Consider the following 57,671-nt stretch of genomic DNA (forward strand, 5'->3'; position numbering starts at 1 on the left):
GAGCGAAGAAAGTTGTAATTACAGCACCTGCCAAAAATGAAGATGCAACGATTGTTATTGGTGTAAACGACGATAAGTTAGATGTGAAAAATCACCAAATCATTTCAAATGCAAGCTGTACAACAAACTGCTTAGCGCCCGTTGTCAAAGTATTGAATGATGCATTTGTAATTGAAAATGGTTTAATGACTACGGTTCATGCATATACAAATGACCAAAATAATTTAGACAACCCACATAAAGACTTAAGACGCGCACGCTCATGTGGACAATCGATTATTCCAACATCGACCGGTGCTGCGAAAGCACTTTCATTGGTTCTACCAGAGCTAGAAGGGAAGATTCATGGAATGGCTTTGCGTGTACCTACTCCTAATGTTTCTTTAGTTGATTTAGTTGTGGATGTTCAAAAAGAAGTGACAGCTGAAGAAGTAAATGCTGCCTTCGAAAAAGCAGCTGAAGGTTCTATGAAGGGTATTTTAGGAATAACTCATGAGCCGTTAGTTTCCATTGATTTCAATACAACTACTAATTCTAGTACGGTAGATGGTTTGACGACTATGGTAATTGGCAAAACAAAAATTAAAGTTCTAGCTTGGTACGATAATGAATGGGGCTATTCTGCAAGAGTAGTTGACCTTACTAAAAAAGTAGCAAGTGGTCTTTAATCGTCAATTTCTAGACAGCTAATTTTAGCTATTCTTTGCGTATTAATAATTTTTATCTCCTGTTAATAACATATTTCCATCCTCTTTCTAGAATTAGTAGAAAGAGGATTTTTTATATTGCATTATTAAAAAAACTGTTTTATAATGGGAATCGTGTACTTCTAGTACATGGACTACTTAAAGGGTTAGGACCTCTTTGGACTAACTTTCCCCCGTGGTAGTCAACTTTGATGTTAAAAATAAAACTAATCAAAGGGGGAAACGGACATTGGAGACAATGGGACGTCACATTATTGCAGAACTATGGGAGTGCGATTTCGACAAACTTAACGATATGCAATTTATCGAGCAAACATTTGTTGATGCTGCACTAAAATCTGGTGCAGAGGTAAGAGAAGTTGCTTTTCACAAATTTGCGCCACAAGGTGTAAGTGGAGTCGTTATTATTTCCGAATCGCATTTAACGATTCACAGCTTTCCAGAGCACGGTTATGCAAGCATTGATGTGTATACTTGTGGTGATTTAGATCCATCAATCGCAGCTAACTATATCGCAGATGCTCTTAATGCTGGAACGCGCGAAACGCTCGAAATGCCACGTGGTATGGGGCCAGTTAAGACACCTCAAGAACGCATGACAGTTCAAGCGTAAATGAAACATAATGCCTAAATGAGTGAGCAGAGGAACTTATTCCTCTGCTTTTTCGATTTTATGAGAAAAAATTGTTATAATAGGAATACAAAATTATAGATAAGATTTAGGAGAGGTTCTATGAGATGCCCAGCATGTCAATTTAATGGCACTAAAGTAGTCGATTCACGACCTATAGACGATAACAAAGCGATTAGAAGAAGGAGAGAGTGCGAAGACTGTGGTTTCCGCTTCACGACTTTTGAAAAAGTAGAGGAGACTCCATTAATTGTAGTAAAGAAAGATGGCTCACGAGAAGAATTTAGTCGTGAAAAAATATTACGTGGATTAATTCGTGCATGTGAAAAGAGGCCCGTTGCACTTGACCAATTAGAGGAGATCGTGTTTTATATTGAGAAGGAGCTAAGAAGAACTGGTAACTCTGAAGTGAAATCAGAGGAGGTAGGCGAAAAAGTCATGGACAAGCTTGCTGAAATCGATGAAGTTGCCTATGTTCGCTTTGCTTCCGTTTATCGTCAATTCAAGGATATTAATGTATTCATCGATGAATTAAAGGAAATATTGAAAAAGAACCCTTCATTATAAGTTATTAATTAGAGAGTAGGTTAACAAGTGATGTTATATAAGGAGCTACATTCAACAGATACATATATGATTCGCTTGCCATATTCTTTTTCTGATTATGATCGTCAGTTATTGACGTTATTTTATCAGCCGCTAGTAGGTGCTGAAAGTATTAGTCTCTACTTGACTTTATGGGCTGATGGAGAGATGAAAGATAACGAACAATGGACGCATTATCATTTATTAAACGTCTTAGGTTTGTCACTAGGTAAAATTTTTCAGGCTAGAATTGCCCTGGAAGCAATAGGCTTGCTTCGTACTTGGCAAAAGTCAACTGAGGAAGGAAGAACCTTTTATTATGAGCTCGAGGCTCCTTTAGATGCAGAGTCCTTTTTAAAGGATCCCTTATTATCTATGTTTTTACTAAATAAAATTGGGGAAAATGCATATAAACAGCTAAGAAACCGTTACATACAAAAGCCTAACTGGCATGAAGAGTTCACAGATGTTTCTAGAACGTTTGTTGATGTCTTTAAGCCATCAACAAAAACGGGTACTTCGATATCAACGCAAGAGCAATTTCAATCAAAGAAACGAAATAATTCTGTACCGTTCTATTATGAAGATTTTGACTTTGTTTTATTGCAGGAAGGGTTATCAGAACAGTTGGTGCCCAAGTCAGCAATGACATTGGAAGCAAGAGAAGTAATTGCGAAATTGGCTTTTTTGTATAATTTATCACCAATAGAAATGCAAAAGGTTGTTATTTTGGCATTGGATGATGATCTCAATCTTTCTGATGCTAGATTGAAAAAAGCATGTGCCGAGTATTATAAGCTAACAGTTTCTCGAACTGCCCCAGTTCTTCAAAAAATAGAGCTAACAGAGAAACCAATACAGAATGTAGAGAAAAAGCTAACGAAAGAGGAAGAGTTGATTCAATATTTGGAAACAACTGCTCCTGCAAAGGTTTTAAAGGATATTGCTAATGGAAAAGAGCCTATACTTGCAGATGTTCAGTTAGCCAATTATTTTGTCACACATTATAAAATGCCAATTGGTGTAGTGAATGTCCTCTTACAATACGTTCTTCTGCGAACGGACATGAAACTAACAAAGAATTATGCAGAGAAGATTGCATCACACTGGATGCGTAAGGATATCAAGACGGCGAAAGAAGCTATGGAGCTCGCAAGAAATGAGCATGAGCAATATATGAAGTGGAAAAATGAAGGCTCTAAACAGAAATCCTATTCGAAAAAACCTACTAGGGAAGAAAAGGTGCCAGATTGGTTTTATAAAAAAGATGACGAGCTGAAACAGTCAGGAAAAGAAACAAATGGAATTCAGGATATTGATGCAGAGAGACAAAAATTACTAGAAGAACTAGGTATGAAGAAAAGGTAGGTGAATAAAATGGAGCGGATCAATGAAACACTCAAAAGGGTGATTACTCCCGAATTTACTTCTCGATTGGACGAATTACAGCAAGAAGTATTGGAGGATCCGGGTATACAAGGATTTATAGAAGAAAACTCCGAAGATATCTCGAAACAAGTAATAAGTCGAAGTTTGAGCAAGCTATATGAATATAAATCTCAGTCTCATGATTGTAAGGAATGTCCCTCGCTAGAGCAGTGTGCGAACTTTATGAAGGGCTATGAGCCGAAGCTAGTGTTAGATCGAAACCTAATAGATGTAGAATATGTAAGGTGTAAGCGAGGGGTAATAGAGGATGAACGTAAAAAAGTAACCTCTATGATAGACAGCATTCATATGCCTAAAGAAGTGATGGAGGCGAGTCTCTCAAGTTTAGATTTACAGGATGACAGTAGGGTAGTTGCGGTAAGGGCTGCTAAAGACTTCTTGAACGAATGGGAAAGAACAAATGTCTTGCCAGCTAAAGGACTCTATATTTACGGTAAGTTTGGTGTTGGTAAATCCTATCTATTGGGAGCATTAGCCAACGAGCTAGCCGCTAGACATATTCATTCTGTCGTTGTATATGTTCCGGAGTTTCTGCGAGAAATGAAACAAGCGATACAAGATCAGTCTCTACCTGAAAAAGTAGAGTTTGTGAAAAAGGCCCCAGTGCTAATGCTTGACGATATTGGAGCGGAAACTATGTCTAGCTGGACAAGAGATGAGATTATAGGGACAATTCTCCATTATAGAATGTCAGAGCAACTCCCGACGTTTATGTCCTCGAACTTTAACTACGATGAATTACAACATCATCTTTCCTACACGCAACGCGGAGAAAAAGAGGTAGTAAAGGCAGGGCGTATTATGGAGCGGATTAAAGCACTCACTAATCCAGTTGCTCTACGAGGAAAAAACTGGAGAGAGCTTAAATAACTACTTGCAAATGATAAAGTCGTGGCGTATAATCATTTTCATAAGAATAAGAATAATGCGTTGAAGAGGACAATAATCAGTTTGTACGACTTATAGAGAGAGAAGCCTTGGCTGGAAGCTTCTTAAGTATCGACAATCGATTTACCACCTCCGAGCAGTAGCTGTGAAATTGAAGTAGCAGTTGCCGGTCACCGGCCCGTTAGCCGATGCAGAGCTTCATCTATACTCGTATAGATAGAAGAAGGGTGGAACCACGATTTAAACCTCGTCCCTTTACCGGGATGGGGTTTTTTATTTTGTCTAAAATAAATAATCGTATTACCTGAACAGGCTTAGCTGTTCAAGGAAAGAACAGTTTTGAAGCCAGCATTTAATCTAAAACAATTAAGGAGTGTTCAAAATGGCAGATGTTATTAAATTACAATTCCCAGATGGAGCAGTAAAAGAGTTTCCTTCATCTACAACTACAGAAGAAATAGCTCAATCTATCAGCCCTGGGCTGCGTAAAAAAGCTTTAGCAGGTAAATTAAGTGGTAAGCTGATTGATCTAAAATCACCTATTACAGAGGATGGGGAGATTGCAATCATCACTCCGGAATCAGATGAGGCATTAGAAATTCTTCGTCACAGTTCTGCGCATTTATTGGCACAAGCAGTTAAACGTCTTTTCAAGGATGTTAAATTAGGTATTGGTCCAGTTATTGAAAGTGGATTCTACTATGATATAGATTCTCCAGAGCCAATAACAGCAGATGACCTACCATTGATCGAAAAAGAAATGAAAAAAATCATTAATGAAAATATCGAAATTATTCGTCACGATGTTTCTCGTGAAGCAGCTTTTGACAAATTTAAAGATGACGAGTATAAAGTAGAGCTTTTAGAAGCAATTCCTGCTGGTGAACAGGTTTCTATTTATGAGCAAGGTGAATTCTTTGACCTTTGTCGCGGAGTCCATGTGCCATCTACAGGCAAGTTAAAGGAATTCAAGCTATTAAGCATAGCAGGTGCTTATTGGAGAGGTAACAGTGACAACAAAATGCTTCAACGTATTTACGGAACTGCCTTCTTCAAAAAAGAAGACCTTCAAGCGCATTTGAAAATGTTGGAAGAAGCAAAAGAGCGTGATCATCGTAAAATTGGTAAAGAACTCGAACTTTTCACTAACTCATTGAAGGTAGGACAAGGTTTACCTCTTTGGTTACCGAATGGAGCAACTATTCGTCGTGTAATCGAACGTTATATCGTGGATAAAGAGTTGAAGCTCGGCTATAAACATGTATACACACCTGTGCTGGGTTCTAAAGATCTTTATGAAACTTCTGGCCATTGGGAGCACTATCAAGATTCTATGTTCCCACCAATGGAAATGGATAACGAAACATTAGTATTGCGTCCGATGAACTGTCCGCATCATATGATGATTTTCAAAAATGGCATGCATTCATACCGTAACCTCCCATTACGCATTGCTGAGCTCGGTACTATGCATCGATACGAAATGTCGGGAGCTGTATCGGGGCTTCAACGTGTTCGCGGGATGACTTTAAATGATGCTCACCTATTTGTACGTCCAGATCAAATCAAAACTGAATTCCAAAAGGTTGTAGAACTAATCATCTCTGTTTACAAAGACTTTGACTTAAATGATTATTCTTTCCGTTTATCTTACAGAGATCCAAACAACAAAGAAAAATACTTTGATGATGATGAAATGTGGGAAAAAGCTCAAAGCATGCTAAAAGAAGCAATGGATGAGTTAGGTTTAGATTATATCGAAGCTGAAGACGAGGCAGCATTCTATGGACCTAAATTAGATGTACAAGTAAAAACTGCAATTGGTAAGGAAGAGACTTTGTCTACAGTTCAATTAGACTTCTTGTTACCTGAGCGTTTTGACTTAACATATGTAGGAGAAGACGGCAAACCTCATCGTCCGGTTGTTATTCACCGTGGAGTCGTTTCAACTATGGAACGTTTTGTGGCATTCCTGATAGAAGAATACAAAGGTGCTTTCCCAACTTGGTTGGCTCCAGTGCAAGTTGAGCTTATTCCAGTTTCCAATGAAGTGCATTTCGATTATGCGAAGCAAATTGAAGAGCAATTGGTTGCTGCTGGATTCCGTGTAGAAATGGACGACCGTGAAGAGAAGCTTGGTTACAAGATTCGTGAAGCGCAAATGCAAAAAATCCCGTACATGCTTGTTTTAGGGGATAAAGAGTTAGAGGCTGGTAACGTTAACGTACGTAAATACGGAGAACAAAATTCTGAAAGCATACCTTTCGATGAGTTCTTAACTAGAATCCAAGAAGAAGTAAAACACTAATTAATAATTATTGAATAATCTTGTTGACAACTGTTGTTACAGATGGTATAGTTATTAAGGTTATTGAATACAAGTTTGTGGTATAAGAAGAGGCTGCCCGCTTCTCACCTGTTCGACACGTTAGGTTGTTGACTGGTAAGCACACGATCGACTGTAATATGTAGTTGCTACATATTTCTCATATCGGCGGGCAGACATAACAAATGTCTGCTCGCTTTTTTATTGGATCGAAAACGGCGTAACTGATTCGTTTCTACGGAATTTATGCCCAAACCATGTATTCGCGACACTATCTGGAGGTGGATCATTATTAGCAAAGACATGTATGTGAACGATGGCATTCGAGCACGCGAACTACGCGTTATTGATCAAAATGGTGATCAATTAGGTTTAAAAACACGTAACGAAGCACTTGAAATAGCAGGTCGTGTAAATTTGGATCTTGTCCTTGTGGCTCCTCAAGCCAAGCCACCAGTCGCTCGTATCATGGACTATGGTAAATTCAAATTTGAGCAGCAAAAGAAAGATCGTGAAGTTCGTAAAAATCAAAAGATCATCGTAATGAAAGAGGTTCGCTTGAGCCCAACAATCGATGAACACGATTTCCAAACGAAATTGAAAAATGCGATCAAGTTCCTTGAAAAAGGAGACAAAGTGAAAGCATCTATTCGCTTTAAAGGTCGTGCCATTACTCATAAAGAGATCGGACAACGAGTTTTAGATAGATTTGCAGAAGCTTGTGCGGAAGTATCCACTATCGAGTCAAAACCGAAAATGGATGGACGCAGCATGTTCTTAGTGCTTGCACCTAAGAACGAAAAACAGTAATAGAGTACAATTGTTTAGGAGGAATTCGACATGCCGAAAATGAAAACTCACCGTGGAGCTGCAAAGCGTTTCAAAAAAACGGGTACAGGTAAATTAAAACATGACCGTGCTTTTGGAAGCCACTTATTCGCTAACAAATCTACTAAAGCTAAACGTAAATTACGTAAAACTAAAGTAGTTTCTTCAGGCGATTACAAACGTATCAAAACTTTACTTACTTACATGAAATAATTTAAACGAAATCAAATTATTCGAAAGAATAGCAGGAGGTAATGAACATGCCACGCGTAAAAGGCGGAACAGTGACGCGCAAGCGTCGTAAAAAGGTATTAAAATTAGCTAAAGGTTATTACGGTTCTAAACATACATTATATAAAGTAGCAAACCAACAGGTTATGAAATCATTAATGTATGCATACCGTGACCGTCGTCAAAAGAAACGTGATTTCCGTAAATTATGGATCACACGTATCAATGCGGCAGCTCGTATGAACGGACTTTCTTACAGCCGTTTAATGCACGGATTAAAATTAGCTGAAATCGAAGTTAACCGTAAAATGTTAGCTGATTTAGCTGTAACTGATGCAGCTGCATTTACACAACTTGCTGATGCAGCAAAAAAAGCAATCAACAAATAAGTTAGATGAAAAGGCTGATAGATTTTCTATCAGCCTTTTTTTTACAATCTAATGCTTTCCCCCATTTGCTACCTGGGGTGAATATAGGCTTTTGCGCATTTCGTTATGTCTAGCTGCAGTGAGGAGCTGCCTCTACGCTATTCTTCAGTTACTTGTTGGAGCAGGTAAAGGCACTTACGTTTTCATGAGGGGAGGGACAATTATGGTAAATGTAATTCTCATTTTTATCTTGTTAATGTCGGTCTCAGCGTTCTTTTTGATGGGCTATGACAAATCACAAGCAAAGAAAAAAGGACAAAGGGTTCCTGAAAAAACTTTATGGACTTTTGCCATCTTTGGAGGTGGAATTGGTGCATATTTAGGGATGCAGCTTTTTCATCACAAAACAAAGCATACCAATTTTCGTGTAGGCTTTCTCATGTTACTAATTTTGTATATATTTCTAATTGTTTGGTTGTTAACGGATAATAGTCCTCTAGTATTCTAATTTAATTTAGAAGAATCTTTAGATTGATACGAAATAATTACATTCGTATAGTGGTATAAGTAATATAGCCATATATAATTGAAATGAGGTTTTCGAAAATGACTAAGAATAAGTACTTTTTACAAGTGGTATTTCTTTTAGGAATAGCTATAGTAGGTCTCCTTTTTTTAACAATCTCATCTAGTTATTTTAATACAAAGGAAATAAATTTAGCTAACAATGGCTGTCTTGAAATTGGCGGGACGCCCATCCTCGATATTCATAGTAACCTAACAAGTGAATATTCTTTTGAGTGTAAAAAATGAAGGTAATAGTTGAAAAAGAGCTTTAAGAAGAACCTTGAACTGCGCCCTAAACTATGACAGTTAAAGGATAGATTTTCGCTTTCGGCGGGCGCTTTCCGTGGGGTGAGCGATAAGCCATCACCGCCGCTTATGCGTCGTTTGTGATGTCTTATCTGTCTCCCTCATCCCACAGGAGTCGCCGCCTGTCGCTACAATCATATGAGTGTAGTAATAAAAATTGTAAGGTAAGGCAAAATGGAGATATAGAACTTTACATTTTAAGGGGCGGAGCAGTTATAGGTAGTTTTACGTTTTATATTAATTTCTTACTTTTCAATTTATTTTTTATTATATAATAAATAGAGAGGAAAGGGAGGAATGACATATGAAACATATATACGCTTTTGAAACACCATATGAGGCTGTTAAATACTTAGAAATAATAGAGTCCTTTAAAGTTAGATTAAAAGACTTTAAAGCCTTACTAGAGGAAGAATATGAATTAAATGAACCGCCTAAAGGATTCGTCTGGACTCCAGTAGATTTAGCTACTAGTACCTTTTCGGACATTCCAATTCCAGCTTATACAAATCGAAATCTAATCTATATGACACCAGACATTGGTGAATGGAGAAATTTTTTCATGAAAATATACGGAGATGTAGAGAATGATTTGATAAAAGATTTCTATCAACATTTTAAGGACGAAGGCGTCTTAACGATAGCTGGTCACGAAATGGTTCACCATTTAGATTTGTTTCCCGATGAGTTTGATGAGGAACGAGATAGCATTTGGTTTGAAGAAGGAATGTGTGACTACATAGCTAGGAAAAATTTATTGAACCCTGAAGATTTTGAAATAATAACTAATGTTGAATTAGCAATTGTAGCATATTATAAGGATCAATACGGCACTAGAAGTATAGATGAATTTGGAACTAGTTCCTATATTAATGAGTTATCCAGTATTATGTATGATTATTCTCGAAGCTTTTTAACCGTTAAGCATTTGGTGGAAGAGCAAAATAATAATAACCCAATAGAAGTATTTAAACAATACAAGCAATGGTATGAAACGGGAAGAAAAGAACCTTTGAGCACTTTTTTTAATGTAGAGAACTTATTTATAACCCTTAGCAACAAGGCAACCTTATGAAAAACAGAATCGTTATAATGACTGTCGGAAAGACACATAGTGGTAAAACAACATTCGCCAAACTATTAGAAAAACATTTAGCAAATTCAGTGATAATTGATCAGGACAATCATGCGGAGTTTTTAGCTACTCATTACATAAACTTATTACCAAAGACGGCTAGCAATAAGTTGAAATATGGGCTTACACAAATGATTGTCGATTATGTCGTTAAAGAGTCGGATTGCCATCTTATTTTGTGTAACTCCAATAGAAATATTAATGGTAGAACTAGGTTTTTAGAGTATTATAAGAGTTCTGGTTTTAAGACAGTGGTTGTATATTTTGATATACCTGAAGAAATATTAAAGGATAGAGTTACGGCTAGCGAGCGCAGTACATCGATTTTAAGAACTGCTTCTAATTTTGATGAAGTACTTATTCGACAAAATCTAGCAGAAGTAGTTGAACCAACAAAAGAAGAGGCAGATTATTTGTTTGTGATTAAAAAACAACAGGATGTGCAGATTATAGTAGGAGAAATAGTTAAACTTGCACAATTAAAATGAGTATCACCTTCTATTAATGCATCCTATTACAATTCCTATAAATTCTATAAGGAAGAGCTCTCGAATGAAATTATTTCGAGAGCTCTTCCTTATAATTATTACTCTTCCTTCATCAGCTGCTCGATTGGACTCTTCCAATTAATTGTAGCGTCAGGGTAATTCATTAGTATTTCTTTTTGGAGGAAATAGAAATCCTCTTTTGTGAATCCTTGAAGCTTAGAAGGATCTTTAATCCAAATGAAAATAGATACTACCTCAAAAGCCTGTTCGGTAGTACCAAGATATTTTTCACCTTCAAACATTGCGCCCTTGTAAGTGATAAAGAAGTTTTTACGAACGTTTTTAATATCATCATAGTAATAATACTGATCTTTTTCATAGGCTTCGTCTAGCTTTCGTTTAGGATCAAATAAGTATCGCAAAATTTTATAAAATAAATATATTATTAATGCAATTATTAGTAATCTTAAAATATGGACCATTAAAATGTCCTCCTTGTAAAATACATGATAATTGCTATACGATATAAGAAGTAGTTTGGTTTCAAAATAAATTAAATTTTTTGGAGGAAAATATGAATTTACAAAAACTTTTTAAAATGCAACGAGAATTAGACAGCTATATTGAAACAAATATGAAAGTAAATGAGGATGTATTTCAAAGAAAAGGTTTAGCATTAATCGTAGAATTAGCAGAATTGGCTAATGAAACAAGATGCTTTAAATTTTGGAGCAATAAAGGAGCGTCTGAGAGAGAGGTAATCTTAGAAGAATACGTAGATTCTATTCATTTTTTATTATCATTAGGTATAGAAAAAAAACTGGATTATCTAGAGGTTTGGCCACAATCTAATCTGAAACAAGAAATAACTGAGATTTTTCTTATGACAAATTCAGCTATATTAGATTTTCTTACTAATCCATCAGAAAATCGATATGAAAAAGTATGGATTATGTATGGGGCTATAGCAGAAAAACTTGGTTTCTCCAGTGAAGAAGTGCTGAATGCCTATATATCCAAAAATGAAACCAATTATGAAAGACAGAAAAATGGCTATTAAGTTTTAAATGTGAAACTTTTTTAAGTATTTTCCGTACGATATGTATCTTGATAATATTGGTATGGGAGGTGCTTTATGAAAAAGTTATTATATTTCTTGGTATCTTTAGTGATCGCTTTTCTTTCCTTTGGTTCGGTGGCAGAAGCAAAATCATTCAGCATTGACAAAGTACACATTAAATCTTGGATACAACCAAACGGCGATTTATTAGTTAATGAGGTATTTACTTATAATTTTGATGGTGCCTTTACCAACCTATATAGAGAATTTCCTGATACATACGATGATAGGGTAGTAAATTTCTATTCCTATGAGCTTAAAAGTCTAGATATGGAGCCAGGTTTTGTAGGAGAAGAATCGATGATTCCATTAAGTGTATCCTATGAAAATGACTATTTTCGTACGATTATTGATAAATCCAATGAAAAGGTATCCTTTTTTTATGCTTATACACTAAAGGATGCAGTAAAGTCTTATGAAAATTATAGCGAGCTAAAAGTGACTTACTTTGATGGGAACGCTCATGATCAAACCTATGAGAATGTTACAATTGATTTTATCCTTCCGCAACCAATGAATCCTGATCGTTTTGATGGTATTATGTTTGATCGGCATGCGGTAAAACGTGAGAAAAATCAATATGGGGTTAGGTTTGTGACTCCTAAATCAGAGGCGTATTCTACAACCAAGACTAGTTTTTACTTTCCATCTTCAGTGATTACAGGGATGTCGAAGATTAAGTCATCTCAAACGTTAAGTGATGCTTTTGCTATAGAACAACAAACATTTGACGAGACGTACAATCGATTAGAGGGGATGGGAGAAATAAAGAATCTCATTCCCAAAATAATTATTGGGTTGCTAGTGACTGCATTATTATTCATAATCTTATTGCCACAGAGACATTTTTGGAGAAGGGGATCTGAAAGAGATATCCTAGATACGGATGTTTTATATCTTTTTTTTGTGGACTCCGTAGGTAACACCAGTCGAAAAAGCTTTTTGGCAGGTTTATTTTCATTAGTAGAAAATGGAGCATTAAAAGTTATGAAAGGAAAGGCAGCGGTACGTTTCAAGAATGATCCCAAATCACCAAAAGAGACACTTGAGTTTCAGTTGGTCGATCGAAGCATCGCTAAGGCTGATTTTGAAAATATAATGATAAATTGGTTATTCTCATCAAGAAAAGGATCGATTAAATCAAAATTTAATTTGCATGATATAGCTGGCGCGGCTAGAGAAGAGAAAAGTCAAAATGACTATTTTGTTCATCGAAAAAGAGATTTTAAAGAAAAGCAAAAAAAATGGGAATCGGCAGTTGAATCCGAGATGAAAGAAGCTGGAGCTTTTAATGATAAGATACCACTTACTATTTTAAGTATGGCGACCATTATACTGGGTATACTATTCTCTATTGCCTATTTTGTAGACTTAAGAAGCAGTTGGGGGATAGCATGGATTATAGGTGTTTCCTTGGTGTATATTGTAATACTATGGGTAAAGAAAAAGTCTAAACTATGGCTATTTTTATATATAGCATTCATGTTTTTTGCAAGCGCACAACTGGTAGATGAACAACTGTTCAATCAAACCTTTAATTTATTGGTTGCTTTCATTGTTTTATATATTGCTGTTCCAAGGAATATTTTATCTATGAATGCGGTCAGAGCGAAAGATTCTATAAGAACTTTTAAAAGAGCACTGAGAAAGCGTAAAAAAGAGAATGTTCCTTTATATTCTGAAGAAAGCTGGGCTATTCGAGCGTATTTGTTTAAAAGAAGACAACAAACTTTCCCTCTTGAAATGGCCACAGTTCCATTGGCAGGTTTGTTATTAGTAGAAACAGATCCTATGAATTATGTAATGGATTCATGGAGATGGACTAAGGGTTCCCTATTTTCTGGTGATGGTTCCTCAGGTTCCTCAACTTCATCCTCTGATGGTGGAGGTAGCTCTGGTGACGGTGGAGGAGGCGCTGGTGCAGACTAGTTATTTTATCACTAGAAAACTTGAAGATTCTTTAATAAATATTTTGAATATGCATTCAATTTGTCATATAATTAGTTGATGAGTATATTTAGGAGGTCGAAATAATGACGAAATTAGATGAAACATTAACAATGCTTAAAGATTTGACCGACGCAAAAGGAATACCAGGTAATGAGCGTGAGCCACGTCAAGTGATGGAGAAGTATATCGCTCCTTATGCAGACAAAATTGAATATGACAATCTTGGAAGCTTGATTGCTGAAAAAGTTGGTGATGCCAATGGCCCAAAAATTATGGTCGCTGGTCATTTAGATGAAGTAGGCTTTATGATATCTAAGATTGATGATAAAGGCTTTTTAAGCTTTCAAACAGTAGGAGGCTGGTGGTCACAAGTAATGCTAGCTCAACGTGTTACGATTGTTACACGTAAGGGAGAAACAATTACAGGTGTTATTGGTTCGAAACCACCGCATATTCTAAGCCCAGAGGCTCGTAAAAAACCAGTTGATATTAAAGAAATGTTCATTGATATTGGTGCATCCTCTAAAGAAGAAGCAATGTCATGGGGAGTAATGCCAGGAGATATGGTCGTTCCATATTTTGAGTTTTCTGTTATGAACAATGAAAAACTATTACTTGCAAAAGCATGGGATAACCGTATTGGCTGTGCCATTGCTATTGATGTCTTAAAAAATTTACAAGGTCAAGCTCATCCTAATATCGTTTATGGTGTCGGGAACGTCCAAGAAGAAGTAGGTCTTCGTGGAGCTAAAACGTCTACAGCAAAAATTAACCCTGATATCGGCTTTGCAGTTGATGTGGGTATCGCTGGTGACACTCCTGGAATTTCACCTAAAGAATCTACAAGTAAAATGGGAGACGGCCCACAAATCGTTCTATTCGATGCTTCTATGGTTTCACATAAAGGCTTACGTGATTTTGTAGTGGATACTGCCGAAGAAAATAATATCCCATACCAATTCGAAACAATTGCTGGCGGTGGAACAGATGCGGGATCCATGCACATCTCATTAAACGGGGTACCATGTTTATCGATTGGAGTTGCTACTCGTTATATTCATTCACATGCAGGAATTCTGCATAGAGATGATTATGAGAATACAGTTAAGCTAATTGTGGAAGTTATTAAAAAGCTAGACCATGATACAGTAAATAATATTACTTTTAACTAATTATAAAAGACTAATGAAGGTTGCAATAGTATTCCTCATTAGTCTTTTTTATGTATAAATAAATGTATATAAATCCACTTGACTTTATAAATATTCATATTTATAATAAAAAATACAGAAGGATACGGAAAAGAAGGGGATTAAATTTATGAAACTATTGGAATGGGTAAATCTGAAAATGGTTGATAGCTTAAAAGGAAAAGACCTTTTAACTCTCTTGGATTACTCAAAAGAGGAAGTGAGTGAATTGCTAGAGCTTGCCACAAATTTAAAATCGTTGACGAAAGCAGGGAAATGCCCGCCGCTGTTAGAAGGTAAAACACTTGGGATGATTTTTGAAAAGCATTCTACTCGTACAAGAATTTCTTTTGAAGTAGGAATGAAGCAATTAGGCGGTAATGGTATGTTCATGAATGCACGTGATTTACAAATTGGGCGAGGAGAATCTGTATATGATACTGCTCATGTTTTATCTGGTTATTTAGATGGCATTATGATTCGTGCCAATTCACATGCAATGGTAAGAGAGCTAGCCGAGCATGCGAGTATTCCAGTGATTAATGGATTGACAGATCTTTATCATCCCTGCCAGGCATTAGCGGATATACTTACTGTGCAGGAAGTAAAGGGCTATACGAAGGGACTAAAGATAGCATATGTTGGAGACGGAAACAATGTAGCACATTCCTTAGTTATAGCGGCAGCATACATGGGTATGCATATAGCAGTTGCAACACCGATAGGCTATGAACCGAATAAAGAAATTATGGAAAAGGCCAAGGCTATTGCATTGGATAATGAAGGCTCATTATTTGTATGTAATGATCCCATAGAAGCAGTAGTGAATGCAGATGTAGTGTATACAGATGTATGGACTTCTATGGGACAGGAGGAAGAAGCTGCTAAGCGCTTAGAGGAATTTAAGGAATATCAGATTAATGATAAGCTTGTAGCCAATGCAAAGCCAGATTATATATTTCTCCATTGCTTACCAGCCCACCGAGAAGAGGAGGTTGCCACATCTGTCATAGATGGACCGAACTCATATATCTTCCAACAGGCAGAAAATCGCTTGCATGCACAAAAAGCCGTACTTGCTTCGTTAATGGCTTAAAAGTATTGAATAAACTGTAACGACAGGGTGTGTCCTACAGTTTATATATATGCGATGTCGCTTATCTAGAAGGATGACTTCATCGCTACATAGGAAGAGTGATTCGGGAGACGCCGAGTCACTCTTTATTATTTTTCTTCATTTTAATGATACAAATATAGAGAGGACCATTTGTTAGTGATGGATGACCAGTACGTTCTTGTCATACTCCTCCTGGCAGCCTTCTAACTCGTAATCCGTTCTCGTTTTGGATTGGACAGTGACTAAGGAGGTACAAGATGTTGTCTTCAAGCTACCTGCACCAAAATGATCTCTTCTTGTATCTAATTTAGAGATAATAACTTTTCCATCGTATGCTAGATCACGAAGTATGGGGTCTCCTTCTGTGGTATAAGTAACTATACGAATATTGTCTTTTTGTTCATTATTCAAGTTGCTTAGAAACTCCTCAAATCTATTAAAATTCTGCAAGTCTCCATGTGTATCAACTATGTCCTCTGAACTAGGTGTATAATCTGGCACCGATGGTAGCTGTGATTGAATGACAGACCCCTCTTCTTGACATCCTATCAGTAACATTAGAAAAACAAAAATGAACATGAACTCCTTTTTCATTTCTTACCTCTTTTTTAGTATTAGTCGGGAACGCTTCCTGAATGTTACATTTATAAAAATAGAGATAATGGAATTACAGTTTCCAATAAAAATTATTAATCGTACATAAAAGTGAAAAATAATGAAACGTTTTACATCCTTGCTTTATCTAACAGTTAGAAAGAAAGGGGGATTACTAAATTGTCGGATATAAAGAAAGTGCAAAAAGCAAAGAAGGGGAATCATAAAGCATTTCAGGAGCTAATTGATGAGGAAAAAGTAAAGCTATATAAAATGGCTTTCATGTACATGAAAAATGAAGAAGACGCCCTAGATGTTTTTCAAGAAACTGTTTATAAAGCTTTCGTTTCTCTCAAAAATTTAAAAGAGGACGAATACTTTTCAACATGGATAACTCGCATTCTTATAAATACTTCACTTGATCATATTAAAAAGAAAAATAGAGTAGTTCCGATGGACCGAGAGTCGATAGAGCGGAAAGTAAATCCTTATGTCTCTTCAGAGAAGGATATGGATTTATTGGAGGCTGTCATGAAATTAGATGAAAAATATAAAACAGTTTTAGTGCTAAGGTTTTATCAGGACTATTCCATCAAACAAATAGCGGAAATATTAGAATATCCAGAGGGAACTGTGAAAACAAATGTACATCGAGGTATTAATATTTTACGAGACACATTGAAGGAGGATTGTGTAAATGAGTAAGCAATGGCCAGATTTAAAAAAGGAAATGGATAAAATACATGTGCCACTGGAGAAACTAGATACAATCATAAAAAACACCGTCCAACCGGTCAAAAAGAAAAGATCAGTGATAAAGATAATGTCCTATAGTGCTGTGGGAGCAGCAGTCGCATTGAGTGTGTTTATAGGAACTGCTAGTGTTTCTCCTGCAATGGCCAAAATTGCTTCCCAGGTACCTCTAATTGGTACATTTTTTAATGATGTACAAGACGAAGGTTTACAAATAGCTGGACAGAAGGGTTTAACACAAATTATCGACCAGTCTACAAAGGATAGTGGAATTACTTTAACAATAAACGAAATTTTTTATGATGGAACAAGACTAGTATTAGGTTACACACAAGAATCATTGTTTGCTATAGGAGAGCTGGAAAGACCAACTATTGAGGTAAACGGAAAAGAAATAAATTTCAGTTCTAGCTCATCTGGAAAATTTATAACTCCACAAAAGTATAAAGGGATGATAGAAATAAATCCAACAGAGGAGCTACCAGAAGAATTTGAGCTTAGCATGAGGATAGATGCTGTTGGCCTAATACCTGGCACTTGGAAGTTCGAATACAATGTAAAACAATCGAATGAAGTAATTGTGATACGCCCTGAAGTAGTGAAGATGATTGATGCAGCAGAAGTCAAAATAAGCTCTCTGAAAATTGGTCCTGCTGGGACAGATCTTGCCGTAAATGTTATGTCAGAGGAGAAAGAAACGAATTTAGAGCCTTATGATATAGAATTCTTTATAGTTGATGATGGTGGAAATATATTGGATCCATTAGGGAAAAATGGTCACGGTGATACTGAAAACGGCATCGTTACTACGCAATTAAGCTATCTCTTTAGCCCACTGAAGCAAGGAACTAAAAAGGTTCGAGTTATTCCTTATATGCTGGAGGACAAATTTGCCCTAGAGAAGGTCATCATACCTTTAAAAGGACAAAAATATCCTTTTACATTAAGTCAAGGGGATTTCGGAGATATTCTTGTTACAGAGATTCAGTCGAATGAGGAGCAGATATCTGTCTATTTTGATATACAAAGTGACTCAATTTACGATAATAGACTTTCTAGAAATCCATTATGGCTAGAGGATGATCAGGGGAATAGTTTAGTGCTTGAGGATTCTCCATTCGCGCAAAGGATTGAAGGAAATAGCTTTAAACAAGTTTTTAAAGTAAGTGAACTAGAAAAGGCTCAAATAGTTACTTTCCAATATCCAAAGCCTATCATGTATGAAGAGTATGAAATAGAAGTCCCAGAGCAATAAACATATCTTTTAGTGAAGGAAAAAGTTGGGGAAATCAAAATATAGAGCGATTATATTGGAAGAAGAGCAAATAACATGATTTTTGGAGTTAAAAAACTTAAATAGAAAGAGGATGGAACTAACTATAAGGATACTTCATTCTGAATGAATTTCGTTTTGAAAAAAAATTTAACTAAAGATATACTTTTTTATATCTGAAATTATATACAGTTTTCACTTGATATCAAAGAAAATTAAAGTTGTTCGGAGTGAAGGCGGGACCTCCTAGGAGACAAGCGCGTGTGAGAGACTACAGGCTCGCCCCGTGCCCCCGGGAAAGCGTCCGCAGTAGCGGAGAACACCGACTATGTAATAGAAAAGAGTCTCGAAAATTTACTATTCGGTAAATTTTCGGGACTCTTAAATGTCTAAGGTGGGTTTTGTTCCAGCCTCTTCTTTTAGTTGTATATTTAAATCTGTGATGGCTTACCTTCTAGAGGAATAGATTCAACCTCAACCTCATCTTGTTTTCCTGCGCTCTTGGACCAAACAGTTGCTATAATTGGTCCTGAAATATTATGCCAAACGGCTCCTAAGGCACTTGGAAGAGCGGCTAGTGGACCTAAATGTGCAGTTGCTAGTGCAACTCCTAAACCAGAGTTTTGCATACCAACTTCTATGGAAATAGCACGACAATCTGATTTAGATAGCTTCATCATTTTTGCAGTATAATAGCCAAGCAATAGCCCAGCTCCGTTATGAAGGAAAACCCCAACAAAAACTAATGGACCAGCCGAAGCAATATTGTCTACATTACCAGCAACTACTGCGGAAACAATGATAATAATAGCTAATACAGAGATCAATGGAACAATATTGGCGCTTTTTTCTACAGCTGTTGGTAGTAATTTTTTTATGAGTAATCCAAGTACGATTGGAACAATAATTACTTGTACAATAGACATAAACATGTCCATGGCATTTACCGGCATCCATTGGCCTGCTAACAGTAATAGAAGAACCGGTGTCATTAAAGGCGCCAAGAGAGTTGAGAACGAAGTCATCGTAATTGAAAGTGGTACATTTCCCTTTGCTAGGTAAACCATTACGTTAGAAGCAGTTCCCCCTGGCACAGAGCCAAGTAAAACCAAACCAGCTGCCAGTTCACTAGGTAACTGTAGTAAGTAAGCTATAGCAAAGGCAGTTAAAGGCATGATTATAAACTGTGCTGCTACACCGATTAGTACTGGCTTGGGATTTGTTAAGATCAGTTTAAAATCAACTGCTCTAAGCGTAAGTCCCATTCCAAACATTACTATTCCAAGTAGGATAGTTATATAGCCGCCAAAAGGTAGGAATGCTTCTGGTATTAAGAAAGCTATTACTGCTATTAAAATAACCCAAATGGCAAAATACTTTCCGGCAAAGCTACTGATTTTTTCTAAAATTTTCATATTACCCACCGTCACTTTCAAGTTTTACTATTTTATTTGGGTTTAAAATATTTAGCGGATCGAGAGCAACTTTAATTTTTTCCATAATTCGAAGAGCCTCGCCATGTTCTGCCGCCTGATACTTTTGTTTTCCGACACCTACCCCATGCTCACCAGTGCAAGTTCCTTTTCGTTCGAGAGCATATAGAACAATCTTTTCATTATAGTTCTGTGCCTTCAGTACCTCCTCGGGATTATTCATATCAATCATGAGCAGAGCATGAAAATTTCCGTCTCCGACATGACCAGTAAGTCCTCCTGTTAATCCGATAGCATCGAGCTCCTGACGAGCAAATATAACCGCATCGGCCAATTCTGAAATAGGAACACACACATCTGTAACCATCATTTTCTTACCGACGTTTCCGTGAATATAAGCATAAGCTAAATTATGCCTAGCATCCCAAAGCTTTGTTCGTGCGGTATTATCTGTTTCAAATTGAATATCATCACAGCCATAGTCTTTTACAATTTCTTGGGTAAACTCGACATCTTGAGTGAGTCCAGCTTCATTGCCGTGGAATTCTAAAAACAACGTAGGCTTTTCAGCATAATCAGTTTCACTAAAATGATTAACTTGACGAATCGAGCTCTCATCCACAAGTTCTACACGTGCGATGGGAATACCCGCCTGTAATATAGAAGTTACAGCTTCAACAGCATTTTTGACCGTAGGAAAGGTTGCTCTAGCAGCAGTTGTAAATTCAGGAATGCCATACACCTTTAAAGTTAGTTCTGTAAAGCATCCTAAAGTGCCCTCTGATCCAACGAATAATCCGTTCAAATGAAAACCAGAAGCAGATTTAGCTGCCAAATTACCTGTATGCATGATTGTTCCATCAGCAAGCACTACCTCTAAATCTCTTACTTGATCTCTCATTACTCCATATTTGACGGTGGTAGTTCCGCTAGCATTAGTCGCAGCCATGCCCCCAAGTGTTGCATCTGCACCAGGGTCAACAGAGAAGAACAGGCCATATTTTTTTAATTCTTTGTTAAGCTGCGTTCTCGTAACACCTGGTTGGACCTTCACCAGTAAATCGTTTTCTCTTATCTCTAAAATTTTGTCCATCAATGAAAAGTCAATGGTAATACCATTTTCGTAGGGTATGACGTGACCCTCTAAACTTGTTCCACGTCCAAAAGGTACTACTGGAACTTTAAGTCTACTAGCAGTCTTCATAATATTACTAACGTCTGTTGCGCTTCTAGGGAAAACGACAACGTCTGGTAAACTTATAGAGTGATAGGATTCATCCTTCCCATGTAATTCTCTAATAGTTTGATTGATGGAAATCTGGTCTTGCTCTAGATGTTCACTCAATGCTTCTACAATATTTTCCACCATAATGTTCATACACTTCGCCTCTTTGCTATAATTTAAATATAATATCTTTTGAAACTTTTCTAATTATTCAAACTCATAGAGTAATTATATACAGTATATCGGAGAAATCAAGGATAATTTTCGCAAAAGTTAAATTATTTAGCGGTTTAGTGAATTAAAATAACTAGTTTTATATTTTATTAAATAAGGAGAATATTATGATAGAAAATGGACTAATTGTTTATCATATTGTTACGAGGAAAAAGATGAAGGTAGGACAGATAATTAATTTTGAAAAGAATCAAAGGAATACTTTGTATAGGTTCTTTTTTGAAAGAGAGCATTTAAATTCTAAAGGTGAGGATTTTATAAAAATTTTTCAGAACCAATTTACGGATGAAGGGTTGAAATTAACTAAAGAGGATTCAGAAGTAGGACGTCAATATTTTGACCAAACAACTAGAGCAATACGAGAAACGGTAGCAGAAATGGTGAGATTAGAAGAATACCCGGATTACCCTTCTAGACTTTCTTGTTTATATGCGACGAAAAACTTCGAGGATGCTTTAAAATGGGTGGAAATATTTAATTCCTATAATCGGCAGGTTTTACAACTTGTTAGCTTAAGAGTTTTTGGTAAATCCTTTGAGGGAGATGCTAGCCTTTTGCCAAAGGAGGATGGAGCCTCGTTTTCAAGAAAAATTGAACAAGCAAGAGATTACTGGAAGGGAAACGTAAAAAGTGAATTACCTGAGCTGTTAGTAGACGGAAAAATTGAAGTGATAGAGATTATAAAAGAGTATACATGATGGGGATAAGGTGAAAATTTGGTACGACACTATGGACCAAAGATTGCCTAGCTCTGGTCATGGAACTAATATTGAATTAATAAATAGACCGTAGACTAAGTCTACGGTCTGAACAATTACTTAAACTTATTGAGCAAATGCAGTAGAAACATTATTTAGCATTGCTTGTTTGCTCGATTCATCAGCAGTTTTCCACCATTTTTCAAAAATTACGCCAAGACCAGGTAGTAAATGTTCTTCTCCTCGGTTAATCGCATCTTCCACGACTTCTTTAATATCTGTAGCGGAATTTCCTTTTAGGTTTGCTGCTATTGCTTCTCGAATTTGAAAATCCATTATTATCACTCCTTTTCTTCATCTTTCCCAATGTCTTGCCACGTATACATGATTTTGATAAATTCGTGGAAGATAAATATGAAGTAATAGATTTACGTGATATAATTTTTTTACAAAAGAAAAGATACTGTATTATTTTTTGTGCGGTATATAAGAAAAAGGCGGTACATAACATGAAACGAATTGAATCTCCACAAAATTCCTTAGTTAAACATTGGAAGAAATTACTTAGTGTTCGAAAAGAGCGAGACAAAACAGGAGAATTTATCATTGAAGGATATCATTTAGTCGAGGAAGCAATTAAACAAAAAGAAAATGTTTTAACTATTATGCTAAGTGATACTAGTGAAATTCCTGTAACATGGGACGTTGATAATCTGGAAATCGTTGAGATTAATGATGTTATCAAAAAAGAGCTTGCCGAAACAGAGCATACTCAAGGGATTTTTGCACATTGTAAACAAAGTACAGCTAAGTTAGATGAACAGGGAAGTTGGAAAAGGCTGTTATTGATTGATGCGGTTCAAGACCCTGGAAATATTGGTACGATGATTCGTACAGCCGACGCTGCTGGAATAGACGCAGTCATTCTTGGCAAAGGATCAGCAGATGCTTATAATTCCAAAACACTACGATCTGCACAAGGCTCTCATTTTCATATACCTATTTTAAAAGGTGAATTAAGCTATTGGGTGGACCAGCTGAAAGACAAAAATGTAAAAGTATATGGAACAGCATTTGAAAACTCTACTCCGTTCCATGAAGTAGAGAAAAGTGATGCGTTTGCATTGATAGTAGGAAACGAAGGAAGCGGTATTCAAGCGGATTTGTTGGAACAAACCGACCAAAATATTATTGTCCCTTTGTTTGGTCAAGCAGAATCATTAAATGTTGCAGTGGCAACGGGAATTCTTCTTTATGGACTTACTTTGAGATAAATGCCCTTGATGAAATGTTTAAAAGTCCGTATAATAGATAATAATTTAATAAATAAGAAAAGCTGTCATCGGGAAAAGTATATATGAGAATTCGAATGTAGGGATTTTACGCCTTGACTGGAAGCGTAGATGGAGATTTCATATAGAAGTTCACCCCGTTAGCTGCCACCGGGACCAGTATTTACTGTAAAGGTGTGCCGGTGTAGAGCCGTTAGTCGAATTGAGTGATTGCACGTTTTTTTGTGCAATAATCAGGGTGGTACCGCGAAAATAGTCCTCGTCCCTTTTATAGGGGCGAGGATTTTTTATTTTGTCAATTAGGAGGGATTTTTAAAATGGAAGCACAACTTCAACAGTTGAAAGAAGAAGCTCTACAAAAAATTGAAGCTTCACAAAACACAAAAGAATTAAATGACGTGCGAGTTGCATATTTAGGGAAAAAGGGCCCAATCACGGATTTATTAAAGGGAATGGGTAAACTTCCAGCCGAGGAGCGTCCGAAGATGGGGGCACTTGTCAATGTAGTACGAGAGGAAGTAACTAATGTATTAGAAGCCCGTATGACCTTATTACAGGAGCAATCGATTCAAGAGCAGCTAGAGAAAGAATCTATTGATGTAACTTTACCTGGTCGTCCAGTGAAAACCGGGAATCATCATCCACTTACTCGCGTTGTCGAGGAGATTGAAGATCTATTTTTAAGCATGGGCTATGAAATTGCAGAAGGTCCTGAGGTTGAAAAGGATTACTATAATTTCGAAGCTTTAAACTTACCTAAAGGTCATCCAGCTCGTGATATGCAGGATTCCTTCTACATTTCAGAGGATATTTTGTTACGTACGCATACATCTCCAGTGCAAGCGCGCACAATGGAGGCAAAAGAAGGTCAACCGATTAAAATTATTTGTCCTGGTAAGGTGTATCGTCGTGATAATGATGATGCGACACATTCACACCAATTTACTCAAATTGAAGGTCTAGTAATCGGTGAGAATATCCGTATGAGTGATTTAAAAGGTACATTATCTTTATTCGCGAAGAAGATGTTCGGAGAGGATCGCGAAATTCGTTTGCGTCCAAGTTTCTTCCCATTCACAGAACCATCTGTAGAGATGGATATCTCTTGCTTTAAGTGTGGAGGTAGCGGCTGTAACGTATGTAAGAAGACTGGCTGGATTGAAATACTAGGAGCAGGTATGGTTCATCCTAACGTCCTTGAGATGGCTGGCTATGATTCTAAAAAGCTTTCTGGTTTTGCATTTGGTATGGGGCCAGAGCGTATTGCAATGTTGAAATATGGAGTGGAAGATATTCGTCATTTCTATACAAATGATGTGCGTTTCTTATCGCAATTCCACCGAACAGAAGTGTAAGGAGGAAATGACATGTTAGTATCGACGAAATGGTTATCAGAATATGTAAACACACAAGGATTGAATCCAAAGGATTTAGGAGAAAAAATCACACGCTCAGGTATTGAGGTAGATGCAGTAATTGATCGCTCTCAAGGCATGACAAATGTTGTAGTTGGATATGTAAAAGAAAAGGTGAAACATCCGGAAGCTGATAAGTTAAACATCTGTCAGGTAGATGTAGGAGATGAAATCACTCAAATCATTTGTGGTGCTCCTAACGTAGACGCTGGTCAGAAAGTAATCGTTGCTCGTCCTGGTGCAGTGCTACCAGGTGGCATTAAGATTAAGAAAGCAAAGCTACGTGGAGAAGTATCTAACGGTATGATCTGTTCTCTTCAGGAGCTAGGTATAGAAGGCCGCCTTGTCTCAAAAGCATATGCAGAAGGGATTTATGTTCTTCCTGAAACAGCTGTACCAGGTGAAAGCGCACTTCCATTATTAGGCCTGGACGATATAGTGTTAGAACTAGGTTTAACACCAAACCGTTCTGACGCACTAAGTATGCTAGGAGTAGCTTATGAAGTAGGAGCAATTCTTTCTGAAGATATGAAATACCCAGAAGCGGCCTATACAGAAAGCATTGAAAAAGCAGAAGACTATATAAAGCTTCGTGTGGATGCAATAGAAGAAAATCCTTTGTACATTGCGAAGGTTGTAAAAAACGTACAAGTAAAAGAGTCACCACTATGGCTACAAAATCGTCTAATGGCAGCTGGTGTCCGTCCTCATAACAATGTCGTAGATATTACAAACTACGTGTTAATGGAATACGGCCAACCACTTCATGCATTTGACTATGATCGCCTTGCTACAAAGGAAATCGTTGTTCGCCTAGCAAATGAAGAAGAAAAAATTGTTACACTTGATGATCAAGAGCGTACACTTAAATCTAATCATTTAGTTATTACTAATGGTAAAGAACCAGTTGCTCTTGCTGGAGTTATGGGTGGCGCTAATTCAGAGGTTCATGATGGTACAACAACAGTAGTTATCGAGTCTGCGTACTTTACAGCAAGTTCTGTTCGCCAATCTTCTAAAGATCATAATTTACGTAGTGACGCGAGTGCCCGCTATGAAAAAGGTGTCGATCCTAACAGAGTTGTTTTAGCAGCTGAACGTGCAGCTAGCCTATTAGCAGAACTTGCTGGTGGAGAGGTGTTAGCTGGTTCTGTAGTTGTAGATAAGTTAGATAAATCTCCTGCTGAGGTAATCGTATCTCCTGATTTCATCAACAGTCGCTTAGGAATGAAAATTTCTCTAGAAGATATGACATCTATATTAACTCGTTTGAAGTTTGATTTCCAAGTAGCTAATGGATATTTGTATATTAAAGCTCCGACACGTCGCCAGGACATTAAAATCCCAGAGGATATTGTAGAAGAAATCGCTCGTATGTATGGCTATGATGAAATCCCAATGACATTACCAGTGGAAGAATCGAAGCCTGGTGGTTTAACTTCCTACCAAGCAAAACGTCGCCAAGTGCGAGGATTTATGGAAGGTGCAGGACTTTATCAAGCAATCACTTATTCATTAACTTCAAAAGAAATGGCTCAAAAGTTTGCATTAGAATCTGCTCCAGTGACAGAATTATTAATGCCAATGAGTGAGGAACGCAGCACGTTACGTCAAAGCTTAATCCCACATTTGTTGGAAGCTGTAACGTATAACACTGCTCGCCAAGCCGATACAGTTGCATTATATGAAATTGGCTCTGTATTCTTAGGGGAAACGGAATCTGGTCTTCCTCAAGAGCAAGAGCATTTAGCAGGAGTTATTGCTGGTAAATGGGTAGAGCATAGCTGGCAAGGTGAGAAGAAGAGCGTAGATTTCTTCGTGCTTAAAGGAATTGTGGAAGGTTTGATGGATCTCCTTGGACACACTGAGGATTTAACATTTGAACGTACAGTTGTTGAAGGTATGCATCCAGGAAGAACTGCATCCATTCAATTAGCAGGTGTAGAAATAGGTATTATCGGACAATTACACCCAGCAGAACAAAAAGCCCGCGACTTAAAAGAAACGTATGTGTTCGAATTGAATTTAGTAAAAGTATTAAATAAAGAAGTAGAAACATTATATTATGCACCAGTTTCTAAATTCCCATCTATTACTCGGGATATTGCATTAGTAGTGGAACGTGAAAAAGCTGCTGGAGAGCTCCAAGCGATTATCCAGCAATCAGGCGGAAAACTGTTGAAGGCTGTGCATCTCTTCGATTTATATGAAGGCGAAAAAATGGAACCAGGCAAAAAATCAATTGCATTCTCTCTAACATACTTCGATCCGGAACGAACACTGACTGACGAAGAAGTAGTCAATGCTCACAACAAAGTTCTAAAAGCACTTGCTGAACAAGCAGGAGCAGAGCTAAGAGGATGATTGAATAAAAGAAAAAGGAGCAGCCCTTAAATTGGTGCTGCTCCTTTTTATAGCTATGTGAAGGGGAACAGTGATGTACTTAAACTAACACAGTAGTTAAGCTGACCATTCAATCGACCCTTACGTTTGTGGGTTTTTGGGGTGAAGAAATACCAGGACTTTTCCATCCTGAGCATCATTAGAATATCGCTCTGCTTCATCATCCGGGACTCCGATTTCCATAAGAGCATGTTTTAATCCACCAGCACCAGAGTTGGCCCCTACGACTGCGCCTCCAATTGTTGTAATGATAGGACCTGCAGCCAACACAGCGCCAAATCCGGGAATCAATACTGTAGATAACCCTGCTATAACTCCCGCTATGCCAATTGCTCCTCCAGTTAAAGCTCCCGCAATGGCTCCATCTTTAGTGGAGGGTTTTACTTCCTGTGTAATTTCAGAAAGTTCCTTTGTATTTTTAGCAATAATTGAAATTTCATCAGTTGTATAACCTTTATCTTTTAAATCTTTAACAACTTCAGCTGCTTGTTGTTCGTTTTCGTATACGCCAATAACATGATTCTCCATAAAAAATTACCTCCTGTTTGCTTTAACTAATATTCTTTACCCTTTCTTTAGTTTTTCTAGACATATTTCCACTTTCCATAATTGGGTAAATGATTCTATAATTAAATTACTGCATTAATTTCATAGGAAATACATTAAGATGAGTTAGCTTGCTCCTTCTTCATTAGGTGACTAAACCCTGCAATGATCACTGGTATCAAAAAATATTATTTAAATCATCCCTTTTTTATTTCACTGGCCTGTTGCGTTGTTTTAGTTATTTTCTTCTCTATCTCTATAGTTATTTAATAATCAGTTAAGGTAATGTATGGCAGGCACTATCCTTCCGTTTTATGATAATCATCGCTTAATAAATTTAGAAAAAACAAAGAGGTCATAGTATGAATTCGTTTAAACCAAGCAAGCCAATAAAAGCAATACCCAACATAAAAGAAATTTTGAATAAACAGCTTATTCTTTCGAAGTCTTTAACACAAAGTGAAGCAGATAATTTTCTTCCGAAGCAATGGTTTTGTAGTCTAGATATTGGGGAGTGGGAAGAGGTAGAAATATTTGTTCAAGGGGATACAGAAGATCCTTCAGAAGAATTTATTGAACTGGCAGGGGAAATATTCTCTCAGTTGCCTCAGCACATTAACCGTGCATTAAATTATTTGAAGATATTCTTTCCAACTCATGAGATAGAAGACTATTATCTAGCTACCATATCCTTTGGAAGGATGATCAATTTTGATGATCATCTGTTTTCAGGATTTACAGTAGCCTTTTATAGCGAACGTCCACATGAATTTCAGTATAAGGTAAAATTGAAAAAAGATGGTTGGCCGATTGGCTTTGAAGGTGGACCATTATAAATTAATGATGCAGATTACATATTCTTTAAGATTAAATGAATATGAATATTAAAATAAGGAGGTTGTGTAGAAAATGGGTTTTTTTAACCGTCTTTTTAGGAAAATAGAAGATGTTAATAAGGGAGAGACAGCTGTTTCTGAATTGGAATCTGAGTTTTACATAGAGTCGACTGTAGAAGATGCAATGGAATATTGGGTGGAAATGGCACAGAATATTATTGTAAACACGGTTAAAGCAACTAATAATACTGTAGAACGTGCCTTTGTATTGGTGGATTTAGGTGAACAACCATCCTTCGACATTTTTTATCAAATAGATGGCGGTTTAGTTATGTGGGATCAACTTGACAGTCAATCTATTAAAGAAAAAATTGAAAACGAATTACTACCTCAAGCATCAAATGTTGCCACTGCTGTAAATGACAATTTTACTCAAGCGGAGCATCCTAACATTGCATATGCTGAGCTACAATTTGAATGGCTAACAGGTGCGTGGTTTTCTCATATAATTTGGGAAGATGATAAGGATTCAAAGCTACCTAAGGATGAGATTTTAAATAAATGGTTCGATACATTGAGTAAGGAAATCCAATCCAAGCCGTTAGACAGTGATAGTAAACTAGCATGGTATCCATAAAGTTTTTGTAATTGGATAATGTAACTTATGTTCCACATAGTAAGAGTGAATAAAAATGATATTAGTTTTAGACTGTTACATACTCAAATCGAGTGTTAGCAGTCTTTTTTTGTTGGATTAATTTAACACTAGTGGAAGAAAAAATTATCTCGTTCTTTTATTATGGTTTATACCATCTAAGCAGGGGTAATAAAGTAATAGCAAATTTTTAATAATTTACTTATTTTATTAATAATGTTTGCAAATACAAAAAGATGGAGGGGTTGGATGGGTTTAGCTTTTTGGACATGGACAGTTACAATCACGTTATCTATAGTCTTCATTGGAATGTCATTCCTGTTTAAGAAAAAAGCGGATACTAGCTTTGCACATTACGCGATTGCTGGAGGTACATTACCCTTTTTTCTATTACTGTTCACAGATATCGCAACTATTATGGGAGTTGGAAATTTTGTTGGACATTCATCCAAGGGGTATGAGATTGGAATAGCAAATGTGCCCTTTGTCATTGGCGAACAAGGAGCAAAAATTTTGTTCGCTCTAATATTTGCAGGATTTGCAGCAAAATTTACATATAATACGTTAGCAGAAATGATGGACGATTTAATAATAAGAGATAGGTATTCTCGTAGTTTAATAGCTATTTTAACTTCATCTATTATGATTGCTTGGGTTAGTGGTCAGGCAATGGGGATGGGAGCGCTATTTTCAGCTTTCACAGGTGCCGACCCGCTATTGATGATTTTAGTTTTTTCTGCAGTATTCATCATCTACACTGCTGTTGGCGGTATGTATTCCGTTGTATGGACCGATCTAATACAGGGAGGGATACTCATTGCAATTGCAGTTTGGTTTTACATACAAGTATTCGATAAAGTTGATTTTAGTTATTCGACACTTAAGGGTGGCTTAGAAAATGTTGGAGCTATCGAGTTAGCACAAATGAATCTATCAGCTGTGGAGGTAATTTCTCTGTTTGTAACGGGTACGTTGGGAATATTAGCTGCACAGGTATATTGGCAGCGGTGTTTTGCTTCGAAAAACCCTAAAGCGGCTAGTCGTGCAATGCTAATAAGTGGAGTAGTCGCGATAATTTTCACGATATTTGCCACAATCGCAGGTATGGTTGTGAAATTGCAAAACCCAAATTTGGCAGCAGACGAAGCAATCTCGTGGTTAATTCTTGAGGAAATGACTCAATTAGCTGCTCTTGCCTTTTTCATCATGATTTTCTTGGCAGCCATCTCTAGTGCCTCCTCACTTCTACATTCTGCTGCAGTAGTTATTGTAAATGACTTAGTCATTCCAAATATGAAGCCAAAAGAAGATTCCTATTATTTAAGGTTAACGAGGATAGGGGTCATTGTTATTGGAGCTTTTACTATTGGAACAGCCATTTGGGCAGACTCTATTATCGATTTATTTTCCATGGCCTATTCCATGGCGGGAGGTGGAGTTGTTCCAGTATTAATAGTAGGGCTACTTTGGAAAAAGAGGAAAGGTCAAGAGTTTACGATGGGGACAAGTAATAGTCAAGTTTCCGTTTGGGGAGCGAGGATCGGTATCATAGCTGGCTCTATAGTATCACTTACCATAGGAATTTTATGGGGTGTGATAATATCGGTTTTATTAACTATGATTACCTCAAAAATAATGCCTAATTCAAGTGAAACATCTGTAGAGGCATAAAAATATCCCTATCCGATTTGGTAATCGGTATAGAGTTATTTTTTGGTTTAGGCTCGAAATGTTGCAATGGCTAGCCCTTCCTTTAAAATAGAGGTACTAAGTAAATTATTTTGAATAGGTGATAATATGCCAGCAATAACGTTTGAGCAAGAATTTATATTAAATGAACATCGAATATACACGTCTAAGCCGCTTCGAACTCTTTTTACATTAGAGCGACTAAGTAAGGAATTTTTCCAGGATGATTTTTCAAAGTTGATGCAGGGGATTACCGAAGCAAAAAACCAAGTAGCAGCTGTTTCCCATTTTGCTAAAAGATACGGTATGTTTTTTGCCAATCAATTTTACATGCTGGCTGCTTACGACATGGTTTGGGATGGCAAGCACACAGAGCTTCATTTCGATGTTACAAAGGAATATGGTGCATATACTATAGCTATGTTCATCAATCCAAATGATTTTCGTTACGTGAAGGAAGAAGAGAGAGAAGAGGTCATCCGAAAGATTTTAAGTAAGCAAGGATATGAAATAGTACAGCAGTTAAGAAATACAACAAGTATTTCACCGCTAATCATTTGGGAAAGCTTTTTCGTTCATCTTGTTAATCAGTATGAGAAGCTCTTAGAAGATCCTTCTACCGCTGGTCAAGCTATGGATGATATTGAAATACTCGAGAACCCAGAGGTGTGGAAATTATTCTCCACTAAATCTCTATTCTACGAATACACTCAAGGTAGAAATCCAGCAGTATTAGTAAATCAGCCTATTCGTAGAAGCTGTTGTATGTCTATGGATTTACCAGGTCAAGGAGCATGCGGCTACTGTCCTAAAACAAATAAATAAATTACATTCTATCCCAAAATAGAGCCCTGCCACAAAGGCAGGGCTTGTTCTATGGAGAAATCTTTTTGTGACTGATCCACCAATCTATATGGTCTAAATTAAAGGCTATAATGTCTCCGATTGGTCTAAGATGTGGTATTTCTTTATTTAGCATAAGCTGATGGATTTGTTCTTCTGTTAGTGGATAGCCAACAGAATCTAGATATGTCATTAATTTTTTTACTCCATAGACTCTTCTCAACTAATCACCTCCCACCAAAAGCTCTTACCTTCAAAGAAAGAAATCTTAGTGAGACGTATTAATCGATAGATTTGTTAAATATATACCCCATAAAACTAAAGATAATCCTATAATTATCGAACAACAGTTTGCTAAAAATTTAAAATATTATTAAAAATGAAATCATACATTTGATATAATTCTAATAAAGCTCCTAGAAGATATGTGAGCAACAAATTTCAGTATACAGGAAGATTGATAAGTAATGAAAAGAGTAGATGTAGTCTATGGCTTGATTGCCGATGCAAATGAGGAGAATTTTTTAATGGTCCGGAACACTGGGGCTAGCTGGACACTTCCTGGAGGTGCGGTGGAGAATGGAGAAACATTGGAGCAGGCTATTGTAAGAGAGGTCCAAGAAGAAACAGGGTTAATGACAGAGGTAGAGAGAGTAATAGCACTTAATGAAGCATTTTTTCAACATAAGAACAGTCATGTATTGTTTGTGACATTCAAGATGAAAATTATTGCTGGTGAATGTTGCATAATAAATCCAGAAGAAATTGAAGAATTAAGATGGATGGATAAGCAAACTGTAGATAACAAGATGCCCTATCATCCTGGAGGTATTAACAGCTTGTTAAAATCAGCAGCGCCATATATATATCAAAAAAATTAGGAGGATATGATATTGTTTAATTTGTTTAAAAATGAAAATACAAAAGATACTAATTTGAATGAAAGGGATTTTATTAATGAGGAGGACGGCTTAGGAGTGGGCATACTCATCCACTATACTCCGATTGCCGTTTATATGTATTTATCTACTGATATATTAATAGAAAATGGTGATACCTTGTATGATTCCAAGCATAGAGAAATCATTGTCCAAGGTAACAGTGTGTCTATTACATTAAACGATAAAAGTGAAATCCCAGAAATTATCGATTTATATGGTTTAAATAATAATAATTTGCCTTTAATCACAATTGATGTCACATTGTCCTATTAGAGGATGCGTAAATGATGAAAAGAAAGTACGGTAATCGTTCGGATTGGTCTAGAATTTTAAAGAGACAATATATTTTTAAAGATACTTTTTCAGAGCAATTTACTGGAGGAATCTCTCTTTTACATTTAGTTGAGATTGGAGAACCTTTATGGGTGAATTATGACTCTCAGAAGATTTGTATTGTAGACGATGGATATATGTGGCTTCAACAATATCCAAATGAAGAAAATTATACGGTAACAACGATGTTTAATCATAACGGAGAAGTAGTTCAATGGTATATAGATATTTGCTATAAACACGGAGTGGACTATAACGGACCATGGTGGGATGACTTATTTTTAGATATCATTGTCCTCCCATCAGGAGATTATTACCTTATAGACGAAGATGAGCTTGAAGAGGCTTTACTTAAAGGACAAATAAATTACCAACAGTATAACCAAGCAAAACAGACAGCTGATAAAATTATGGGTGAACTAAAAGAAAATAAATTTGATATATTAAAACAGTCGAATGCTCATAAGAACCTATTGCTAGAGCTTCTAGAGTAAAGTGAGGATAAACATGAGAAAAGTTGAAGTCATTGAATATTCAAAGGATTGGGCTTTACTCTTTGAGCAAGAATCAAAGACGTTAAATGAGATTTTCAAGGAAGAGTTACTTGAAATACATCATATAGGAAGTACTTCAGTAGAAGGACTCTCAGCAAAGCCAATTATAGATATGATGCCGGTAGTACGTGATATTGAGAAGATCGATTTATTCAATCAACAAATGATTCAGCAAGGGTATACACCAAAAGGAGAAAATGGTTTACCTGGTCGACGTTACTTTCAAAAGGGGGAAAATAATCGAACACATCATATACATATTTATGAACAAGGGAATCCAGAAATAGAGAGACATCTTGTCTTTCGAGATTATTTAAAGGTACACCCCGTGGATTTAAATAGATATGGAGAACTAAAGAGCAAACTTGCTAAACTGTTTCCCTTTGATATTGAGAGCTATATTAATGGAAAAGATAAGATTGTTCAAGAAATAGAGGAAAACGCTCAGCGCTGGAAAAAAAGGATACAACTAAATTTTCATAGACCCTTTGGTGTCTATGGTATATGCGTGCAGGAAAAGAAGCTCCTAGTCATTGAAAAGAATAGTGGGCCTTATATCAACCACTATGATCTTCCAGGGGGAAATTTAGAACCTAGGGAATCACTTAAAGAGGCAGTCCAGAGAGAATTTTTAGAGGAAACGGGGTTATTAATAGATGTACTTGAACAGATAGGAACTGCTGATTTTATGATTCATACAGATTGGAGAGAAGGTACGGCCGTACATCATATTGCAGTTTTTTATTTAGTAGAGCAAACAGGGGGTTCCATAACAAAGCCTCTTCTTTTTGAAGGTCAAGACTCTTTAGGGGCTGTTTGGATTGCTGAAGAGGAAGCAACTAAGGAAAATTCATCTCCTTTAGTACTAAAAGCTTTTGAATGGCTGCGTACAAAAAAGTTTTCTATAGAAGCTACTTATTATGAACAATGGCAAGTAAAGAAAAACTAGTGTGAAAGAGAGGATTCCTATTATGGACAATACTTTTATTAGAGCGTTAGATTTAAAATTCCCTATCATTCAAGCGCCAATGGCTGGTGGGGCGACAACCTCTGCTTTAGTAAGCGCTGTCTCCAATCAAGGAGCACTCGGCATGATTGGCGCAGGGTATTTAAAACCAGATGATTTACGCCATCAGATAAAACAAGTGAAATCAGAAACTAACGCAAGTTTCGGAGTAAATTTGTTTGTGCCTGAACATTATGAGATTAAAGAAGAACAGATAGAAAAATCAAAACGACTAATAGAGACCTATGAGCTTCTTTTAAATCAACAGGTTGGAGAGCCTTCTCTACCTAATCGAGAAACTGAAATGTGTATCTACGAAGAGTTAATACAGGTTGTCTTGGATGAGAACGTACCTGTCTGCTCCTTTACCTTTGGGATACCATCTAAAGAAACTATACAAACATTTAAACGTCAAGGAGTTTTTACGATTGGTACTGCTACTAATGTATCTGAAGCAATAGCCGTTGAAAGTTTAGGAATGGATGCGGTAGTTGTTCAGGGGAGTGAGGCAGGGGGCCATCGAGGGAATTTCCTATGCGATTCCAACGAAAGCATGATTGGTTTAATAGCTCTTGTTCCTCAAGTGGTAGACCAAGTAGACATTCCAGTTATTGCTGCAGGTGGAATAATGGACGGTAGAGGGCTATCTTCCGCGCTCTGTTTAGGAGCAGAGGCAGTACAAATGGGGACTGCATTCTTAACCTGTAAAGAAAGTGGGGCACATCCAGTACATCAACAAGCAATACTTCTAGCAAAAAGTGAGGACATAGTAACCACGAAGGCATTTTCAGGTAAGGATGCTAGAGGAATTGAAAATCAGTTTATGAAGGAAATGAAAGAGCACGAAGCAGTTCTTCCTCCATTTCCTGTACAAAATGCTCTTACACAAAATTTAAGAAAATTAGCCTCTCAACAAAAAAATCCAGAGTTCATGTCTCTTTGGTCTGGACAAGGCCCAACATTAGCGAGAGAAGAAACAGTTGAACAGCTTATTAACCGTGTTGCAAATGAGGCGGCTTTAATATTAGATAGGATTAGGCTTTAAAAGAGCTCAGAAAAAAGGAGGTTCATAGTAATCCCATGAACCTCCCCAGATAATACAATATTGTATTTAAAAGCACTGCACATTACGAATCTAATGTAATATGGTTTCCTTATTCGGTCTATATTCATAAACAGGCTCTTCCTGCTGGGTATCATCGAACCATTTTAGTCCCAGATATGTAAAACCAGCTCGTTCTAAAATTTTGAGGGATCCTGCGTTTTCTATACTAGCAGAAGCAGACACAATAAGAACATTTGGATGATTCCTTACGATGTCCATACAAGCAGCTACCGCTTCAGTTGCATATCCTTTCCCCCAAGATTTCTTATTAAAATGATAGATTAATTCTACTTCTTCTATTTTATCCTCGACGTTGAAGCCAGCTGCTCCAATAATCTCTCCCGAGCTTTTTTCCATCACAGCATAAACAGACAAATTTTTCTCTTCATGACATTCGCGATAAAACTCTATAGTTCTAGGTAATGCTTCATGGGAAGATGCTCCTCCACATGATTTCATCACGTCGTTGTCTCCCCAAAACAGCTTAGCTGAATCCAAAAATCTTTCTTCGAATACTACAAGGCATAATCTTTCTGTTTCACCTACTATGTTCATTCATTTCCCCTCCACACGTTAAAATTTTCTTTTTTGAACAAGTTTCATGGCTTTTTGTGTATTTGCAAAATGCCATTTTGTAATAGATTTAAGGAATTCCTCTCCATGCTTCAAATAAATTTTTGCAGCTGTTTCGTCCACTTTTGCACTAGCTCCTTTTGGAATAGTGGTATGTGCTATTTCCGTAAGACGGTCCATTTCCTTCAAGAAAGCATATCTTGCTATAATGGAAGCTGCAGCGACTGAAACGTGTAATTGCTCTGCCTTTGTCGAAAACAAAACATTTTCACGTATGATTTCCTTCTCCATTTTGATATGGTTGTAATAAATACCACGCTCTGCAAACTGATCAATTAATATGTAAGCGGGCTTTTCTGGCTCTATTTTATTTAAAACATGCTTTAAGGCTTGGTTATGCATCATTGCTTTAATTTTACCCTGGGACCAGCCTCGACCTTGAATTTCGTTATACTTTTCATTTTTTAATACGAGCACACTATGGGACAATGTTTTCATCAGGTCTGGGGCAATTCGACGCATCAGCTCATCTGTTAGCATTTTGGAATCCTTAACTCCCAGTTCTCTCACAAGTTCTACTTGATGTGCAGGTACATAGCAGGCTGCTACAGTAATGGGACCAAAATAATCTCCAGTGCCTGTTTCATCAGAACCGATCACGGATAATGTGGTGAAGTTTTCCGGGAGAATGTCACCTTTTGACGAACTGCTCTTTATAGGATTTGCTGGAGAAATGTTTCCGCTCCAAAGAGCTGCCTCTCTAGAAGCACCGTTTCCTTGAAACATTACCTTTCCTGATTTATAAATGGTGATGGCTGTATCTACAAGCTTAGCAGCGAAAACTACCCCTGGTGCAGAGCGTTCGATTTTGAATTTTAAGTAATGTGCCTTCACTTTTTCTATTTCGTTAGCTGGCAATAATAAAACTTCATTTGACATTCATATTGTTCCTTTCTTCACAACGTAATCTATTTCGTGTTATTATTATACATAGGATTTTCTGGGGGAGGGTATGTCTTTGTCAGAACAAGAGAAAACAAGGATTTCTGTCGATATTTATGGACAGAATTATAAAATGGCAGGAACTGAAACATCTGGTCATATGAGACTCGTTGCCTCCATCGTAGATGATAAAATGAGAGAAATACACTCTCATAATAGACAGCTAGATATCGCAAAATTAGCAGTGCTTACCGCTGTTAATGCAGTAAACGATTACATAAAAGTAAAAGAACAGCTAGAACTTCTAGAAGAAGAATTGAAAAGGCTAAAGGACTGAAAAAATGTTAGATTTAATTATCCTGATTTTATTAATTGCCGGCTTTGTAACTGGCGCTAGACGTGGGTTGATCGTTCAACTTATTCATATGACGGGCTTCATCGTTGCCCTCATCGTCGCCTATATCTATTATAAACCACTGGCAGACAAATTTGTTCTGTGGATACCATTTCCTGCAGTAACCTCAGATTCATCATTAACAATTGCAGTAGAAACATTGGACCTAGACCAAACGTTTTACCGGATTATCGCGTTTACTTTAATTTTTATGGTTGTTAAGTTTGGCTTACAATTAATAGCCTCCATGTTTGATTTTTTAAAGTATTTGCCTATACTAGGCTTTGTGAGTAATGTTGCAGGAGCAATTCTAGGATTTATAGAGTTTTATTTCATCATATTCGTCCTTTTATATGTTTTTGCGCTATTGCCAATTGAATTTATACAAAATATTACATCAGGTTCATTCTTAACTTCATGGATGCTTGAACATACGCCAATCCTATCTGAGATGGTTAAAAACTGGTGGTATATTTATTTAGAAAAGTAATATCTAGTATCTAAGAAGAACTTCTCTCAGTAGAGGGAAGTTTTTTTAAATAGAGGAGGTCTACTCATGGACAAAAAGACAATTATTAAAACGTTAGAAAAAATTGCGTTATATATGGAACTCCAAGGAGAAAATCCTTTTAAGGTGTCTGCTTTTCGTAAGGCTGCCCAAGTTTTAGAGTTAGACGAACGTAGCTTATCTGAGATGGACAATATTACTTCTCTGAAGGGGATTGGAGCAGCAACAGGGGCAGTGATCAACGATTTAATCGAAACTGGTGAGTCCTCTTTGCTTAAGGAAATGCAAGAATCTGTGCCAGGCGGACTTTTACCTATGTTAAAGATTCCAGGTCTTGGAGGAAAGAAAATCGCCAAGCTTTATAAAGAATTAGGTGTAGATTCGATTGAGTCCTTAAAGATTGCATGTGAGGAAGGTAAGGTTAAAGGACTAGCGGGATTTGGAGCTAAAACAGAAGAAAAAATATTAGCACAGCTAGAAGTCTTTCAAACAAAACCTGAGAGAACCGCTATTTGGCAGCTTGAGCCTATTGTTGCTTTTATCGAAGGTATTTTAGCAAGCATGGATACTGTTGTTAAGTATTCTGTTGCAGGTTCCTATCGAAGAGTAAAGGAATCTAGTAAGGATATCGACTTTATCGTAGCAACGACTTTACCACTAAAGGTTAGAGAGGAATTGCTAGAGAAGCTCCCCCTACTAAAAGTGATTGCAGCAGGAGACACCAAGGTATCTGTGACCTTAGATGTAGAAAATGAGGTAGATGTTGATTTTAGGCTGGTGGAGCCCCATCAATACGCTTCCGCATTGCACCATTTTACCGGTTCTAAGGACCACAATATTAAAATGAGACAAATTGCCAAAGAAAAGGGTCTGAAAATAAGTGAATACGGGGTAGAGCAGGAAGATGGCTCCGTTCAGTCCTTTGAATCTGAGAAAGAATTCTATGCATACTTTGATTTACCTTTTATCCCGCCTACAATTCGAGAGGATGGAACAGAGCTAAACAAGCTAGAAATGATTCCTAGCCTTGTAACGTTAGAGGATATAAAGGGAGATTTTCATATGCACACTACGTGGTCAGATGGAGCTCACTCTATTGAAGAAATGGTAGAGGCATGTAGAGAAAAAGGATACTCTCATATTGTAATTACTGACCACTCAAATTATTTAAAAGTAGCAAACGGCCTTTCTAGGGAGAGACTGTTACAACAAATAGAAGCAATACATGTCATGAATGAAAAATATAGTGATATAGAAATTTTCGCAGGTACAGAGATGGATATACTCCCAGATGGCTCTCTAGATTTTGATGATGAATTGCTTGAGCAGTTAGACTTTGTTATTGCTTCCATCCATTCAAGCTTTAGTCAATCACAGGACAAGATTATGGCAAGGCTGAGAACAGCAATTGAAAATCCACATGTTCATATGATTGCTCATCCTACGGGGAGAATTATTGGTAGCCGTACTGGCTACGATCCGGATGTGCCGACTTTAATAGAGTGGGCAAGTGAATTCGGAAAGATATTAGAGCTAAATGCTAATCCGCATCGCTTGGATTTAGAAACAGTCTATTTAAAAATGGCGCAGGAAAAAGGTGTGCCAATTGCCATTAACACGGATGCGCATCATTTAGATCAACTAAGATATATGGATGTAGGCGTCAAATATGCACAAAAAGCATGGCTTCACAAAGAGAATATTGTTAATACATGGACATTAGATAAATTTAAACAATACTTGAAGAAATAATTAGGAGGTGCCTCGGTGATAGCTGAAAGAGCACTGAAAACTTTAGAATATTATAAAATCAGGGAAGAAGTAGGAAAATATTGTACTTCTTCTATTGGAAAATCTCATATTGAAAAATTAGTCCCTTCTGTAGATTATGAGGAAGTATCTATACTATTAGAGGAAATGGATGAGGGTCTCACAATTCTTCGCTTGAGAGGGAACGTTCCTATGGGAGGGATTGTAGATATCCGTCCCCATGCGAAACGTGCTCAAATTGGTGGGATGCTGAGTCCAATGGAACTTATGGAAACTGCAAGCACTATTAGAGCAAGTAAAATTCTTCGAAACTTTTTAGAAAATGTGGCAGAAACAGAATCTGTAGAGATTCCTCATTTTCTTTCAAAAAAGGATTCGTTACCAATTTTGACAGCTTTAGAGCATGAGATAAACGACTGCATTGATGAAAACGGCAGCGTACTAGATAGTGCGAGTAGTACATTACGTTCCATTCGTCAGCAACTGAGAATTCAGGTTAGTCGTGTCCGTGAGAAGCTAGAGAGCTACACACGTGGCGCTAATGCAGCAAAAATGCTATCTGATTCTATTATAACGATTAGAAACGACCGATATGTGATTCCGGTTAAATCGGAATATCGCAGCCATTACGGAGGCATTGTTCACGATCAATCTTCTTCTGGTCAAACTCTTTTCGTTGAACCTTCAGCTGTAGTCCAGATCAATAACGACATTCGAGCTTTAAAGGTGAAGGAACAGGAAGAAATTGAACGCATTCTTATACGTTTGACAGGTGAGGTTGAGGTTGTAGGGCATGAGATTTTCCTTTTAGTTAACATACTTGGAGAAATCGATGTCATTTTAGCAAAGGCTAAATATGGACAGGCAGAAAAATGTACTATGCCCCAAATCAACAACGATGGTTATATACGCTTAGTAAAAGCGAGACACCCTCTTATTCCAGTAGATCAAGCAGTTCCAAATACGATTGAATTCGGAAGAGAAATTACAGCGATAGTGATAACAGGTCCGAATACGGGCGGGAAAACCGTTACTTTGAAAACAGTTGGCCTTTGTACTCTAATGGCTCAAAGTGGAATACCGATTCCAGCGCTGGACGGGTCAGAGGTTGCTCTGTTTGAATCTGTGTTTGCAGATATCGGAGACGAGCAATCTATCGAGCAAAGCTTAAGTACGTTCTCCTCTCATATGGTTAATATTGTGGATATTTTGAAGAAATATAACGATAAATCGTTAATCTTGTTTGACGAGCTTGGAGCAGGAACGGATCCTCAAGAGGGGGCAGCCCTAGCAATATCTATTCTTGATGCTGTCCACGGAACGGGTGCACGTGTCATGGCAACTACCCACTACCCTGAGCTAAAGGCATATGGTTATAACCGACCTGGTGTAGCCAATGCCAGTGTGGAGTTTGACATTGAAACACTAAGCCCGACCTATAAGCTTTTAATTGGTGTACCTGGACGAAGCAATGCGTTTGAAATTTCCGAGCGCTTAGGTCTACCAAACCATATAATTTCACAGGCTCAAACCTTTACTGGAACGGATCGAGGAGAGGTAAACTCCATGATAGCCTCATTAGAGGATAGCCGTAGGCAAGCAGAGCGAGATGCAGAAGAAACTGAGGTCGAGTTAGAAAAAGCTAAGCGCCTAAAAGACGACCTCGAGCAAAAGTTGGCTGAGTACGACGAGAAAAAAGAAAAACTAGAGCAAAAAGCAAAGGAAAAAGCGAGAAAGATTGTGGAAGAAGCAAGAAGAGAAGCGGATGAAATCATCAGTGAGCTACGAAAAATGCAGTCAAATACGCATAAGCTTGTGAAAGAGCATGAGCTAATAGATGCTAAAAAACGTTTAGATGAAGCCCTTCCGAACAATCCAGTTTTGAAGAAGCAGAAAAAATTGAATGAACAGGCAAAAGAATTAAAGTCGGGCGATGAGGTGAAGGTACTAAGCTTTGGCCAAAAAGGTACCTTACTTGAAAAAGTATCGAAAACTGAATGGTCCGTTCAGATCGGAATGCTCAAGATGAAGTTAGACGAGGCAGACTTAGAATATATTAAACCCGAAAAGCAGAAACAATCAGTATCAGTTAATGCTGTTAGAGGGAGAGATTCACATGTAAAGCTTGAGCTAGACCTACGTGGAGAGCGATACGAGGATGCTATACTTCGAACTGAAAAATATATAGATGATGCTATTTTGGCTAATTATCCACGAGTTTCTATTATCCACGGGAAAGGTACAGGCGTCCTAAGACAGGCGATACAACAGTACTTGAAAAATCATTCTCGAGTGAAAAGTTATCGATTTGGTGAAGCGGGCGAAGGTGGCCATGGAGTAACTGTAGTTGAACTGAAATAACATGGATGGAAGGAAAGAGATACAGATTTTGTGTACTTCTGTCATCTCTTTATTTACGATACTTATTCAAATAAATATATATTATGTTGAAACTTTTCAAATACCCATTCGTATAGAAAGAAAAGTTTGAGAGGGGCTATATCATGCTGCTAGGTAGTTTTTGGTCAAATCCATTAGTAGAATCTGCAGGTTATTTTAGTGTCGTTGTTTTATGTTTAATTGTTTCCATGGTTTTGTTTGAAATAGTGACCAAATATAAAAACTGGCAGGAAATTAAAAATGGAAATGTTGCAGTGGCATTAGCTACTGGTGGGAAAATATTTGGTGTGTGTAATATTTTTAAATACTCCATTGAAGAGCATAATTCCCTTTTTGAGATGATTGGCTGGGGATTATATGGCTTTGCATTACTAATTGTAGCTTATTGGCTTTTTGAGTTTTTAACTCCAAGTTTTAACGTCGATAAAGAAATAGAAAATGATAATCGCTCTGTTGGATTTATCTCGTTAATTATTTCCGTTGGATTATCATTTGTAATTGGTGCGAGTATTTAATTAGGAGAGATATAGATGGAAAAATTGTCGAAAATATTGATTGTAGTTGGAATATTTTTTCTAGCAATCGGCATACTATATATAGTAAAAAATTCATAGAACTAATTTAAACTCTAAACGAGGCTGTAATAATGCGTTTGTAATTCAAATTAATGAATTAGCGGATTATTGCGGTCTCTTTTTTTAGGAAAAGAAAGTAAATGCTTTCTTTTCCAATTATTTATCTAACTGCTACTGCCTTGTCCTGCGTGGTCAAATGGATAAAAGCTATGATAATTGTGTAACCGCTTTCTCGCTTTCTCCCTTTTGCATGTCAGGGCAGGCACAAGCGCTAATATTTTTCTTGTTTTATGAATTGAATTGTCATTCATTTTTATCTATAATAAAAAATAGGAATATTCACTCTATTAAAATCGTACAAAGGGGGCAAACAAATGATTGAAAAACCATGGCTTTCTCACTATCCGCCGGAAGTTCCACACACACTTGACTATGAATCTATTCCCGTCCAAGAGTATCTTACGAGAGCGTACAAGAAATTTCCAACGAAGATAGCTATACATTTCATGGGGAGAGATGTAACTTACAAAGAGCTATATGAATCATCAATGAAGTTTGCGAATTATTTGCAGTCATTAGGTCTGCAAAGTGGCGAAAGAGTAGCAATCATGCTACCGAACTGTCCACAAGGGGTTATAGGTTATTACGGGATTCTGTATGCTGGAGGTATTGTCGTTCAAACAAATCCTCTATACACCGAACGTGAGGTAGCTTATCAATTAAAGGATTCAGGAGCTAAAATTATTTTGGCTATGGACATTCTTTACCCTCGAATAACTAAGGTTATTAAAGAAACAAATTTGGAAAACTTAATTATTACAGGGATTAAGGATTACTTACCTTTTCCTAAAAACCTCATTTATCCTTTTATTCAGAAGAAGCAATATGGATTTAGTGTAAAAGTAGAGCATCGGGGGATGAACCATCTATTTACTGAAATTATGAAGGTTGGAAAGATGGATTCGATTTCTTTACCATTTGATTTTAATGAAGATATAGCTCTTCTACAATACACAGGGGGTACGACTGGCTTCCCTAAAGGAGTTATGCTCACACATAAAAATTTGATTGCAAACGCTTCGATGTGCCGTGCTTGGCTGCATGAATGTCGTGAAGGTGAAGAGTCAATTTTAGGAATTTTACCTTTCTTTCACGTGTATGGAATGACTACTGTTATGATTTTCTCTGTTATGCAAGGAAATCGTATGGTATTATTACCTAAGTTTGATGTAGAAACTGCTTTAAAAACAATTGATAAACAAAAACCTACATTGTTTCCTGGTGCACCAACTATGTATATAGGGATTTTAAATCATCCAGATGTAAAAAAATATGATTTATCCTCTATCGTAGCTTGTTTAAGTGGCTCGGCACCTCTACCAGCAGAAGTTCAGGAAAAATTTGAAAAAGTTACGGGTGGAAGACTGGTAGAAGGCTATGGCTTAACTGAAACTTCTCCAGTAACACATGCTAATTTAATCTATAGTGCAGATCGAGTAAAAGGTTCCATCGGTGTTCCTTGGCCTGATACGGAAGCAACTATTTTTGGACCAGAATCCACGGACCCATTACCTTATGGTGAAATAGGAGAAATCGCTGTAAAGGGACCACAAGTAATGAAAGGCTATTGGAATCGTCAAGAGGATACTGATATGACGATGAGAGATGGTTGGTTGCTAACAGGTGATTTAGGGTACATGGATGAAAACGGTTTCTTTTATATTGTAGACCGTAAAAAAGATCTTATTATTGCTGGTGGTTATAATATTTATCCTCGTGATGTGGAGGAGGTTCTTTACGAACATCCTGCAGTACAGGAATGTGTAGTTGCGGGTGTACCTGATCCATATCGTGGCGAGACTGTAAAAGCCTATATAGTTGTAAAAGAGGGAATGACTGCAACTGAGGAAGAGCTTAATACACATTGTCGCGAAAATCTCGCATCATTTAAAGTTCCAAGGATTTATGAATTTAGAAAAGAGCTTCCAAAAACAGCTATCGGAAAAATATTAAGAAGAAACCTTATAGACGAAGAAAGAGAAAAATTGAAGCAGGTGGCAGTACAGAGTTAATTGTTTATTGACAATATAAAAAATTGAATATAAAATAAAAATATGAATGAATCATCATTCATATTTTTATTTTTTGGTGGTGAATTCATTGAAGAAAGACAAACCTAAGTATAAGCAAATTATTGACGCTGCAATCATTGTTATAGCAGAGAATGGATACCATCAGTCTCAGGTTTCTAAAATAGCTAAACAAGCTGGTGTGGCAGATGGAACAATCTATTTGTACTTCAAAAACAAGGAAGATATTTTAATATCGGTTTTTGAAGAAAAAATGGAAGTTTTTGCGGATAACTTGAAGGAAATTTTAAAAGAGAATATCAGTGCTTCTGATAAGTTGTATAAAATGATCGAAAATCATTTTAAGGTGCTTGCTAGTAATAGGCATCTAGCAACTGTAACTCAATTGGAGCTACGTCAATCTAACCTAGCGTTACGTTTGCGAATAAATGCTATCTTAAAAAATTATTTGACATTACTCGACACTATCTTAAAAGAAGGTATTGAAAACGAGGAATTCGAAAATTCTGTAGATATTCGCTTAGCAAGACAAATGGTTTTTGGTACAATTGATGAGACGACTACTTCCTGGGTGATGAATGAGTATAAATATGACTTAGTCGGACTAACAGAAAAAGTACATCGTCTATTACTAAAAGGTATAACAACCTAAAAGGGATGTGGGTAGATGGAGTTTTTGTCATGGAATGTCGAAAATCATGTAGCAACCGTTACACTGAATCGTCCTCCTGCAAATGCATTAGCTAGGGGTGTTATTTTAGAGGTTAATAGCTTGCTAGATGAGGTGGAGCACGATGAAAATGTTCGTGTTATCCTTCTCAAAGGGGAAGGTCGATTCTTTTCTGCAGGAGCAGACATTAAAGAATTTACCACTGTGACTTCTGGAGAGGAGTTCTCGAAGCTAGCTTCTAGCGGACAAACTATATTCGAAAGAGTCGAAACATTTCCAAAACCGGTGATTGCAGCCATTCATGGTGCAGCACTTGGTGGGGGACTTGAGTTGGCCATGAGCTGTCATATTCGATTGGTCGCTGAAAATGCTAAACTTGGTTTGCCAGAGCTACAGTTAGGTTTAATACCTGGCTTCGCTGGTACCCAACGCCTTCCACGATATGTAGGGTTTGCTAAGGCGGCAGAAATGCTACTAACAAGTGAACCAATCAGTGGAAAGGATGCGGCAGCATTTGGGCTAGCTAATCATGCTTACCCAGAGGAAGAATTGTTTGAAAAAGCAGGGGAGCTAGCAAACAAAATTGCTACGAAAAGCCCTGTTGCCGTGAAGGCTGCTTTGGAAATGCTTCAATTTGTGAAGACTTCATCTTATCATGAAGGGGTAAAAGCAGAAGCAAACGCTTTTGGAACAGTATTTGTTTCAGAGGATGCCAAAGAAGGTATTTCAGCATTTATTGAAAAAAGACAGCCTGTCTTTAAAGGTAAATAACAATATTGGGAGGACTTCAACATGAATATTTATGTTCTAGTTAAACGCACGTTCGATACAGAGGAGAAAATTGTTGTAAGTGGTGGAAAAATTCAAGAGGATGGTGCTGAGTTCATCATCAACCCATACGATGAGTATGCAATCGAGGAAGCTATCCAAGTTCGCGACGCACACGGTGGTGAAGTTACAGTCATTACAATGGGTGGCGAGGATGCTGAAAAGCAACTACGTACAGCTTTAGCAATGGGTGCTGACAAAGCAGTTCTGATCAATACAGAAGATGATGTTGAAGAAATGGACCAATTCACAGCGGCTCATATAATTTCCGAATACTTAAAAGACAAGGATGTAGATTTAATCTTAGCTGGAAACGTTGCGATCGATGGCGGTTCAGGTCAAGTTGGACCACGCGTTGCAGAATTATTAGGTATAAACTATGTAACTACTATTACTAACCTAGAAATCGATGGAACAACTGCTACGATCAAACGTGACGTTGAAGGGGACACAGAAATTTTAGAAGCATCTTTACCTCTTTTAGTTACTGCACAGCAAGGTTTAAACGAGCCACGCTATCCTTCTTTACCGGGAATAATGAAGGCTAAGAAAAAACCTTTAGAAGAACTAGAATTAGATGACCTTGATATTGATGAAGATGACATAGAGGCAAAAACAGAAACAATAGAAATTTACTTACCTCCTAAAAAGGAAGCTGGAAAAGTTTTAGAGGGAGAACTAGCTGATCAAGTAAAAGAGTTAGTGAGCCTACTTCATTCAGAAGCGAAAGTAGTATAACTTTTACGGTTAAGTTTCTAGTAATCTATGAACTATCTTGTTAAGTAAAGAGGGTTCGAATCATTTATTAAATGGGAGGAACAAATCATGTCTAAAAAAGTATTAGTTTTAGGGGAAGCACGTGAAGGTGCACTTCGTAATGTATCATATGAATCAATCGCTGCAGCAAAGCAAATTTCTGACGGTGGGGAAGTAGTAGCAGTATTACTAGGAGATGCAGTTCAAGATTTAGCTGCTGAGCTAGGAAAATACGGTGCAGACCGTGTGATTACTGTAGAACATCCACACTTGAAACAATATACTTCTGATGGCTATGGTCAAGCTTTTATGGCTGTAATCGATCAAGAAAACCCAGAAGCAATTGTATTTGGTCATACAGCTCTTGGAAAAGATCTATCTCCTAAAATCGCTAGTAAATTACAAATCGGTCTAATTTCCGATGTAACAGCTATCGAAGGAGAAGGGGAAGATGCAGTATATATTCGTCCAATCTATTCTGGTAAAGCCTTTGAAAAAGTTAAAGTTAAAGAAGGTATTAAGTTCATCACAATTCGTCCAAACAACATCGCACCACTTGTAAAAGACGATAGCAAATCTTGTGACGTTTCTTCTCTATCAGTTGACGTCACAAACCTACGCACAATCATTAAAGAAGTAGTACGTAAATCTACTGAAGGCGTAGACTTATCAGAGGCGAAGGTTGTAATTGCGGGTGGACGTGGAGTGAAGAGTGAGGAAGGATTTGCACCATTAAAAGAGCTTGCGAACGTGTTAGGTGGAGCAGTTGGAGCTTCTCGTGGAGCTTGTGATGCTGACTACTGTGATTATTCACTACAAATCGGCCAAACTGGTAAGGTTGTAACTCCTGACCTTTATATCGCGGCTGGTATTTCTGGAGCAATTCAGCATTTAGCAGGTATGTCTAACTCTAAAATTATTGTGGCGATTAACAAGGATCCAGAAGCTAATATCTTTAAAGTCGCTGATTATGGTATTGTCGGAGACTTGTTTGAAGTTATCCCGATGCTAACAGAAGAATTCAAAAAACTTAAAGTGAATGCATAAAAAATGCTCGGCTCTTTAAGGGCCGAGTTTTTGTGTGAATAAATGAAATTTACGTGTGTAAGCTAAATTGTAGATGAAGCATTTTTTGTCTGCTATAATCTATTTAGAGTTAATAAAGGAGGAATTATATATGGCAATTGTTCATGGAACAGATCAAACCTTCTCACAAGAAGTTGAAAAAGGATTAGTATTAGTAGATTTTTGGGCAACATGGTGCGGACCTTGTAAAATGATTGCTCCAGTTCTAGAAGAAATGGATGCTGAAATGAGCGAGAAAGTTAAAATCGTTAAAGTTGACGTAGATGAGAACCAAGCGACTGCAAGTCAATTCGGTATCATGTCAATCCCAACATTAGTGTTATTTAAAGATGGTCAGCCAGTAGACAAAGCTGTTGGTTTCCAACCAAAAGAAGCACTAGTTCAATTCGTTGAGAAAAACGCATAATAATAAAAACCGGGTCCTCTAAGGCGCCCGGTTTTTTTAAACAGGTGATGAGATGAACGAACTAATTCAACAGAAATGTGCAATCCTACCAGATCAACCGGGCTGTTATTTGATGAAGGATCGGCAAGGCACTATTATATATGTAGGAAAAGCAAAAGTATTAAAAAATCGTGTAAGATCTTATTTTACCGGTTCACATGATGGAAAAACTCAAAGATTAGTACAAGAGATAGTGGACTTTGAATATATCGTTACATCGTCTGAGCTAGAGGCATTGATTTTGGAGCTCCATTTGATCAAAAAGCATGATCCAAAATACAATATCATGCTCAAGGACGATAAGACGTACCCATATATAAAAATTACAGGGGAAAAGAACCCAAAGCTAATTATTACAAGACAAGTAAAAAAGGACAAAGGGAAATATTTTGGACCCTATCCAAACTCCCATTCTGCCCATGAAACGAAAAAGCTGCTAGATAGACTATATCCATTAAGAAAGTGTCAAAAGCTACCTAGTCAAGTTTGTCTTTACTATCATATTGGTCAATGCTTAGCTCCATGTGTAAAGGAAATTGATGAACCAACATACACAGAAATAATTCACGAAATCTCTAGTTTCCTTAATGGCGGACATGGTAAGGTCAAGAAAGAACTGACTGAAAAAATGAACGCTGCAGCGGAACAGCTTGAGTTTGAACGAGCTAAAGAATACCGCGATCAAATTGCCCACATTGATCAAGTTATGGAAAAACAAAAAATGACGATGAATGATTTCACGAACCGTGATATTTTTGGATATTCAGTAGACAAAGGGTGGATGTGCGTCCAAGTCTTTTTTGTGCGTCAAGGTAAACTGATAGAAAGAGATGTGTCTCTATTCCCGATGTATCGTGACCCGGAGGAAGAGTTTCTTACGTTTCTAGGCCAGTTTTATGCCAAACCTGAACACATCAAGCCAAAGGAAATATTCGTCCCAAATACTACCGATTTGGATTTGGCGTCTGAGCTGCTGCAAATGAAGGTCATTATTCCACAAAAGGGAGCAAAAAAGAACTTAGTAGATCTGGCTCAAAAAAATGCTTCAATTGCACTGAAAGAAAAATTTCACTTAATCGAACGTCAAGAGGAGCGGACAATTGGGGCTGTAGAGGAATTAGGTCAGTTGATGGGAATTAGCATGCCAAGCAGAATCGAAGCATTTGATAATTCACATATCCATGGGACAGATGCAGTTTCAGCCATGGTAGTTTTTGTTGATGGCAGAGCATATAAAAAAGATTATCGTAAATATAAAACTAGAACAGCAGCCAAGCATGATGACTACGGAGCGATGCGCGAGGTTGTTCGAAGAAGATACACAAGAGTCCTAAAAGAAAGACTGCCACTTCCTGACCTTATCATTATTGATGGTGGTAAAGGACAAATCGAGGCTGCTCGCGAAATTATTGAGGATGAATTGGGCTTAGATATACCTATTGCAGGACTAGCCAAGGATACTAAGCACCAAACTTCTTCTTTGCTGTATGGTGATCCCTTAATGATTATACCTATGAAGCGGACTAGCGAGGCATTCTATTTATTACAAAGGATTCAAGATGAGGTCCATCGTTTTGCTATCACATTCCATCGTCAACAAAGAGGGAAGCATACGATTGCTTCTTCATTAGATGGAATAGAAGGAATCGGACCAAAGCGAAAAAAACTACTACTCAAGCATTTTGGCTCCGTTAAACGAATGCAAGCTGCATCTAGGGAAGAGTTAATCGAATCTGGGCTTCCTAGTAAATTGGCAGATAATCTAATCGCTCATTTTCAGAAAAATTTATTGTCTTCTGAATAATCTTATGTTATCTTTAAAACAATTTAATATTCACTATTCAAACAGTGAAGATAGAGGTGCGAATTGCAATAGTACTAATCAAGAGGATGAAAGATCCATTGAGGGATTAGGAAAGGGTTGTTCGCCGAAATATAGAAGAGCTTTTCCTTTTCTATGTTGGTTCTGTATTTAAGAGATGCAGGATTGTCAGAATATATATTCTGGAGGGCTATCTCACATGGGCAATTGTTTTTTGACCGTGTATGAGAAGAGTTAGCTTTCCGCAATCTTGTGGAAAGCTTTTTTTATTGTATCCCGACAGAGACAAAAGGGGAGATAGGTTAATGAGTAAAATTGTTATGAAATTTGGCGGAACTTCTGTAGGCACTCTCGACAAAATAACGAATGTCGCAAAAAGGATTCAAAATGAAAAAGAAAAAGGCCACGATATTGTAGTAGTTGTTTCTGCAATGGGTAAAACAACTGATGATTTAAATTTGTTGGCAAGTAAAATCACCGATAGTCCTGTAAAAAGAGAGATGGATATGTTGTTGTCAACAGGGGAACAAGTGACGATGTCCTTGCTTGCAATACAATTGAACTCACTTGGTGTGGAAGCCCTATCTCTCACAGGTTGGCAAGCAGGCATCCAAACAGACGATGTACATAGAAATGCGAAGATCAGTCAACTAGATGGCAACAAGATAAATGAATTTCTTGAAGGAAACAAAGTAGTAATTGTTGCAGGATTTCAAGGGATTTCTTTGACGGGGGAAATCACTACCTTAGGAAGAGGAGGATCAGATACTACTGCCGTTGCTGTTGCAGCTGCGATAGATGCAGAAATATGTGATATTTACACAGACGTAGATGGGATCTATACTTCAGATCCTCGTTATGTACTAGATGCTAGAAAACTAGAGCAGTTGGAATATGATGAGATGTTAGAGTTAGCCAATTTAGGCGCTGGAGTGTTGCACCCCCGAGCAGTGGAGTTTGCTAAAAATTATAAAATACCACTTAGAGTACGATCAAGCTATGAAGAAACAGAAGGAACAATTTTAAAGGAGGAAGTAGATGTGGAAAATAATTTAGTAGTACGTGGGGTAGCGTTTGAATCAGATATAGTACGTTTGACTATAGAGTATGAAGTGCCTTTTAATGGTTCGCTAGCTTCCATTTTCACTACACTTGCTAATAATAATATAGACGTTGACATTATTGTCCAATCAATCGTTGAGGGAATGAAGCCTACAGTTTCGTTCTCTATCAAAAAGGAATCACTCTCAGAAGCAATTGAGGTTTTAGAAACAAATAAAAAAACTTTAGGTTTTACTTTTGCTGATTTTGAGGTTGGCCTAGCTAAAGTATCGATAGTAGGATCAGGAATGGTATCTAATCCAGGTGTTGCGGCCCAAATGTTTGACCGTCTTAGTAAGGAGAACATACCTGTCAAAATGGTAAGCACCTCAGAGATTAAAGTTTCTGTAGTAGTCCCCCAGGGTAATATGATCCAAGCTGCTAATGCCCTGCATAATGAATTTGAATTGGCTATCAGCCGATAATTCTATATTTAAAGAGGATTGTCGTTTTACCTACAATCCTCTTTTTTGTATACATGCTGTTTTATCGCGAACTCTTTAAATCCCATTTTATATGAAAAGTGACCATTCCAGTTTTTTTGACAAGCTCATCATAGCACTCGGTCTCATAGCCGCCAATTTTTTGCTGCTGCTCCGCAAGAAAACCTGCCTCTAGTCTATGACTTCTGCTAATCCCACTTTGAGGCAAATTAAAGGTTTCTAATATGTAATGAGCCGAATCCTTTGAAGTCTTTTCTAATTCAAGCTTTCCCCAACCAGCTTCTTGGAAGAAAGAGATGGCTTCTTCCATTGAATAGAGAGGAAATTTACGAGCGAGGTCTTTACCTGCCCAGTATAAAATATCTTTTTCATGTTTTCCGAGAATAGAAGCAAGCACGTGATCTCTTATTATTTCGTATCCAAAGGAAGTTACATGTGAATGTTCTTTTTCATTCAAGCAGCAACCCTTCTTTCTAAAAGAAAATGTAAATAAAAAACTATGAATCTATTTTAACATAAAATTTTTCTCGGGGATGGAATACTTTGTGAAAAGTTAATCTAATCATTATAGGGAAATGTGTCTGAAAGATGAATAAAATAAAGAAACATACCTTGACGCTCCAAAATGATGAGAGTACAATGGATATGTCATAAATTCGTAACAAGAAGGTGTGAACATGTGATGATTTATTGTTCTATTACAATAATTTAATCATCGCTAATTGGAAATCTGAGGGGGGTTACTGTTTTGTCGAAAGATCGCGAATTTTACATGCGTCGATTACATTCTTTACTAGGGATTATTCCAGTTGGATTATTTTTGACGCAACATTTAGTAGTTAACCATTTTGCTACAAGAGGAGAAGAGGCTTTTAACAAAGCTACTCATTTTATGGAAAGCCTTCCATTTGTGCTATTGCTGGAAATTTTCGTAATTTATATTCCTTTATTATTCCATGCATTTTATGGTATCTATATTGCATTTACTGTTAAGTACAATCCAAATAGATATGGCACATTAAGAAACTGGTTATTTATTTTACAACGATTCACAGGTATTTTCCTAGTGGTATTTATTGCATGGCACATTTTTGAAACACGTTTCCAAAAAGCAATTGGTGCAAAAGAAGTTAACTTCAATATGATGAATGAAATCTTATCGAATCCTTGGATGTTAGCGTTTTATATTGTTGGGGTAGTTTCAGCTACATTCCACTTAGCTAACGGTATTTGGTCATTCCTTATAAGCTGGGGAATTACACAATCACCAAAATCTCAAAGAATTTCAACTTATGTAACATTAGTAATCTTCTTAGCGTTATCTGTAGTTGGTGTACAAGCACTTTTAGCATTCGTATAAGACCCTTCTACACCTAAGCTACTATAAATTTAAGGAGTGAAATAGCATGGCAAAAAGTAAACTTATTGTTGTCGGCGGTGGATTAGCTGGCTTAATGGCAACAATGAAAGCTGCTGAAGAAGGCACACAAGTAGATCTATTCTCATTAGTTCCTGTTAAACGCTCACACTCTGTTTGTGCTCAAGGCGGTATTAACGGAGCTGTAAATACAAAAGGTGAAGGGGATTCACCTGCAGTGCATTTAGATGACACTGTATATGGTGGAGACTTTTTAGCAAACCAACCCCCAGTTAAGGCAATGGCTGATGCCGCTCCAGGAATCATCCATTTATTTGACCGTATGGGTGTTATGTTCAACCGTACTCCAGAGGGCTTATTGGACTTCCGTCGTTTTGGAGGAACTTTAATGCACCGTACAGCATTTGCTGGTGCAACAACTGGTCAACAATTACTTTATGCGCTTGATGAGCAAGTTCGTCGTTATGAAGTAGAAGGATTAGTAACGAAGTACGAAGGCTGGGAATTCCTGGGTATTATAAAAGACCATGAAGGTACTTGTCGCGGTATTAAAGCGCAAAACCTTAACTCATCTGAAATCCGTGCTTTCCGTGGAGATGCAGTAATCATGGCAACAGGTGGACCTGGGATCATCTTCGGTAAAACAACTAACTCTATTATTAATACAGGCTCTGCAGCAAGTATCGTATATCAACAAGGAGCTTACTATGCAAACGGGGAATTCATTCAAATTCACCCAACTGCAATCCCTGGAGATGATAAACTACGTCTGATGTCAGAATCAGCTCGTGGTGAGGGTGGACGTATTTGGACATACAAAGACGGCAAACCATGGTACTTCCTAGAAGAGAAATATCCTGCATATGGTAACCTAGTACCACGTGATATTGCGACTCGTGAAATCTTTGATGTTTGTGTAAACCAAAAATTAGGTATTAATGGTGAAAACATGGTTTATCTAGATCTTTCACATAAGGACCCACATGAATTAGACGTTAAACTTGGTGGAATTATTGAAATCTATGAGAAATTTACTGGGGACGATCCTCGTAAAGTTCCTATGAAAATTTTCCCAGCAGTTCACTATTCAATGGGTGGATTATGGGTAGATTACGATCAAATGACTAACATTCCTGGTCTATTCGCTGCTGGTGAATGTGACTATTCTCAACATGGAGCTAACCGTTTAGGAGCTAACTCATTACTTTCTGCTGTATTTGGAGGAAGCGTAGCTGGCCCTAATGCAGTTAAATACATGAAAGGCCTTGCAACTCATGCAGAAGACTTGGATGCTTCAATTTATGAAAATGAAGTAAAACTTGAGCAAGAGAAGTGGGATCAAACACTAGCTATGAAAGGTACAGAAAACGCTTACCTAATTCATAAAGAACTAGGCGAGTGGATGACCGATAACGTAACAGTAGTACGTTATAATGACAAGCTAGAAGAAACTGATAAGAAAATCCAAGAGTTAATGGAAAGATACGAAAATATTAACATGGATGATACGCAACGTTGGTCTAACCAAGGTGCCTCATTTACGCGTCAATTGAAAAATATGTTATACTTAGCACGTGTTATCACGTTAGGAGCACTTCAACGTAATGAAAGCCGTGGAGCACATTACAAACCTGATTTCCCAGAACGTAATGACGAAGAATTCATGAAAACTACTATGGCTAAGTTTGATCCAGCTACAGGGGCTCCAATCATTCATTATGAAGAAATTGATGTATCACTTGTTGCTCCTCGTAAACGTGATTACTCATCAACGAAAGGAGCAAACTAATTATGGTGACGGCAACTGAAACCAAAAAAGTTCAAATAGAAGTATACCGTCAAGATACTCCTGAATCTGATCCCTACTGGGAAAAATTCGAAGTTAATTGGCGTCCAAATATGAACGTAATTTCCGCTTTAATGGAAATTCGTCAAAGACCAGTGAACACAGATGGTAAAGCTACTACTCCAGTAACTTGGGACATGAACTGCTTAGAGGAAGTTTGTGGAGCATGTTCTATGGTTATTAACGGTCGTCCACGTCAATCTTGTTCAACACTTATTGACCAATTGACTCAACCGATCAAATTAGCACCTATGAGTACTTTCCCTGTTGTACGTGACCTTCAAGTAGATAGAAGCCGCATGTTCGATGCTTTGAAAAAAGTAAAAGCATGGGTTCCAATTGATGGTTCTTATGACCTTGGAGAGGGTCCACGTATGCCTGAACGTAAACGTCAATGGGCTTACGAATTATCTAAGTGTATGACTTGTGGTGTATGTTTAGAGGCTTGTCCAAACGTAAATGATAATGCTTCATTTATCGGGCCAGCACCACTATCACAAGTTCGCTTGTTCAATGCTCATCCAACTGGAGCTATGAATAAGGACGAGCGTTTGAATGCAATTATGGGAGACGGAGGCCTTGCAAACTGTGGTAACGCACAAAACTGTGTTGTTGCTTGTCCAAAAGGTATTCCACTTACAACTTCTATTGCTGCATTGAACCGTGATACTACAGTTCAAATGTTCAAAAACTTCTTCGGAAGCGACAATATGGTTGACTAATATAGATAGAAAAAGCCTAGAATTTAAGATTCTAGGCTTTTTCTTATGGGGAAAATCTTAGATTACCGTGAGTAATGAGCGGCGAGTTGTTTATGACCGGTTAGAAAAATTTATGACCGTTCGACGTAGGTTTATGACCGGATAGAAAAATTTATGACCGTTCGGCGCAGGTTTATGACCGGATAGAAAAATTTATGACCGTTCGCGAAATTTTATAACCGGATAGTACTATTTATGATTGGAGTAGCTAAATAGCTGTAACATTTTAAAATTTTTATTCTAAGCATTAGTTAGATTTTTAATTTTCTGATATAATTAAATGAATGGCTATTCATTTAATGGATATAGGCTAACTATTTTATAAAGGGGATTATAAGATGAGAGCAGCATACATAGAAAACTTAGAAGCATGGGAAAAGGAATTTTCATTTTACTCAGAGGTGAGTGTACGTTTTTCAGAAACGGATATGTACGGACATTTAAATAACACGGTTACCTTTGCATACTTCGAATACGCGCGTATTGAATACTTCAAAAATATAATGCTTATGAATGACTGGCTAAATCCTAAAGGCGATAAGATCCCAGTTGTAGCCGATTTACAATGCGATTACCAGAAGCAAGTCTTTTTTGATGAGAAGCTTCGGATCTATGTAAAAGCTAATTCCATTGGGGGATCATCAGTTGATATCCATTACATGGCAAAGAATGTAAAAGGGGAAATCGTATTCACAGGTAGAGGCTCTATCGTCCAAATTGATAAAAGAACTGGAAAAGCTGCAAAATGGACGGAAGAGGAAAGAGAAGTTTTTCAAAAGAGTATCAGCTAGCCGTCACCTACCATCCCCTTGCTACATACGTTAGTAGGAGAGTGGATAGGGGGCTATGGCATTGTACGATGGTAATCAGCAACGATCAATATTGACGAGCAGAGAGCGTCAAATATTTCAGTTATTAGTAGAAGATAATTCTACAAAAGACATTTCAATTCAGCTGTCTATTAGTGAAAAAACAGTTCGCAACCATATATCTAATACGATACAAAAATTAGGTGTATCAGGTAGATCACAAGCAATTGTTGAACTATTAAGACTTGGAGAATTATCATTGAATTGATTTGAATCCTTGCCATTTTCCTCAGAACAAGTCACAATAATAAGTAGGACGGATTGTTTTGAGGAGTGAAGTTATTAATGGCAGAAGAAAAAAATCAAGTTGAGTTAAATCACGAAGATGTTGCTTTTTTAGAAAAAGAGCTTCGGCATATATCAGGGATTATCAAACAGAGAGGGCGACAAATCCTTAATTCTTATACGATAACGCCTCCCCAATTTGTGGCACTTCAATGGCTTTTTGAAATTGGAGACATGACAATCGGGGATTTATCTAATAAAATGTATTTAGCTTTTAGTACCACAACGGATTTAATTGACCGTATGGAGAAGAGCGAATTGGTCCAGCGAGTAAGAGACGAGCAAGATCGTCGTGTCGTACGGATACATTTATTAAAAGAAGGCGAACGAATCATCGAAGAAGTAATTGACAAACGACAGCAGTATTTAAAAGACGTGCTAAAACAATTTGATCAAGACGAAGCAACAGCATTAT

At 37.3% G+C, this 57,671-nt stretch carries 60 protein-coding genes, 1 pseudogene, 1 riboswitch and 3 other annotated features (2 of these 65 cut by a window edge); of the genes and pseudogenes, 51 read left to right on the forward strand and 10 right to left on the reverse strand.

The features are described 5' to 3' along the window. From D0S48_RS19915 to D0S48_RS19970, 12 genes are all read left to right on the forward strand, one after another. Positions 1 to 668, forward strand: the 3' portion of a protein-coding gene (locus D0S48_RS19915) for a glyceraldehyde-3-phosphate dehydrogenase (RefSeq protein WP_144535441.1). Its footprint begins 337 nt before the window's first position; 668 of the gene's 1,005 nt are visible here — the last part of the coding sequence; its start codon lies off the left edge, out of view; its stop codon occupies positions 666 to 668. A 268-nt stretch (positions 669 to 936) separates the two neighbouring features. After that, positions 937 to 1,320: an adenosylmethionine decarboxylase gene (gene speD / locus D0S48_RS19920; RefSeq protein ID WP_144535443.1), complete on the forward strand. Its 384-nt coding sequence runs from the start codon at positions 937 to 939 to the stop codon at positions 1,318 to 1,320. Positions 1,321 to 1,440: 120 nt separating this feature from the next. After that, positions 1,441 to 1,905, forward strand: a complete 465-nt coding sequence (nrdR, locus tag D0S48_RS19925) for a transcriptional regulator NrdR (RefSeq protein WP_144535444.1) — start codon at positions 1,441 to 1,443, stop codon at positions 1,903 to 1,905. Between the two features lie 30 nt (positions 1,906 to 1,935). After that, entirely contained in the window at positions 1,936 to 3,291 is a 1,356-nt protein-coding gene (locus D0S48_RS19930) for a replication initiation and membrane attachment family protein (protein ID WP_151113899.1), read from the forward strand. A gap of 9 nt (positions 3,292 to 3,300) precedes the next feature. Then, positions 3,301 to 4,242 (forward strand): primosomal protein DnaI, encoded by a 942-nt coding sequence (dnaI, locus tag D0S48_RS19935; protein ID WP_144535447.1) that lies wholly within the window; start codon positions 3,301 to 3,303, stop codon positions 4,240 to 4,242. 51 nt (positions 4,243 to 4,293) lie between these two features. After that, positions 4,294 to 4,518 (forward strand) — a binding site (T-box leader). A gap of 124 nt (positions 4,519 to 4,642) precedes the next feature. Further along, positions 4,643 to 6,568: a threonine--tRNA ligase gene (gene thrS / locus D0S48_RS19940; protein WP_151113574.1), complete on the forward strand. Its 1,926-nt coding sequence runs from the start codon at positions 4,643 to 4,645 to the stop codon at positions 6,566 to 6,568. Between the two features lie 78 nt (positions 6,569 to 6,646). Continuing rightward, positions 6,647 to 6,797 (forward strand) — a sequence feature (ribosomal protein L20 leader region). Positions 6,798 to 6,874: 77 nt separating this feature from the next. Next, positions 6,875 to 7,396, forward strand: a complete 522-nt coding sequence (gene infC / locus D0S48_RS19945) for a translation initiation factor IF-3 (protein WP_186318088.1) — start codon at positions 6,875 to 6,877, stop codon at positions 7,394 to 7,396. Between the two features lie 30 nt (positions 7,397 to 7,426). After that, positions 7,427 to 7,627, forward strand: coding sequence for a 50S ribosomal protein L35 (gene rpmI / locus D0S48_RS19950; RefSeq protein WP_144535453.1), 201 nt, complete (start codon positions 7,427 to 7,429; stop codon positions 7,625 to 7,627). A gap of 47 nt (positions 7,628 to 7,674) precedes the next feature. Continuing rightward, on the forward strand, positions 7,675 to 8,034 hold the full coding sequence (gene rplT, locus D0S48_RS19955) for a 50S ribosomal protein L20 (protein WP_144535455.1): 360 nt from the start codon (positions 7,675 to 7,677) through the stop codon (positions 8,032 to 8,034). Between the two features lie 202 nt (positions 8,035 to 8,236). Further along, on the forward strand, positions 8,237 to 8,521 hold the full coding sequence (locus D0S48_RS19960) for a DUF1294 domain-containing protein (protein WP_144535457.1): 285 nt from the start codon (positions 8,237 to 8,239) through the stop codon (positions 8,519 to 8,521). Between the two features lie 669 nt (positions 8,522 to 9,190). Beyond that, positions 9,191 to 9,961 carry a hypothetical protein gene (locus D0S48_RS19965; RefSeq protein WP_186318035.1) on the forward strand — a complete coding sequence of 257 codons (771 nt, stop codon included), beginning with the start codon at positions 9,191 to 9,193 and terminating at the stop codon, positions 9,959 to 9,961. After that, complete coding sequence (locus D0S48_RS19970; RefSeq protein WP_225321656.1) at positions 9,958 to 10,509, forward strand: ATP-binding protein; 552 nt, start codon at positions 9,958 to 9,960, stop codon at positions 10,507 to 10,509. Before D0S48_RS19965 ends, D0S48_RS19970 begins: the two co-directional genes overlap by 4 nt. Positions 10,510 to 10,607: 98 nt before the next feature. Here D0S48_RS19970 and D0S48_RS19975 read toward each other — a convergent pair whose 3' ends face one another. After that, positions 10,608 to 10,991 (reverse strand): sigma-w pathway protein ysdB, encoded by a 384-nt coding sequence (locus D0S48_RS19975; protein ID WP_144535459.1) that lies wholly within the window; start codon positions 10,989 to 10,991, stop codon positions 10,608 to 10,610. Between the two features lie 92 nt (positions 10,992 to 11,083). On the opposite strand from D0S48_RS19975, the gene D0S48_RS19980 reads away from it, so the two are divergent. From D0S48_RS19980 to argF, 4 genes are all read left to right on the forward strand, one after another. Continuing rightward, positions 11,084 to 11,569, forward strand: coding sequence for a dUTP diphosphatase (locus D0S48_RS19980; protein WP_144535461.1), 486 nt, complete (start codon positions 11,084 to 11,086; stop codon positions 11,567 to 11,569). A gap of 75 nt (positions 11,570 to 11,644) precedes the next feature. Beyond that, complete coding sequence (locus D0S48_RS19985) at positions 11,645 to 13,558, forward strand: DUF2207 domain-containing protein (protein WP_144535463.1); 1,914 nt, start codon at positions 11,645 to 11,647, stop codon at positions 13,556 to 13,558. Between the two features lie 104 nt (positions 13,559 to 13,662). Beyond that, complete coding sequence (locus tag D0S48_RS19990; RefSeq protein WP_144535465.1) at positions 13,663 to 14,751, forward strand: M42 family metallopeptidase; 1,089 nt, start codon at positions 13,663 to 13,665, stop codon at positions 14,749 to 14,751. Positions 14,752 to 14,899: 148 nt separating this feature from the next. After that, complete coding sequence (gene argF, locus D0S48_RS19995; protein ID WP_144535467.1) at positions 14,900 to 15,865, forward strand: ornithine carbamoyltransferase; 966 nt, start codon at positions 14,900 to 14,902, stop codon at positions 15,863 to 15,865. Positions 15,866 to 16,039: 174 nt separating this feature from the next. Here argF and D0S48_RS20000 read toward each other — a convergent pair whose 3' ends face one another. After that, positions 16,040 to 16,480 carry a DUF4362 domain-containing protein gene (locus tag D0S48_RS20000; protein WP_144535469.1) on the reverse strand — a complete coding sequence of 147 codons (441 nt, stop codon included), beginning with the start codon at positions 16,478 to 16,480 and terminating at the stop codon, positions 16,040 to 16,042. A gap of 180 nt (positions 16,481 to 16,660) precedes the next feature. Between D0S48_RS20000 and D0S48_RS20005 the strand changes: the two genes are divergently transcribed. Both D0S48_RS20005 and D0S48_RS20010 read left to right on the forward strand, forming a co-directional pair. Next, complete coding sequence (locus D0S48_RS20005) at positions 16,661 to 17,185, forward strand: sigma-70 family RNA polymerase sigma factor (protein WP_144535471.1); 525 nt, start codon at positions 16,661 to 16,663, stop codon at positions 17,183 to 17,185. Continuing rightward, complete coding sequence (locus D0S48_RS20010; RefSeq protein ID WP_151113576.1) at positions 17,178 to 18,488, forward strand: DUF4179 domain-containing protein; 1,311 nt, start codon at positions 17,178 to 17,180, stop codon at positions 18,486 to 18,488. The genes D0S48_RS20005 and D0S48_RS20010 overlap by 8 nt, the downstream gene beginning before the upstream one ends. Positions 18,489 to 18,937: 449 nt before the next feature. On the opposite strand, the gene D0S48_RS20015 is transcribed toward D0S48_RS20010, so the two are convergent. Then, the gene (locus D0S48_RS20015) at positions 18,938 to 19,921 is read right to left on the reverse strand and encodes a bile acid:sodium symporter family protein (protein WP_151113578.1); all 984 of its coding nucleotides are present in this window, start codon (positions 19,919 to 19,921) and stop codon (positions 18,938 to 18,940) included. A 1-nt stretch (position 19,922) separates the two neighbouring features. Next, complete coding sequence (locus D0S48_RS20020; protein WP_151113581.1) at positions 19,923 to 21,317, reverse strand: FAD-binding oxidoreductase; 1,395 nt, start codon at positions 21,315 to 21,317, stop codon at positions 19,923 to 19,925. Between the two features lie 188 nt (positions 21,318 to 21,505). On the opposite strand from D0S48_RS20020, the gene D0S48_RS20025 reads away from it, so the two are divergent. Beyond that, positions 21,506 to 22,096 (forward strand): DUF2441 domain-containing protein, encoded by a 591-nt coding sequence (locus D0S48_RS20025; RefSeq protein WP_144535477.1) that lies wholly within the window; start codon positions 21,506 to 21,508, stop codon positions 22,094 to 22,096. Positions 22,097 to 22,222: 126 nt separating this feature from the next. Here the strand turns inward: D0S48_RS20025 and sspI are convergent, their stop codons facing one another. Continuing rightward, entirely contained in the window at positions 22,223 to 22,432 is a 210-nt protein-coding gene (sspI, locus tag D0S48_RS20030) for a small acid-soluble spore protein SspI (protein ID WP_144535479.1), read from the reverse strand. 173 nt (positions 22,433 to 22,605) lie between these two features. On the opposite strand from sspI, the gene D0S48_RS20035 reads away from it, so the two are divergent. The 3 genes from D0S48_RS20035 (at position 22,606) to pheT (ending at position 27,167) form a co-directional block, all read left to right on the forward strand. Further along, the gene (locus tag D0S48_RS20035; protein WP_144535481.1) at positions 22,606 to 23,370 is read left to right on the forward strand and encodes a TrmH family RNA methyltransferase; all 765 of its coding nucleotides are present in this window, start codon (positions 22,606 to 22,608) and stop codon (positions 23,368 to 23,370) included. A 55-nt stretch (positions 23,371 to 23,425) separates the two neighbouring features. Further along, positions 23,426 to 23,658 (forward strand) — a binding site (T-box leader). Positions 23,659 to 23,705: 47 nt separating this feature from the next. Then, entirely contained in the window at positions 23,706 to 24,743 is a 1,038-nt protein-coding gene (gene pheS / locus D0S48_RS20040; RefSeq protein WP_144535483.1) for a phenylalanine--tRNA ligase subunit alpha, read from the forward strand. Between the two features lie 12 nt (positions 24,744 to 24,755). Beyond that, complete coding sequence (gene pheT, locus D0S48_RS20045) at positions 24,756 to 27,167, forward strand: phenylalanine--tRNA ligase subunit beta (RefSeq protein ID WP_151113583.1); 2,412 nt, start codon at positions 24,756 to 24,758, stop codon at positions 27,165 to 27,167. Positions 27,168 to 27,287: 120 nt separating this feature from the next. Here pheT and D0S48_RS20050 read toward each other — a convergent pair whose 3' ends face one another. Further along, the gene (locus D0S48_RS20050) at positions 27,288 to 27,734 is read right to left on the reverse strand and encodes a YflT domain-containing protein (protein ID WP_144535488.1); all 447 of its coding nucleotides are present in this window, start codon (positions 27,732 to 27,734) and stop codon (positions 27,288 to 27,290) included. 380 nt (positions 27,735 to 28,114) lie between these two features. On the opposite strand from D0S48_RS20050, the gene D0S48_RS20055 reads away from it, so the two are divergent. From D0S48_RS20055 to D0S48_RS20070, 4 genes are all read left to right on the forward strand, one after another. Next, on the forward strand, positions 28,115 to 28,588 hold the full coding sequence (locus tag D0S48_RS20055) for a hypothetical protein (protein ID WP_144535490.1): 474 nt from the start codon (positions 28,115 to 28,117) through the stop codon (positions 28,586 to 28,588). 73 nt (positions 28,589 to 28,661) lie between these two features. Further along, positions 28,662 to 29,225: a hypothetical protein gene (locus tag D0S48_RS20060; protein WP_151113585.1), complete on the forward strand. Its 564-nt coding sequence runs from the start codon at positions 28,662 to 28,664 to the stop codon at positions 29,223 to 29,225. 267 nt (positions 29,226 to 29,492) lie between these two features. Then, positions 29,493 to 30,914, forward strand: coding sequence for a sodium:solute symporter family protein (locus D0S48_RS20065; RefSeq protein ID WP_144535494.1), 1,422 nt, complete (start codon positions 29,493 to 29,495; stop codon positions 30,912 to 30,914). A gap of 126 nt (positions 30,915 to 31,040) precedes the next feature. Continuing rightward, positions 31,041 to 31,757, forward strand: a complete 717-nt coding sequence (locus tag D0S48_RS20070; RefSeq protein WP_144535496.1) for a Fe-S oxidoreductase — start codon at positions 31,041 to 31,043, stop codon at positions 31,755 to 31,757. Between the two features lie 49 nt (positions 31,758 to 31,806). Here D0S48_RS20070 and D0S48_RS20075 read toward each other — a convergent pair whose 3' ends face one another. Continuing rightward, a complete protein-coding gene (locus tag D0S48_RS20075; protein ID WP_144535498.1) occupies positions 31,807 to 31,998 on the reverse strand; it encodes a hypothetical protein in 192 nt (63 codons plus the stop codon). 244 nt (positions 31,999 to 32,242) lie between these two features. On the opposite strand from D0S48_RS20075, the gene D0S48_RS20080 reads away from it, so the two are divergent. The 6 genes and pseudogenes from D0S48_RS20080 (at position 32,243) to D0S48_RS20100 (ending at position 35,654) form a co-directional block, all read left to right on the forward strand. Next, positions 32,243 to 32,656 (forward strand): NUDIX hydrolase, encoded by a 414-nt coding sequence (locus D0S48_RS20080; protein ID WP_144535500.1) that lies wholly within the window; start codon positions 32,243 to 32,245, stop codon positions 32,654 to 32,656. 12 nt (positions 32,657 to 32,668) lie between these two features. After that, a complete protein-coding gene (locus D0S48_RS20085) occupies positions 32,669 to 32,989 on the forward strand; it encodes a hypothetical protein (RefSeq protein ID WP_144535502.1) in 321 nt (106 codons plus the stop codon). Positions 32,990 to 33,000: 11 nt separating this feature from the next. Next, entirely contained in the window at positions 33,001 to 33,543 is a 543-nt protein-coding gene (locus D0S48_RS20090; protein ID WP_151113587.1) for a ribonuclease FAU-1 family protein, read from the forward strand. 13 nt (positions 33,544 to 33,556) lie between these two features. Then, positions 33,557 to 34,030 (forward strand): annotated as a pseudogene (locus tag D0S48_RS21025) (GrpB family protein); the annotation flags it as partial. Between the two features lie 36 nt (positions 34,031 to 34,066). Continuing rightward, positions 34,067 to 34,552, forward strand: coding sequence for an NUDIX hydrolase (locus D0S48_RS21030; RefSeq protein WP_225321751.1), 486 nt, complete (start codon positions 34,067 to 34,069; stop codon positions 34,550 to 34,552). Between the two features lie 22 nt (positions 34,553 to 34,574). Continuing rightward, complete coding sequence (locus tag D0S48_RS20100) at positions 34,575 to 35,654, forward strand: NAD(P)H-dependent flavin oxidoreductase (protein WP_144535508.1); 1,080 nt, start codon at positions 34,575 to 34,577, stop codon at positions 35,652 to 35,654. Positions 35,655 to 35,744: 90 nt separating this feature from the next. Here D0S48_RS20100 and D0S48_RS20105 read toward each other — a convergent pair whose 3' ends face one another. Both D0S48_RS20105 and rnhC read right to left on the reverse strand, forming a co-directional pair. Further along, positions 35,745 to 36,269 carry a GNAT family N-acetyltransferase gene (locus D0S48_RS20105; protein WP_144535510.1) on the reverse strand — a complete coding sequence of 175 codons (525 nt, stop codon included), beginning with the start codon at positions 36,267 to 36,269 and terminating at the stop codon, positions 35,745 to 35,747. 18 nt (positions 36,270 to 36,287) lie between these two features. Next, positions 36,288 to 37,226 carry a ribonuclease HIII gene (rnhC, locus tag D0S48_RS20110; protein WP_144535512.1) on the reverse strand — a complete coding sequence of 313 codons (939 nt, stop codon included), beginning with the start codon at positions 37,224 to 37,226 and terminating at the stop codon, positions 36,288 to 36,290. Between the two features lie 79 nt (positions 37,227 to 37,305). Here rnhC and zapA point away from each other — a divergent pair, with 79 nt between their 5' ends. From zapA to D0S48_RS20175, 13 genes are all read left to right on the forward strand, one after another. Continuing rightward, on the forward strand, positions 37,306 to 37,566 hold the full coding sequence (gene zapA / locus D0S48_RS20115) for a cell division protein ZapA (RefSeq protein WP_144535514.1): 261 nt from the start codon (positions 37,306 to 37,308) through the stop codon (positions 37,564 to 37,566). A gap of 4 nt (positions 37,567 to 37,570) precedes the next feature. After that, the gene (locus D0S48_RS20120) at positions 37,571 to 38,113 is read left to right on the forward strand and encodes a CvpA family protein (RefSeq protein WP_144535516.1); all 543 of its coding nucleotides are present in this window, start codon (positions 37,571 to 37,573) and stop codon (positions 38,111 to 38,113) included. 66 nt (positions 38,114 to 38,179) lie between these two features. Continuing rightward, a complete protein-coding gene (gene polX, locus D0S48_RS20125) occupies positions 38,180 to 39,883 on the forward strand; it encodes a DNA polymerase/3'-5' exonuclease PolX (RefSeq protein ID WP_144535518.1) in 1,704 nt (567 codons plus the stop codon). A gap of 15 nt (positions 39,884 to 39,898) precedes the next feature. Then, positions 39,899 to 42,262 carry an endonuclease MutS2 gene (locus tag D0S48_RS20130; protein WP_151113589.1) on the forward strand — a complete coding sequence of 788 codons (2,364 nt, stop codon included), beginning with the start codon at positions 39,899 to 39,901 and terminating at the stop codon, positions 42,260 to 42,262. A gap of 143 nt (positions 42,263 to 42,405) precedes the next feature. After that, complete coding sequence (locus D0S48_RS20135) at positions 42,406 to 42,816, forward strand: DUF350 domain-containing protein (RefSeq protein WP_144535521.1); 411 nt, start codon at positions 42,406 to 42,408, stop codon at positions 42,814 to 42,816. A 434-nt stretch (positions 42,817 to 43,250) separates the two neighbouring features. After that, positions 43,251 to 44,948: an AMP-binding protein gene (locus tag D0S48_RS20140; protein ID WP_151113591.1), complete on the forward strand. Its 1,698-nt coding sequence runs from the start codon at positions 43,251 to 43,253 to the stop codon at positions 44,946 to 44,948. Between the two features lie 88 nt (positions 44,949 to 45,036). Beyond that, positions 45,037 to 45,618 carry a fatty acid metabolism transcriptional regulator FadR gene (locus tag D0S48_RS20145; protein WP_144535525.1) on the forward strand — a complete coding sequence of 194 codons (582 nt, stop codon included), beginning with the start codon at positions 45,037 to 45,039 and terminating at the stop codon, positions 45,616 to 45,618. 15 nt (positions 45,619 to 45,633) lie between these two features. Further along, positions 45,634 to 46,407 carry an enoyl-CoA hydratase gene (locus D0S48_RS20150; protein ID WP_144535527.1) on the forward strand — a complete coding sequence of 258 codons (774 nt, stop codon included), beginning with the start codon at positions 45,634 to 45,636 and terminating at the stop codon, positions 46,405 to 46,407. 21 nt (positions 46,408 to 46,428) lie between these two features. Then, entirely contained in the window at positions 46,429 to 47,202 is a 774-nt protein-coding gene (locus D0S48_RS20155; RefSeq protein WP_144535529.1) for an electron transfer flavoprotein subunit beta/FixA family protein, read from the forward strand. A gap of 87 nt (positions 47,203 to 47,289) precedes the next feature. Continuing rightward, on the forward strand, positions 47,290 to 48,267 hold the full coding sequence (locus tag D0S48_RS20160) for an electron transfer flavoprotein subunit alpha/FixB family protein (RefSeq protein WP_144535531.1): 978 nt from the start codon (positions 47,290 to 47,292) through the stop codon (positions 48,265 to 48,267). A gap of 130 nt (positions 48,268 to 48,397) precedes the next feature. Further along, entirely contained in the window at positions 48,398 to 48,712 is a 315-nt protein-coding gene (gene trxA / locus D0S48_RS20165; protein ID WP_144535532.1) for a thioredoxin, read from the forward strand. A 52-nt stretch (positions 48,713 to 48,764) separates the two neighbouring features. Further along, positions 48,765 to 50,555, forward strand: coding sequence for an excinuclease ABC subunit UvrC (gene uvrC, locus D0S48_RS20170; RefSeq protein ID WP_144535534.1), 1,791 nt, complete (start codon positions 48,765 to 48,767; stop codon positions 50,553 to 50,555). Between the two features lie 43 nt (positions 50,556 to 50,598). Then, a riboswitch (Lysine riboswitch) is annotated at positions 50,599 to 50,774 on the forward strand. 104 nt (positions 50,775 to 50,878) lie between these two features. Continuing rightward, a complete protein-coding gene (locus D0S48_RS20175) occupies positions 50,879 to 52,099 on the forward strand; it encodes an aspartate kinase (RefSeq protein ID WP_144535536.1) in 1,221 nt (406 codons plus the stop codon). Positions 52,100 to 52,160: 61 nt separating this feature from the next. Here the strand turns inward: D0S48_RS20175 and D0S48_RS20180 are convergent, their stop codons facing one another. Beyond that, positions 52,161 to 52,574 (reverse strand): YslB family protein, encoded by a 414-nt coding sequence (locus D0S48_RS20180; RefSeq protein ID WP_151113593.1) that lies wholly within the window; start codon positions 52,572 to 52,574, stop codon positions 52,161 to 52,163. A 291-nt stretch (positions 52,575 to 52,865) separates the two neighbouring features. On the opposite strand from D0S48_RS20180, the gene D0S48_RS20185 reads away from it, so the two are divergent. The 6 genes from D0S48_RS20185 to D0S48_RS20210 all read left to right on the forward strand — a co-directional run. Next, positions 52,866 to 53,477, forward strand: coding sequence for a succinate dehydrogenase cytochrome b558 subunit (locus D0S48_RS20185; protein WP_151113595.1), 612 nt, complete (start codon positions 52,866 to 52,868; stop codon positions 53,475 to 53,477). Positions 53,478 to 53,523: 46 nt separating this feature from the next. Then, a complete protein-coding gene (gene sdhA, locus D0S48_RS20190) occupies positions 53,524 to 55,284 on the forward strand; it encodes a succinate dehydrogenase flavoprotein subunit (RefSeq protein ID WP_144535540.1) in 1,761 nt (586 codons plus the stop codon). A 2-nt stretch (positions 55,285 to 55,286) separates the two neighbouring features. Next, a complete protein-coding gene (gene sdhB, locus D0S48_RS20195; protein WP_186318036.1) occupies positions 55,287 to 56,063 on the forward strand; it encodes a succinate dehydrogenase iron-sulfur subunit in 777 nt (258 codons plus the stop codon). 377 nt (positions 56,064 to 56,440) lie between these two features. Beyond that, positions 56,441 to 56,893: an acyl-CoA thioesterase gene (locus D0S48_RS20200; RefSeq protein WP_144535541.1), complete on the forward strand. Its 453-nt coding sequence runs from the start codon at positions 56,441 to 56,443 to the stop codon at positions 56,891 to 56,893. A gap of 61 nt (positions 56,894 to 56,954) precedes the next feature. Then, positions 56,955 to 57,179: a helix-turn-helix domain-containing protein gene (locus D0S48_RS20205; protein ID WP_225215939.1), complete on the forward strand. Its 225-nt coding sequence runs from the start codon at positions 56,955 to 56,957 to the stop codon at positions 57,177 to 57,179. A gap of 77 nt (positions 57,180 to 57,256) precedes the next feature. Then, positions 57,257 to 57,671, forward strand: partial view of a MarR family winged helix-turn-helix transcriptional regulator gene (locus tag D0S48_RS20210; RefSeq protein WP_144535545.1) — the 5' portion only. The gene runs 44 nt beyond the window's last position; the window shows 415 of its 459 coding nt (coding positions 1-415); it begins with the start codon at positions 57,257 to 57,259; its stop codon lies off the right edge, out of view.

The organism is Psychrobacillus sp. AK 1817 (assembly GCF_008807035.1).
In the GTDB taxonomy this organism is placed as follows: Bacteria; Bacillota; Bacilli; order Bacillales_A; family Planococcaceae; genus Psychrobacillus; species Psychrobacillus faecigallinarum.

Coding starts and splice junctions, on each gene's coding strand:
- nrdR (WP_144535444.1), top strand. CDS start 1,441: ATGAGATGCCCAGCATGTCAATTTAATGGCACTAAAGTAGTCGATTCA.
- D0S48_RS19930 (WP_151113899.1), top strand. CDS start 1,936: ATGTTATATAAGGAGCTACATTCAACAGATACATATATGATTCGCTTG.
- dnaI (WP_144535447.1), top strand. CDS start 3,301: ATGGAGCGGATCAATGAAACACTCAAAAGGGTGATTACTCCCGAATTT.
- thrS (WP_151113574.1), top strand. CDS start 4,643: ATGGCAGATGTTATTAAATTACAATTCCCAGATGGAGCAGTAAAAGAG.
- rpmI (WP_144535453.1), top strand. CDS start 7,427: ATGCCGAAAATGAAAACTCACCGTGGAGCTGCAAAGCGTTTCAAAAAA.
- rplT (WP_144535455.1), top strand. CDS start 7,675: ATGCCACGCGTAAAAGGCGGAACAGTGACGCGCAAGCGTCGTAAAAAG.
- D0S48_RS19960 (WP_144535457.1), top strand. CDS start 8,237: ATGGTAAATGTAATTCTCATTTTTATCTTGTTAATGTCGGTCTCAGCG.
- D0S48_RS19965 (WP_186318035.1), top strand. CDS start 9,191: ATGAAACATATATACGCTTTTGAAACACCATATGAGGCTGTTAAATAC.
- D0S48_RS19970 (WP_225321656.1), top strand. CDS start 9,958: ATGAAAAACAGAATCGTTATAATGACTGTCGGAAAGACACATAGTGGT.
- D0S48_RS19975 (WP_144535459.1), bottom strand. CDS start 10,991: ATGGTCCATATTTTAAGATTACTAATAATTGCATTAATAATATATTTA.
- D0S48_RS19980 (WP_144535461.1), top strand. CDS start 11,084: ATGAATTTACAAAAACTTTTTAAAATGCAACGAGAATTAGACAGCTAT.
- D0S48_RS19985 (WP_144535463.1), top strand. CDS start 11,645: ATGAAAAAGTTATTATATTTCTTGGTATCTTTAGTGATCGCTTTTCTT.
- D0S48_RS19990 (WP_144535465.1), top strand. CDS start 13,663: ATGACGAAATTAGATGAAACATTAACAATGCTTAAAGATTTGACCGAC.
- argF (WP_144535467.1), top strand. CDS start 14,900: ATGAAACTATTGGAATGGGTAAATCTGAAAATGGTTGATAGCTTAAAA.
- D0S48_RS20000 (WP_144535469.1), bottom strand. CDS start 16,480: ATGAAAAAGGAGTTCATGTTCATTTTTGTTTTTCTAATGTTACTGATA.
- D0S48_RS20010 (WP_151113576.1), top strand. CDS start 17,178: ATGAGTAAGCAATGGCCAGATTTAAAAAAGGAAATGGATAAAATACAT.
- D0S48_RS20015 (WP_151113578.1), bottom strand. CDS start 19,921: ATGAAAATTTTAGAAAAAATCAGTAGCTTTGCCGGAAAGTATTTTGCC.
- D0S48_RS20020 (WP_151113581.1), bottom strand. CDS start 21,317: ATGAACATTATGGTGGAAAATATTGTAGAAGCATTGAGTGAACATCTA.
- D0S48_RS20025 (WP_144535477.1), top strand. CDS start 21,506: ATGATAGAAAATGGACTAATTGTTTATCATATTGTTACGAGGAAAAAG.
- sspI (WP_144535479.1), bottom strand. CDS start 22,432: ATGGATTTTCAAATTCGAGAAGCAATAGCAGCAAACCTAAAAGGAAAT.
- D0S48_RS20035 (WP_144535481.1), top strand. CDS start 22,606: ATGAAACGAATTGAATCTCCACAAAATTCCTTAGTTAAACATTGGAAG.
- pheS (WP_144535483.1), top strand. CDS start 23,706: ATGGAAGCACAACTTCAACAGTTGAAAGAAGAAGCTCTACAAAAAATT.
- pheT (WP_151113583.1), top strand. CDS start 24,756: ATGTTAGTATCGACGAAATGGTTATCAGAATATGTAAACACACAAGGA.
- D0S48_RS20050 (WP_144535488.1), bottom strand. CDS start 27,734: ATGGAGAATCATGTTATTGGCGTATACGAAAACGAACAACAAGCAGCT.
- D0S48_RS20055 (WP_144535490.1), top strand. CDS start 28,115: ATGAATTCGTTTAAACCAAGCAAGCCAATAAAAGCAATACCCAACATA.
- D0S48_RS20060 (WP_151113585.1), top strand. CDS start 28,662: ATGGGTTTTTTTAACCGTCTTTTTAGGAAAATAGAAGATGTTAATAAG.
- D0S48_RS20065 (WP_144535494.1), top strand. CDS start 29,493: ATGGGTTTAGCTTTTTGGACATGGACAGTTACAATCACGTTATCTATA.
- D0S48_RS20070 (WP_144535496.1), top strand. CDS start 31,041: ATGCCAGCAATAACGTTTGAGCAAGAATTTATATTAAATGAACATCGA.
- D0S48_RS20080 (WP_144535500.1), top strand. CDS start 32,243: ATGAAAAGAGTAGATGTAGTCTATGGCTTGATTGCCGATGCAAATGAG.
- D0S48_RS20090 (WP_151113587.1), top strand. CDS start 33,001: ATGATGAAAAGAAAGTACGGTAATCGTTCGGATTGGTCTAGAATTTTA.
- D0S48_RS20100 (WP_144535508.1), top strand. CDS start 34,575: ATGGACAATACTTTTATTAGAGCGTTAGATTTAAAATTCCCTATCATT.
- D0S48_RS20105 (WP_144535510.1), bottom strand. CDS start 36,269: ATGAACATAGTAGGTGAAACAGAAAGATTATGCCTTGTAGTATTCGAA.
- rnhC (WP_144535512.1), bottom strand. CDS start 37,226: ATGTCAAATGAAGTTTTATTATTGCCAGCTAACGAAATAGAAAAAGTG.
- D0S48_RS20120 (WP_144535516.1), top strand. CDS start 37,571: ATGTTAGATTTAATTATCCTGATTTTATTAATTGCCGGCTTTGTAACT.
- polX (WP_144535518.1), top strand. CDS start 38,180: ATGGACAAAAAGACAATTATTAAAACGTTAGAAAAAATTGCGTTATAT.
- D0S48_RS20135 (WP_144535521.1), top strand. CDS start 42,406: ATGCTGCTAGGTAGTTTTTGGTCAAATCCATTAGTAGAATCTGCAGGT.
- D0S48_RS20140 (WP_151113591.1), top strand. CDS start 43,251: ATGATTGAAAAACCATGGCTTTCTCACTATCCGCCGGAAGTTCCACAC.
- D0S48_RS20150 (WP_144535527.1), top strand. CDS start 45,634: ATGGAGTTTTTGTCATGGAATGTCGAAAATCATGTAGCAACCGTTACA.
- D0S48_RS20155 (WP_144535529.1), top strand. CDS start 46,429: ATGAATATTTATGTTCTAGTTAAACGCACGTTCGATACAGAGGAGAAA.
- D0S48_RS20160 (WP_144535531.1), top strand. CDS start 47,290: ATGTCTAAAAAAGTATTAGTTTTAGGGGAAGCACGTGAAGGTGCACTT.
- trxA (WP_144535532.1), top strand. CDS start 48,398: ATGGCAATTGTTCATGGAACAGATCAAACCTTCTCACAAGAAGTTGAA.
- uvrC (WP_144535534.1), top strand. CDS start 48,765: ATGAACGAACTAATTCAACAGAAATGTGCAATCCTACCAGATCAACCG.
- D0S48_RS20175 (WP_144535536.1), top strand. CDS start 50,879: ATGAGTAAAATTGTTATGAAATTTGGCGGAACTTCTGTAGGCACTCTC.
- sdhA (WP_144535540.1), top strand. CDS start 53,524: ATGGCAAAAAGTAAACTTATTGTTGTCGGCGGTGGATTAGCTGGCTTA.
- sdhB (WP_186318036.1), top strand. CDS start 55,287: ATGGTGACGGCAACTGAAACCAAAAAAGTTCAAATAGAAGTATACCGT.
- D0S48_RS20200 (WP_144535541.1), top strand. CDS start 56,441: ATGAGAGCAGCATACATAGAAAACTTAGAAGCATGGGAAAAGGAATTT.